Raw genomic sequence first — 47,953 nt, 5'->3', positions numbered from 1 at the left:
CACCGGCGCCACGTCGACGGTGACGACGGCGGTGGCGGTGCCGCCCTTGCCGTCGGAGATCGTGTAGGTGATGGTGTCGGTGCCGTTGAAGTCCGGGTTCGGGACGTAGCGCAGCGTGCCGTCGGGGTTGAGGGTGACGGTGCCGTTGGGGGCGGTGGCACGGGTGACGCTGATGGGGTCGCCGTCCGGGTCGCTGTCGTTGGTGAGGACGGTGACGGTGGTGGCTTCGTCTTCGCGGGTGGTGAAGGCGGGGTCGTCGGTGGCGACCGGGGGCTGGTTGGCAGCCGTCGTGGTGGGCTGGGCAGGGACGCTGCTAACCGGCAGGAAGTCGATGCCGTCGCTGCTCGAGGTGTAGCTGAAGGCGAGGGGCGTGACGTCCTCGAGGATGCGGACGAGGCGGACGAAGTCGTGGGTCTGGTCACTGTTGCCACCGCCGGTGAGGCCCGCCGCCGGGTCTTCGAGGCCGGCAAAGGGGTCGCCGCCGGTGTTGAGGGCCTGGATGACCTTGTCGGCGTCGGCGCCGAGGCTGGAGACGACGTTCTCGCTGGGCTCCGGCGCGCTGGTGGCGAGGAGTTCTTCGTTGAACAGCACCTGCCGATCGGGGCCGACGGTGAGCTTGGTGCCGTTCGGCAGCTGGACGTCGACCACGGCACCGGCGGCGGTGACGATCTCCTGGCCTTCGGCGACGGCGTCACCCGGCTTGATGGCCTGGAGCTTGCCCTGACGATCCCGCAGGTAGGCTTCGCCCTGGACAAAAACGATGGTGCCCTGGGGGGCAGGGGCGGCGGAAGTGCTGGCGGGGGGCGTCGGGGTGGCCATGGAGGTCTCCGTAGGGGTTTTTCAGTCGGGGCTGAATCTACGGGCTGGCGCCGGCGATGGGTATTGTCCACGCGGACAGGTGGCGTGACGGACGCCACGGCCGGGCTGCGGAAAGGCTGAACGCGAACGCCGTCAGCGCACGCCGTGGACCCGCAGCGCGAGTTGCAGGCGGTCGGCGACCTGGAGCTTCTCGAACACGGCCTTGAGGTGGGCCTTGACGGTGCGTTCGGTGATGCCGAGGGCGTCGGCGATGGCGAGGTTGCTGTCGCCGACGGCGGCCAGCTGGGCGACCTCCCGCTCCCGCTCCGTGAGGGGCGCGCTCCAGTGGGCCAGGCCGACGCGGGGCAGGCGGGTGTCGACGAGACGTAGCAGGCGCGAGAGCAGGGCCCGGCCGACCCACAGCTCGCCGCCAGCGATCACGTCGAGTGCCCGGCGGAGGGTGGTGGTGGGCGCGTGGGTGTGGCAGTAGCCGCAGGCGCCGGCGTTGAGCACGGCGAGGCCTTCGTCGTCGTTCGGCTGGGCTGAGGCGGCGAGGATGGCGAGGCCGGTGGCGTTGCGCTGCCAGGCGGCGTGCTGCCAGAGGGGGGCGTCGGCGCGGCGCGGGTCGAGGTCGACCAGCACCAGCCGGTGGCCTGCGCTGCGCCAGGTGTCGAGGTCTTCAAGCCGGCGGGCGCGGACGGGGGAGCGGCCGAGGGCCTGCCAGTGCTCGGCCAGCAGGTCGTCGTCGGTGAGGATGAGGAGCGGTTCCGCGGGGCTCATGGAGGAATCCGGTTGGGCCGGCGCATGTTCAGCGCTCGGTAAGCGCGTTGGCCTTGGCGCGCAGCACGGGCTTCATCAGGTAGCTGAGGAGGGATTTCTTGCCGGTGAGGATGTCCACCTCGGCCACCATGCCGGGGATGATCGGCATGTGAGCCTCGCCGATGCTGCTTTGGGTGGTGCGCACCCGCACGATGTAGAAGGCGTTGCCCTTGTCGTCGGTGATGGTGTCGGCGCCGATGTGTTCGAGGGTCGCGTCGAGGCCGCCGTAGATCGAGAAGTCGTAGGCGGTGAACTTGACGTGGGCCGGCTGGCCGGGGCGCAGGAAGGCGATGTCCTTGGGCTGGACGCGGGCCTCGAGGAGCAGCGCGTCGTCGCTGGGCACGATCTCGATGATCTCCTTGCCCGGCTGCACCACGCCTCCCACCGTGTTGGCGAACAGCTGCTTGACGGTGCCGTTCATGGGGGCACGGATCTCGGCCTGCTTGACCCGGTCGGCCAGGCCCTCGCTGCCCGCCGAGAGGGCGGCCAGCTTGGCGTTGGTCTCGGAGAGTTCATTGCGGGCCTGGTTGCGCATGTTGAGCTCGACTTCCTCGATTTTGCGCTGGGCCTCCGAGATGGCGGCCTGGATGCGCGGGATCTGGGCGCCGGCGGCGTCGCGCTCGCCCCGGTAGCGGGCCACGTCGCGCTCGAGGCGCAGCAGCTCGACTTCGGAGACGGCGCCGGTCTTGGCGAGGGGGCGGGTGACTTCGAGCTCGCGGGCGGTGAGGTTGTAGCTCTGGGTGGCCTGCTCGCGCCGGGCGCTGACCTCGTTGAGCTCCTGGCGGCGCTGGGACAGCTGCTGGCGCGCCACGCCGACGGCGGCGTCGAGCTCCATGCGCTTGGCTTCGTAGGCGCTGCGTTCCTGCTCGACCAGGGCCGGGGCGCTCTTGATGAGCTCGGGCGGCGGCACGAAGGGCTTCTCGTGGGCCAGCGCGGTGAGGCGGGCCGCGCGGGCCAGCAGGGCTTCGTACTGGGCACGGTTCTCGCGCAGGGAGGAGACGAAGCGGGTCGGGTCGACCTTCAGCAGCAGCTGGCCGGACTTCACCTGTTCGCCCTCGCGGACGAGGATCTCGGAGACGATGCCGCCGTCGAGGCTCTGCATCACCTGCACCTGGCGGGACGGGATGACCTTGCCTTCGCCGCGGGTGACCTCGTCGAGGGGCGCGAAGGCGGCCCACACGATGAGAGCCAGCACGGCCACGCAGGTGAGCAGCACCGCGATGCGGCTGCCGCGCAGCTTCTGCTCGGCCATCGCCCACTCAGCGTCGGCGAGGTAGTCGGAATCGTCGTGGATCTCGCGCTTCTCGACACCGTCGAGGATGCGGTCGAAGCCGCGGGAGGCGCGCTGGTAGAGGGCGTCACAGGCGGGGCGGAGGAAGGTGGGGACGAGTCTCATGGCTTACCCCGCGCGCCCGATGCGGCCGTGCTGAAGCGCCTCGACGACCTGGGCCTTCGGGCCGTCGGCGACGATCTGCCCTTGGTCGAGCACGATGAGCCGGTCGACCAGGTCGAGCAGCGAGGTGCGGTGGGTGACGAGGATGATCGTCTTGTGGCTGGCGAAGCCGCGCAGCCGCTGCTTGAGGCCTTCCTCGCTCTGGTGGTCCATGCTGCTGGAGGGTTCGTCGAGGAGCAGCACCGGCGGGTCGTTGAGCAGCGCGCGGGCGATCGCCACGGCCTGGCGCTGGCCGCCGGAGAGGGATTCGCCGCGCTCGCCGATGGGCATGTCGAAGCCCTCCGGGTGGGTGTTGGCGAACTCCCGCACGCCGGCCAGCTCGGCCGCCGCGAGGATCGCGCTGTCGTCGGCGAAGGGCGCGCCCATCGCGATGTTGTGCTTGAGCGTCCCATAGAATAGCGTGACGTCCTGGGGCACGAAGCCGATGGCGCGGCGCAGCTCGGCCGGGTCGATCTGGCGGGCGTCGATGCCGTCGATCAGGATGGCGCCTTCGGTGGGCTGGTAGAGGCCCAGCACGAGCTTCTCGATGGTGGTCTTGCCCGAGCCGATGCGGCCGATGATGCCCACCTTCTCGCCGGCCTTGAGGCTGAAACTGACCTTCTTGAGCACCGCCTGGTCGCGGCCGGGGTAGCAGAAGCTGACGTCCTTGAACTCGATGTCGCCCTTGAAGCTGGGGCGATGCACGAAGTTGGCGCCGTCGGGGCGCTCGACGGGGAGCTCCATGTGGGTGTTCACCGACGCCAGGGAGGTGCGGGCGTTCTGGTATTGCATCATCAGCCCGGCCACCTGGCCGAGCGGCGCCATGGCGCGGCCGGAGAGCATCGAGGCGGCGATGATGCCGCCCATGCTCATGTTGTTGTTGGCGAGCTCATACACACCGACGATGATCACCGCCACATTGACCAGCTGCTGCATGAACTGCGCAAAATTGACGGTGCCCGCCGACAGCAGCTTGAGCCGCCCGCCGATCTGGGCGATGAACAGCGAGGCCCGTTCCCACTGGCGCTGGATCTGGCTCTCGGCGCCGAGGGTCTTGACGGTTTCGAGGCCGACCAGGCTCTCGACGAGGGTGGCGTTGCGCTGGGCGCTGGCCCGGTAGGTGGTTTCGGTGAGCTCGTGCATCTTGTTCTGGGTGACCAGGGTCGCGAACAGCACCAGCAGGATGCCCACCACCGGCGGCAGCAGCAGCCACGGCGAGATCCACGCCATCACCAGCAGGAACAGCAGCACGAAGGGCAGGTCGATGAGGGTGGTGACGGTGGCCGAGGCGATGAAGTCGCGCACACCCTCGAAGGCGCGCAGGTTGGCGGCAAAGGAGCCCACCGAGGCGGGGCGGGCGTCCATGCGCAGGCCGAGCACCTTTTCCATGATGCGCGCCGAGAGCTGCACGTCGATGCGCTTGCCGGCGCTATCGACGATGTAGGCCCGCAGCGTGCGCAGCATGAAGTCGAAGCCGAGCACCAGCACCGCGCCAACGGCCAGCACCCACAGGGTTTCGACGGCGTGGTTGGGCACGACGCGGTCGTAGACCGTCATCGAGAACATCGGGATCGCCAGCGCGAAGAGGTTTACCACCAGGGCGGCGAGCAGGGTGTCGCGGTAGAGGCGCCAGTTTTCGGCGACGGTGCCCCAGAACCAGTGGTTGGCGCGCAGCGCGCGCACCTGCGGGGCGCGGGCCTCGAAGCGGAAGCGCGGGCGCACGAAGCACACCAGGCCGGTGTACAGCGCGGCGAGCGCGTCGGCGGAGAGGTCGTGGGCCGATTCGCCGGCCTCGGGGAAGCGCACCCGGGCGCCGCCGTCCGGCAGGCGTTCGAGCAGCACGCAGGCCTTGCGGTCGTGGAGCAGCAGGATCGCCGGCAATAGCGCCGGGCCGATGTCGGCCAGCGGCTTGCGCACGATGCGCGCGGTGAGCCCGGCCCGGGCGGCGGCGCGGGGCAGCAGCGAGGGGGTCAGGCGGTTGTCTACCAGAGGGAGGCCTGCCGCGAGGGCCTCGGGCGTGAAGGGCTTGCCGTGGAGGCGGGTCATGACGACCAGCGCGTCCAGCAGGGGGTCTTCGTGGGTGGCGGTCTCGGCCGGCTGCCAGTGCTTGTCGTGGGCCCTTGCGGCAGCGGGGCGCGGGTCGGGAGGGGCGGAGGCTGCGGTGTCGGTCATCGGGTCAGATCACGCCGTTGGGGCTCAGGAGGTCGAGCCCCTCGCGCAGGCGGGCCCGGGCGCCCTTGCGGGCGAGCAGCTTGCGCTGGGCATCGGGCGGGAGGTCGGTGAGGCGCAGGAGGCCCCGGTCGATCAGCACATCCACCACGTCTTCGATGACGCGGATGAGGTCGGCGTCGAGGTGGGCGAACTCGCCGGCGCCGGCGAGCGCAGCGAGGTCGGGGTGGCCGGCGGGCAGCGGCTCGTCGTGGCCGGGCCCAGGCTGGGCGAAGATGGCCACGACCTGGCCGGTGGAGTCACGTTGAACGTAGGGCATGGGCAGTTCCGGGCGTTGGGTGGAGCAGCGTGAAACGGCCCGGAGCGGTCGGGCTCAGTTCGTGACCTGCAGCTCCTTGGGCAGCGGGAAGGTGACGCGTTCCGGCACGCCTTCGAGCTGGCGGACGGAGCCTGCGCCGAGTTCCTTGAGCCGGGCGATGACGGATTCGACCAGCACCTCCGGAGCCGACGCGCCGGCGGTGACGCCGATGCGCTGCCGGCCACTGATCCAGGCCGGGTCGATTGCATCGGCATTATCGACCAGATAGGCCGGAACCTTGAGCAGCTCGGCCACTTCGCGCAGGCGGTTGGAGTTGGAGCTGTTGGTGGAGCCGACCACCAGCACCAGGTCGGACTGGGGCGCCATGAACTTGACGGCGTCCTGGCGGTTCTGGGTGGCGTAGCAGATGTCGTCCTTCTTGGGGCCGACGATGCTCGGGAAGCGTTCGCGCAGGGCCGCTACGATGGCGCCGGCGTCGTCCACCGACAGGGTGGTCTGGGTGACGTAGGCGAGCATGTCGGGGTTGGCGAGCGTGAGGCCGGCCACGTCGGCGACGTTCTCGACGAGGTAGATGCCGTCCTTGACCTGGCCCATCGTGCCCTCGACCTCCGGGTGGCCCTTGTGGCCGATCATGATGAGCTCGCGGCCCTGCTCGCGCATGCGGGCGACCTCGAGGTGCACCTTGGTGACCAGCGGGCAGGTTGCGTCGAAGACACGCAGGCCGCGGGCTTCGGCTTCGCTGCGCACCGACTGCGGCACGCCGTGGGCGCTGAAGATCACGGTGTTGCCGGCGGGCACGTCGGCGAGCTCTTCGATGAAGACGGCACCCTTGGCGCGCAGGCCATCGACGACGAAGCGGTTGTGCACGACCTCGTGGCGGACGTAGATCGGGGCGCCGTAGAGGGCGATCGCCCGTTCGACGATCTCGATGGCCCGTTCGACGCCGGCGCAGAAGCCACGCGGGGTGGCGAGCAAGACTTCCATGGTGGCCTCGGGGCTCAGTTGATGCCGATCACTTCGACTTCGAAGCGGATCGACTTGCCGGCCAGCGGGTGGTTGAAGTCGATCACCGCGTGGGTGTCGAGCACTTCGCGGATCAGGCCGGGGTAGCGGGTGCCGTCGGGGGCGGTGAATTCCATGATGACCATCGGCTCGACTTCGGCGCCGTCGGGGAAGTCTTCGAGGCGCACCTTCTCGACCAGGTCTTCGCGGTGGGTGCCGAAGGCGTTTTCGGGCTCGAGCAGGAAGGTGTGAAGCTCGCCGACGGTGACGCCGGCGAGGCAGCGTTCGAGGGTCGGGGCGATGTCGCCACGGCCGAGCTGCATGGTGGCCGGGGTGGACTCGAAGGTGCTGATGAGGGGCTGGCCGTTCTCGAGGGAGATGCGGTAGTGCAGCGTGAGCAGGCTGTCGGGCTGGACGATCTGGGTCATGAAAGTTTCTCTTGGGCGTGGAGGTGGCGATGTTCGCGGAGCTGGGCCAGGATCATCAGCGCAACCCCCACGCAGATGGCGGAGTCCGCCACGTTGAAGGCCGGCCAGCCGTAGCGGCCGATGTGGAAATACAGGAAGTCGACCACCGCGCCGAAGACGAAGCGGTCGATGACGTTGCCGATGGCGCCGCCGATGATCAGCGAGAAGGCCAGCGGCTGCAGGAACTCATGCTGGTGCCGCGCCAGCAGGCGCAGCAGCCAGCCGCAGATCACAGCGGCCAGCGCAACAAAGAACCAGCGTTGCCAGCCGGACTGGTCGGCCAGCAGGCTGAACGCGGCGCCGGGGTTGAAGGCCAGCACCAGGTCGAACCAGTCGGTGACGCGGATCACCTCGCCGTTGCGCAGGGCGCCGCGGACGAGGTGTTTGGTCCATTGGTCGACCAGCACGACGATGGCCGCGAGGCCGATCCAGTTGCCGAGGCGTAGTTTCAAGGGCATCGCTCCTGCGGGTTGGTCGGGTTTACGCGACGCGGCGGGCTTCGCCGGCGCCGTGCAGGTTTGACGTGCAGCGGCCGCAAAGTTCCGGGTGGGCGGCGTCGTGGCCGACGTCGTCGCGGTAGTGCCAGCAGCGCTCGCACTTCTTGTGGGCCGACGGCGTGACGACGATGGCCGCGTCGGCGTCGGAGGCGACCTGGACGACGGTGGCCTTGGAGCAGATCAGCACGAAGCGGAGATCGTCGCCGAGGCTGGCGAGGAGCTCGAAGTTGTCGCCGGCGGCGCGGATCTCGACCTCGGCCTGCAGCGACGAGCCGACCTGGCCGGCGGCGCGGACGGCTTCGATCTCCTTCTGCACGTCGGCGCGGACCGCGCGGATGGCCGTCCAGCGGGCCAGCAGGCCTTCCTCGCCCTCCTGCTCGGGCAGGGCGTGGAAGAGGTGCAGCATCACGCTGTCTTCCGGGTTTTTGCCGAGGAGCAGCCAGATTTCTTCGGCGGTGAAGGAGAGGATCGGCGCCATCAGCCGCACCACCGATTGCAGGATGTGCCACAGCGCGCTCTGGGCCGAGCGGCGCGCCGGGGAGCTGGCGGCGGTGGTGTAGAGGCGGTCCTTCAGCACGTCTAGGTAGACCGCGCCGAGGTCTTCGGAGGCAAAGTTCTGCAGCGCCTGGACGATGCGGTGGAACTCGAAGCGGCTATAGTCGGCCTCGGCCTGGCCTTGCAGCTTGCGCGTGAGGGCCAGGGCGTAGCGGTCGATCTCGAGCCACTCGGCGACCGGCAACATGTCGGTGGCCGGGTTGAAGTCGGCGGTGTTGGCGAGCAGGAAGCGCAGGGTGTTGCGCAGGCGGCGGTAGACTTCGACCACCCGGTCGAGGATCTCCTTGGAGATCGACAGCTCGCCGGAGTAGTCGGTGGAGGCCACCCACAGGCGCAGGATCTCGGCGCCCAGCTTGCCGGTGACTTCCTGCGGCACGACCACGTTGCCGAGGGACTTGCTCATCTTGCGGCCGGCACCGTCCACGGCGAAGCCGTGGGTCAGCAGCGCCTTGTAGGGCGGGTGGCCGTCGATCGCGCAGCCGGTGAGCAGCGACGAGTGGAACCAGCCGCGGTGCTGGTCGGAGCCCTCGAGGTACAGGTCGGCGCGCGGGCCGCTGGCGTGGCCGTCGTTGTGGGAGCCGCGCAGCACGTGCCAGTGGGTGGTGCCGGAGTCGAACCACACGTCGAGGGTGTCGCTGATCTTTTCGTAGTCGGCGGCCTCATTGCCGAGCAGCTCGGCCGGGTCGAGCTTGAACCAGGCCTCGATGCCTTCGAGTTCGATGCGCTTGGCGACGTCTTCCATCAGCTCCACGGTGCGCGGGTGGAGCTCGCCGGTTTCGCGGTGCAGGAAGAAGGGGATCGGCACGCCCCAGTTGCGCTGGCGCGAGATGCACCAGTCCGGCCGGTTGGCGATCATCGCGTGCAGCCGCGCCTGGCCCCAGGCCGGGAAGAAGCGGGTGGACTCGACGCCCTGCAGCGCGAGTTCGCGCAGGCTGGGGCCGCCGTTGGGCTTCAAGTCCATGCCGACGAACCACTGGGCGGTGGCGCGGTAGATCAGCGGCGTCTTGTGGCGCCAGCAGTGCATGTAGCTGTGGCTGAGCTTCTCGTGGGAGAACAGCGCGCCGACTTCCTGCAGCTTTTCGACGATGACCGGGTTGGCCTTCCAGATGTGCAGCCCGCCGAAGAAGGGCAGGGATTCGGCGTACACGCCGTTGCTCTGCACCGGGCTCAGGATGTCGTCGTTGGTGAAGCCGTTGGCCTTGCAGCTGTTGAAGTCGTCGACGCCGTAGGCCGGGGCCGAGTGGACGATGCCGGTGCCGGCGTCGAGGCCCACGTAGTCGGCCACGAAGACGGGCGACTGGCGGTCGTAGAAGGGGTGCTGGAAGCGGATCTTGTCGAGCTTGGCGCCGCTCGTGCGGGCGACGATGCTGCCCTCGAGGCCGAAGCGCTTGAGGCTGGCTTCGGTGAGCTCGGTCATCAGCACCAGCAGGCCGCGGGGGGTGTCGACCAGCGCGTATTCGTGCTCGGGGTGTACGTTGAGGGCCTGGTTGGCGGGGATCGTCCAGGGCGTGGTGGTCCAGATGACGGCGAAGGCGTCCTTGCCGGCGGGCAGCTCGGCCAGGCCGAAGGCGGCGGCGAGCTGGTCGGCGTCGACGCACTTGAAGCCCACGTCGATCGCCGGGCTCTGCTTGTCCTGGTATTCGACCTCGGCTTCGGCGAGGGCGGAGCCGCAGTCGAAGCACCAGTTGACGGGCTTGAGGCCCTTGAAGACCCAGCCGCGCTTGACCATTTCGGCCAGTGCGCGCACTTCGCCGGCTTCGTTGCCGAAGTCGAGGGTGCGGTAGGGCTTGTCCCAGTCGCCCAGCACGCCGAGGCGGATGAAGTCCTTCTTCTGCTCGGCGATCTGCTCGTGGGCGTAGGCGCGGCACAGCTCACGCACCTTGTCGGCGGGCAGGCCCTTGCCGTGGGTGACCTCGACCTTGTGCTCGATCGGCAGGCCGTGGCAGTCCCAGCCCGGCACGTAGGGGGCGTCGAAGCCGGCCATGGTGCGGGAGCGGACGATGATGTCCTTGAGGATCTTGTTGAGCGCGTGGCCGATGTGGATGCTGCCGTTGGCGTAGGGCGGGCCGTCGTGCAGCACGAACTTGGGGCGGCCCTTGGAGACCTGGCGGATCTTTTCGTAGAGCTTCTTCTGCTGCCACTCGGCGATCCAGTTGGGCTCGCGCTTGGCGAGGTCGCCGCGCATCGGGAAGGGCGTGTCGGGCAGGTTCAGGGTCTTGCGGGTGTCGGACATGGTCTGTGCTGCCTGTGAATTCAGAGGGGATTCTGGGCGAAGTAGGCGCGCGCCTGGTCGGCGTCGCGGGCGATCTGGGCGGTGAGGTCGGCCAGGTTGTCGTAGCGTTCTTCGTCGCGCTGCTTGACGAGGAAGTTCACCCGCAGGTGGGCGTCGTAGCAGTCGGCGTGCCAGTCGAAGAGGTGCACCTCGAGGGTCGGGCGGCCGGCGTCGTTGATGGTGGGGCGCACGCCGACGCTGGCCACGCCGGGCCAGGGCTTGTCGGCGAGGCCTTCGACGCTCACGGTGTAGATGCCCATCAGCGGCGGGCTGCGGTGCTTGAGCTGGATGTTGGCGGTGGGGAAGCCGATGGTGCGGCCGATCTTGTCGCCGTGCATCACCCGCCCGCTGATGCTGTAAGGGCGGCCCAGCAGGCGCGCGGCGTGGGGCATGTCGCCCTCGAGCAGGGCGGCGCGCACCGCCGAACTGGAGACCCGCTCGCCCTCATGGACCAGGGTGTGCATGGCTTCGACTGTGAAGCCGGTTTGCTGCCCGGCGGCCTGGAGCATGGCGAAATCACCCTTGCGGGCCTTGCCGAAGCAGAAGTCGTCGCCGATCAACAAATGGCGCACGCCGAGGCCGTGGATCAGCACGTCCTCGATGAACTGCTCGGCGGTGAGGCCGGCGAAGCGCGTGTTGAAGCGGGCGATGTAGAGCCGATCGACACCATGAGCAGCGAGAAGCTGGATCTTCTCGCGCAGCGAGGTGAGGCGCCGCGGCCGGTTGTCGTGGGCGAAGAATTCCCGCGGATGGGGCTCGAAGGTGAGGACCGCGGAGGGCAGGCCGGTTACCCGGGCCTTGTCGGTAAGCTTCGTCAGCAAGGCCTGGTGGCCGCGGTGCACGCCATCGAAATTGCCGATGGTCAGCACGCAGCCGTGTTCGGCGCGCTCGGGAATGCCACGGAAAACCTGCATGGGGCGGAATCGGGGAAAAGCGCGGATTATAGCGTGGCGTGGGTGGGGAGTTGGAAATGGGAAGCAGGGAGTGGGGCGCGAGCCCTTGCCCGAGATCCGCGCGATTCTGACCCTAAGCGCAAATGGGCTGACACCGGCCCACTTCCCACCTCCTATTGCCCATTCCCCATCTAGCCTCCTGCCCGCTCCCGGTGGAAGCGCGCGACGTAGTCGGTGAGGGTGCCGCTGGCGATGGCGTCGCGCAGTTCGCGCATCAGCTGCTGGTAGTAGTGCAGGTTGTGGATGGTGGCGAGGCGGGCACCAAGGATCTCGTTGAGCCGGTTGAGGTGGTGCAGGTAGCCCCGCGAGAAGTTGCGGCAGGTGTAGCAGTCGCAGGACTCGTCGATGGGTCGGGTGTCCTTCTTGTGCACGGCGTTGCGGATCTTCACGTCGCCGTGACGGGTGAACAGCCAGCCGTTGCGGGCGTTGCGGGTGGGCATCACGCAGTCGAACATGTCGATGCCGGCCTGCACCGAGAAGACCAGATCTTCGGGGGTGCCGACGCCCATCAGGTAGCGGGGCTTGTCGACGGGCAGGCGCGGCGCGGTGTGGTGGAGGATGCGCTGCATGTCCTCCTTGGGCTCGCCGACCGACAGGCCGCCGATGGCGTAGCCGTGGAAGCCGATGTCGGTGAGGCCAGCGAGGGATTCGTCGCGCAGGTTTTCGTACATGCCGCCCTGCACGATGCCGAAGAGCGCGTTGTTGTTTTCGAGGCGGTCGAACTCGTCGCGGGAGCGCCGGGCCCAGCGCAGCGACAGGCGCATCGAGTCGGCGGCCTCGGGCACGCTGGCAGGGTAGGGCGTGCATTCGTCGAAGATCATCACCACGTCGGAGTTGAGCACCTTCTGGATGCGCATGGATTCCTCGGGGGTCAGGAAGAGCTTGTCGCCATTGACCGGCGAGGAAAAGCGCACGCCTTCTTCGGTGATCTTGCGCAGCGCGCCCAGGGAGAACACCTGGAAGCCGCCGGAGTCGGTGAGGATGGGGCCGTCCCAGGCCATGAACTGGTGCAGGCCGCCGAAGGCTTTAATGACTTCCAGCCCCGGGCGCAGCCACAGGTGGAAGGTATTGCCCAGGCAGATCTGGGCGCCGATATCGCGCAGATCTTGCGGCGAGATGCCCTTGACCGTGCCGTAGGTGCCCACCGGCATGAAGGCGGGGGTGTCGACGGTGCCGTGGTTGAGGGTCAGGCGGCCGCGACGGGCGGCGCCGTCGGTGGCGAGGAGTTCGTATTTCATGCGGAATCCCGGGTCAAGAACATGGCGTCGCCGTAGCTGAAGAAGCGGTATCTGGCGGCGACGGCGTGGGCGTAGGCGCGGCGGATGACGTCGACGCCGGCCAGGGCGGAGACGAGCATCAGCAGGGTGGATTTGGGCAGGTGGAAGTTGGTGACGAGGGCGTCGGCCACCTGGAACTGATAGCCGGGCAGGATGAAGAGGTCGCTCTCGGCCTCGCCGGCCACCAGATTGCCGCTGCGGGCGGCGGATTCGAGGGCCCGCATGCTGGTCGTGCCGACACACACCACCCGCTTGCCAGCGGCCTTGGTGGCGGCGATGGCGTCGACGGTGGCCTGGGGCACGAAGTAGGCCTCGGTGTGCATCTTGTGCTCGGAGAGGTCGTGCACCCGCACCGGCTGGAAGGTGCCGGCGCCCACGTTGAGCGTCACGTAGGCGGTGTTCACGCCGTGCTCGGCCAGCCGGGCGAGCAGGGCTTCGTCGAAGTGCAGGCCAGCGGTGGGCGCGGCGACGGAGCCCGGGTTGCGGGCATAGACGGTTTGATAGCGGGACTCGTCGGTGTCGCCGGCGGCACGCTCGATGTAGGGTGGCAGCGGCAGGCGCCCGTGGCGTTCGAGGAGCGCGATGAGGTCGTCGCCGTCGGGAAAACGCAGGTGGAAGAACTCGCCGGCGCGCCCGAGCACCTCCACGTCGAGAGCGTCTTCGAGGCGCAGCCGGGTGCCGGGCTTGGGTGACTTGCTGGCGCGGATCTGGGCCAGGGCCTCGTGGGGGCCGAGGGGGCGTTCGATCATCACCTCGACCTGGCCGCCGGTGTCCTTGGTGCCGAACAGGCGGGCGTGGATCACGCGGGTATCGTTGAAGACGAGGAGGTCGCCGGGCGCCAGGAGGCTGGGCAGGTCGGAGAAATGCAGATCGGCAAGTTGCGGCGAGACCCGTAGCAGCCGGCTGTCGGTGCGGCGAGCGAGCGGTGCCTGGGCGATCAGTTCTTGCGGGAGCGGGTAATCGAAATCGTCGAGAGTCCAGGCCATGAGTTGATGCGCTGAGAGGTTTCGTAGATAATGCGGCGCTTCTGTGCCGGGATGGCGGAATCGGTAGACGCAGCGGATTCAAAATCCGCCGCCGCAAGGTGTGTGGGTTCGAGTCCCACTCCCGGCACCAGAAAACCCACGATTATATCCAAAACCGGGTCTCTCCCGCAGTGGCTTAGGGCGCTGCCTTGCAGAGATGGCTGGTTCTCATGAAGCCTCGTCAGGCCTGGGTGGCGTGGCTCTCTGGCATTCACATTCCTGCATTTCTGATTTCGCTGCGAGCCCTCGTGCTGCGTGGCGTTCTTGCGCGCGCGGATCTTCAGCAAGGGAGGCCGTTAGCCTCCCCGTGTTCCGGGTTTCAGTCGAAGCTCGGCAGGCTCGGCTTTGCAACCGGCTTGCCGGCGCTGGCCCAGCCGTCGAAGCCGCCGGCGATCGATTTCACGTGTAGATAACCCATGTCGTGCAGCGTACAGGCGGCGAGGGCCGCGCGGCCGCCGGTCTTGCAATACACAACGAGCTTGAGGTCGCGGGCGCTCAGGTCCGGGTCGCCGCTGAGCTTGAACTCGAGCAGGCCGCGGGCGATATGAACGGCACCGGGGAGATGGCCGGCGGCGAATTCGTCGGCTTCGCGTACGTCGATCAGCACGTCTGCGTCGCGGATCGCTTCGTCTGCATCGTCGAGGGAGACTTCCTGGGTGCGGGCCTTGGCGGCCATGACCAGATCGTGGGCGGTTTTCATGGTGCTCCTGTCTGTGTGGATTGAAGGTTTGGCGGTCGGGTATGGGGTTGCCGAAGATGTTTCGGCGATCATATTAGCAAAGACTAATTTTATTTGGGGTGCGCAAGCGGCTGGCTCCCGGTGGCGCCCGGATGAGGCGGCGGCCTGGAGTGGTTTACAATGCTGCACTGCGGCAGGCCGCTTGTTGCCAGCCCTGATTCATTGATCATCCGGATACCCGTCATGGCCCTCGACCCTCAAGCCCAAGCCTTGCTCGACATGGTGTACCGCATTGGTGCCCCGCGCTTTCATGAGCTCGATGTGCATCAGGCTCGTCACTCCTTTGAAAAACTCCAGTTTGCCTTGCGGCCCGTGGCGCCCGCGGTGGCGTCGGTGACCGAGGTGCCGATTCCCGGCGTGCATGGGGGTGGTGTGCTGATGGCGCGGCTCTATCGTCCGATTTCCGCGGGGCCTGACGACGTGCTGCCGATCGCCTTCTACTTCCATGGCGGTGGCTGGTGCGTGGGAAACATCCCCAGCTACGACGTGCTGTGCCGCGAATTGGCCAACCATTCGGGCGTGGCGGTGCTGTCGGTGGATTACCGGCTGGCGCCGGAGCATCCGTTCCCGGCGGCGGTGAATGACGCCCACCATGCGGTCGTCTGGTCGCTCGAGAACGCTGGCCTGCTCGGCATCGATCCGGCTCGCTTTGCGCTCGTCGGCGACAGCGCCGGCGGCACCCTGAGTGCGGTGACGGCACTCCAGCTGCGCGACGAACTCGGCCCCCGGGCGCGCCTGCAGTTGCTGATCTACCCGTGCACCGAGATCCTCAGCCAGCGCCCCTCGCGGCTCGCCTATTGCGATGGTTACTTTCTGGACAACGAAACCCTCGACTGGTTTTGCGAGAAGTACCTGCCGGAGCCCGGGGACCGGCAGGATTGGCGGGCGTCGCCGCTGCTGGCCGGGCGTTTCGATGATCTGCCGCCGGCGGTCCTCATCACGGCCGGCTGCGACCCGCTCACCGACGATTGCAAGGCATACGCGTCAGCCCTCGAGTCTGCCGGCGTGCCGGTGACCCTGCACGAATTCGACGGCATGGTTCATGGCTTCTTCACGCTGGGAAAACTCTTCCGGCAATCGGCCGAGGCGGTCGAACTGGCGGGCAAGGCGCTCGAGGCTGCGCTGACCCGTTGAGTGAGAGGGCTGCAGGCCTTGCCTGCGGCTTTTCGGGAGACGCGGTGCCCCAGGTTTCACTCGCCCTCGCGGAGGGCTAGGGGGTGCTCAGATGCAGACGAAGCTGACGATCTGGGGGCTGTTGGCGCAGCTGCGCCCGAGGGCGAACTGGCCGCGTCCGCGCAGCACGACTTCCTCACGGGAGAGCAGGAACTCGCGCTCGCCCTCGATCTGCACAAAAGTGCCGTTGCTGCTGCGGTCGATCAGCACGAACTTGTCGCCGCGCAGCTCGATCTCGGCGTGGCGGCGGGACGATTGCGTGTCGCCGACCACCAGATCGGCCAGCGGATCACGCCCGATGCGGGCGCTGGGCCGGGTGGAGTTGAGCACCACCGATTTCGAATCCATGTAGAGCCGCAGCTCCGGCTCGGTTTCGAGGAGGAAGTGGTCGTTCTGGACGACGGTGAGCTCACCAACGGCCTCGCACATCACCTCGCACAGGTCGGCCGGCTTGGACAGGCCGCGGATGACCCGCGGCGGCAGGGTGTGAATCACGGAGCGCCATTCCGGGCCCAGGCGGCGGGCGGTTTCGGCGGAGGTGATGGCCTTGCCGGGAGAGGCGAGCTCGGCGAGGCGGGCCGCAAAATTGACCGTTTCACCGAAGACGTCGGTGCCACTCGCGACCACGCCGCCGAAGTGAAAGCCGATCCGCACGGCGAGCTTTTGATCGGGGCCGGAGGGCAGCTCCTTGACCGTCTGGTGGATCGCGAGGGTGGCGTCGGCTGCGCTGTCGGCGTCACGGAAGACCGCCATCAGGCCGTCGCCGGTGTGCTTGACCACGCGCCCACGTTTGGTCTCGACGGCGATCCGCATCGTGCGGATGCAGCGGTCGACGAGTTCGAAGGCAGATGTATCGCCCACGCGCTGATAGAGCTGAGTGCTGCCGACCAGGTCGGCAAACAGTACAGCGCATTCATTGGTGGGCTTCGTTGGATCCGACATCTGGTTTCGGGCGGCTTCGGAGGCGTGATTCTAGCGGAGTTTGTGACATCTTCCGCAGCCCGGAAGGTAACAAATTTTCGATTCTCCGGAGGTGCCGCTTGTCGGTTGGGTGGCCTGGATGGGCGGCCCGCGGCGTCTATTTGAATTTCCTTGACTTAAAGTGCGGCAGGTCTTGCGCGGCAGTGAGATAATGATTGGTTAAAGCCACATATAAATCGATAATAGCCTGAGTGGCCCCCCATGTCCGTCTGGAAGGAGTTTCATGAAACGAGTTGATGATTTCCGTCTGCGCTTCGGCAAGCAGGAGTTGGTGCCCATCGTCATTGGCGGTATGGGGGTCGATATCTCTACTGCAGATCTGGCTCTCGAGGCGGCACGGCTCGGCGGAATCGGTCACATCTCGGATGCGATGGTGAAGACGGTTGCCGATCGTCGTTTCAATACCAAGTTCGTCAAAGAGAAGCTGAAACTCTACAAGTACAACGTGGAGAACCCCGACAAGTCGGCCGTACAGTTCGACTTGGGGCAGCTGGCAGAGGCGACCCGCCTGCATGTGGGCAAGACCATGGAGGCCAAGCGTGGCCCGGGCATGATCTTTGTCAACTGCATGGAGAAGCTCACCATGAACGCACCGCGGGAAACCCTGCGTGTGCGCCTGGCGACGGCGCTCGATGCGGGCGTTGATGGCATCACGCTGGCGGCGGGCCTGCATCTGGGCTCGTTTGCGCTGATCGAGGATCACCCGCGCTTCCGCGATGCGAAGCTCGGGATCATCGTCTCCTCGTTGCGGGCGCTGCAACTGTTCCTGCGCAAGAGCGCACGTACCAACCGGCTGCCCGACTACGTCGTCGTCGAAGGGCCGCTGGCGGGCGGGCACCTGGGTTTCGGCATGGATTGGGCCCAGTACGATCTGGCCACTATCGTCGCTGAGATCCATGCCTGGCTGGTGGCCGAGAAGCTGGATATCCCGCTGATTCCTGCCGGCGGGATCTTCACCGGCAGCGATGCGGTGTCCTTCCTCGAGAACGGTGCGGCGGCGGTGCAGGTGGCGACCCGCTTCACGGTGGCGCGCGAATGCGGCCTGCCCGAAAAGGTTCAGCAGGAATACTTCAAGGCCAGCGAAGACAAGATCGTCGTCAATCAGATTTCGCCCACCGGCTACCCGATGCGGATGCTGACCAGCAGCCCGGCGATCGGCTCGGGCATCCGCCCCAATTGCGAGGCCTACGGCTATCTGCTCGACGCCAATGGCAGCTGCGCCTACGTCCAGGCCTACAACCGCGAAGTTGCCGCCCACCCGGGCGCGCGGCGTGTCTCGGTGATGGACAAGACCTGCCTGTGCACCCACATGCGCAATTTTGACTGCTGGACCTGCGGGCACTACACCTACCGGCTCAAAGACACGTCTCGCAAGCTCGAGGACGGCAATTACGAAATCCTGTCGGCAGAGCACATTTTCAAGGATTACCAGTTCAGCACCGACAACAAGATCGCGCTGCCTGACTAAGTTGAGGTGTTGTTCGAAACAAAAAACCGGCTGAGAGGCCGGTTTTTTATTTGTTGTTGGATTTAGAAATAGCGTCTCGATGCTTCGTCGGGGATTTTCATCCCCGTTGAGCGGGCCCGCTTCAGGAGCTCCCAGTAGTAGCGGTAGGAGGCGCGGTCATGGAGCTTGCCGGCATGCTGGATCGGGCCCCAGTGCTTGTCCTGGGCGGCGATGAGGATCTCTGCCGCCTCTTCGACCTCGGTGAAGTCCGGGCGCATCGCTTCGATGATCGGCACGATCTGGTTGGGGTGGATGCTCCACATCCGTAGATAGCCGAACTCCTTGCGGGCGCGCTCGGCGTCGCGGCGGATGTAGTCGATGTCCTTGAGCTCGGTGGTGACGTTGTGGGACGGCACCACGCCGTTGGCCAGCGCGGCGGCCGAGATGTCGCATTTGGCGCGGGCGACCAGCGGATGCTCGAACTGCCCCGGGCTCCGCATTGCCGATCCGGGGATGGCGCCGTGGTGGCCGCTGACGAAATCCATCAGGCCGAAATCGAGGGACTCGACCCGGTCGAGGGCGGCGATCTCCCAGGCTTCGCGAAGCGCGCCGTGGGTCTCGATGAGCACATGAACCGGGATCGCCCGCTCGATGCCGTGACGCTCCTCGGCGCTCCGGATGCTCTCGATCTGCCGGGCGGCATCGGCGGCACAGCGCACCTTGGGTATGGTCAGGAAGGCGAGCCGGCTGCCGGCCAGGCCAACCAGGATGTCCACGTCCTGCTCCCAGTGGGGGTGGGTAATGTCGTGGATTCGCGCACCGACCCGGCCGAAGCGGTTGTCCTCTGACATGATTACGCCGGCAGCCATCCGGGCGTGGTCCGCCTCTGCGCCGGCATGGGCGCCATCTTCGCAGTCGCAGGTGATGTCGAAGACTGCGCCGAGCTCGTGCTGGACGGCCAGGGCCTTCTTCATCAGCTTCTCGCTGCCGGCGTAGTGATCTACGGCGGGCAGGATGGGGAAGGGCTTCTCGCCCTGGAACAACACTTGATCGGGGTGGGCGTGCTCGGCCATGGTGGGTGCTCTCGTCTTGTCGGCTCGCGGAGATTAGCAAAAAAGCGCGCTTTAAAAACAAAACGCGAGGGCGTTCAAGCCCTCGCGTCTCTGGTGATGCATGAAGCTTACCGAGCGATCAGCCCAGCAGATCCTTCACGCCGTCACGCTCTTCGAGCAGCTCGTTGAGCGTGTGGGTCATGCGCTCGCGGGAGAACTCGTCGATTTCCAGGCCCTGGACGATCTTGTACTCACCGCCTTCGGTGGTCACCGGGAAGCCGTAGATGATGCCTTCGGGGATGCCGTAGGAGCCATCGGACGGGATGCCCATGGTGACCCATTCGCCGTTGGAGCCCAGCACCCAGTCACGGATGTGGTCGATGGCGGCGTTGGCAGCGGAGGCGGCGGAGGACAGGCCACGAGCTTCGATGATCGCAGCGCCACGCTTGCCGACGGTCGGCAGGAAGACTTCGCGGTTCCAGGCTTCGTCGTTGATGAGTGCCTTGACGTTGTCGCCGTTGGAGGTGACGGCGCGGTAGTCGGCGTACATCGTGGGGGAGTGGTTGCCCCAGACGACCAGGCTCTTCAGGCTGGAGACATCACGGCCGGTCTTGCCAGCGAGCTGGGAGAGGGCGCGGTTGTGGTCAAGGCGCAGCATGCCGGTGAAGTTCTTGGCATTGACGCGGCCGTACTTGACGGCGATTTCCTTGGCGATGTAAGCGTTGGTGTTGCAGGGGTTGCCGACAACCAGCACCTTGACGTCCGGATCGGCGTACTGGCCGATGGCCGCGCCCTGGACGGTGAAGATCTTGGCGTTCTCGGTCAGCAGGTCCTTGCGCTCCATGCCGGGGCCGCGGGGGCGGGCGCCAACCAGCAGGCAGACCTGGGCGTCCTTGAAGGCGACGTTCGGATCGTCGGTGGCGATCATGCCGGCGAGCAGCGGGAACGCGCAGTCCTCGAGTTCCATCATGACGCCCTTGACGGCCTTCTGGGCCTGCGGCAGGTCGAGCAGCTGGAGGATGACGGGCTGATCCTTGCCAAGCATTTCGCCGCTGGCGATGCGGAACAGGAGGCTATAACCGATCTGGCCGGCGGCGCCGGTGACTGCTACACGAACGGGGGCTTTTGCCATTGTTGAAACTCCCTCTACTAAGAAGTGTTAACGACTTGGTGGTTCCGACTCGCGCCGGCTTTGCTCGGAAGACGCCGCGAAGCTAAGGCGATGCTGGTGCAATCTTGATACTCAACGCGTCGACGTATGAATCGTATGAGCATTTGGTCGGAGTGTCAATTCCATGTCTTATGTCTTATATAAGACATAACTCAATCAATAGACTGTCAACCAAAAGTGTGCTTCAATACACGAATGCGACCGGACTCGCCCACCTTCAGCCCGCTCTACCGTCAGATCAAGAACCTGATGCTCAACGCCTTGGAGTCGGGCGAGTGGCGTCCTGGTCAGGCGATCCCGAGCGAACAGGAACTTGCACTGCGTTTCAGTGTAAGTCAAGGCACCGTGCGGAAGGCCATCGACGAGATGGCGGCGGACAACCTTCTTGTTCGCAAGCAGGGAAAGGGTACCTACGTTGCGTCCCATAACGATCCCCGTGCGCTTTTCCGGTTTCTGCGGCTTGTCCCCATCGACGGCGATCTCGCACATCCCCAGAGCGTTCCTCTGGATTGCTGGAAGGCCAAGGCTGGCAACGAGGCCGCGCGCATGCTCGGCATCGAGCTCGGGGCACCCGTCACCATCCTCCGCCGGCTTCTGCGCTTCTCCGGCAAGCCCGTTGTCGTTGATGAAATCTATCTGCCCGGCGAAATATTCCAGGGCTTGACCATGGAAGTGCTGCAGGGTGCGCATGGGTCTCTTTACAGCTTGTTCGAATCCCGCTTCGGTGTCCGCATGATTCGCGCGGAGGAGCGGATACGGGCCGTCGCTGCCGACCGCATGACCAGTGAAACCCTGGGTGTTGCGGAAGGGGTGCCCTTGTTGTCGGTTGAGCGGGTCACTTATACGTATGGAGATCGTCCGGTTGAATGGCGCCGCGGCCTTTATTCAACCGCTGAACATTATTATCTGAACGAATTGAATTGATGTGTTGTCTTGGTTGACGGGTAGCCCGACCCGTCAGTTGTTGGTAAGGGTATATACTTACAATTTTGTTTGTGTGGGAAACAAGCGGCTTTCGAGGTCGCTTTTGCTTTGAGGGAAAATCTATGACAGAGGTGATTTTGAAGAAACAGCGCCCGAAGCATCTGGCGCTGAACCAGATCAGGCTCCCCTTGCCGGGGATCGTCTCGATTCTGCATCGTGTAAGCGGCGCTGGCTTGTTCCTGATGCTGCCGGTGCTTCTTTCCCTGTTCGGCAACAGCGTCGGTTCGCCCGAATCCTACGCGGCCTACAAGGCCGTCATTGGCAATATTTTTGTCAAGCTTCTCCTTCTGGGTCTTTTGTGGGCCTACCTGCACCATTTCTGTGCCGGTATCCGTTTCCTGCTGCTCGACATGCATGTAGGCATCGAAAAGGAAGCTGCGCGTAGCAGCAGCCGCATCGTGCTGATCGTCAGCCTGATTCTCACCGTCACCATTGGAGCCAAGCTATGGTAAAGCCCGTCATCGTTGGAGCCCATTACGGTTTTCGGGACTGGCTCGCGCAGCGCGTCACGGCAGTCGTGATGGCGCTCTACACCGTCATCTTTGCGATCTCCGCGCTGATGCTGCCCGACGCATCCTACGAAAACTGGCGTGGTCTGTTTTCGGCGGGGTTCATGAAGTTCGCGACCTTCCTGTTCTTCATGTCCCTGTTCTACCACGCCTGGATTGGCGTGCGTGACATCTTCATGGACTACATCAAGCCGACCGGCGTGCGCCTGGTCCTGCATTCCGTCGTCGTTCTCCTTCTCGTCGGCTACGCCGGCTGGGTTGGTCAGATTCTCTGGAGGCTGTAAGTGAAAGTCGCAAAGCGTACCTTTGATGCGGTTATTGTCGGTGCCGGCGGTGCTGGCCTGCGGGCAGCTCTGCAGCTTTCCGAGGCGGGTCTCAAGACCGCCGTCCTGACCAAGGTTTTCCCGACCCGCTCGCACACCGTTGCGGCGCAGGGTGGCGTCGCGGCGTCCCTGGGCAATTCGACCGAGGACAACTGGCACTGGCACATGTACGACACCGTCAAGGGGTCGGACTGGCTGGGTGATCAGGACGCCATCGAGTTCATGGTCAAGAAGGCCAACGAGGTCGTCGTCGAGCTCGAGCACTACGGCATGCCCTTCGACCGGACCGACAACGGCAAGATCTATCAGCGCCCCTTCGGCGGCCACTCGCAAAACTACGGTCAGACCCCGGTGTCGCGTTCCTGCGCGGCGGCCGACCGTACCGGTCATGCGATGCTGCACGCGCTCTACCAGCGCAACGTGCGCGCCAACACCCAGTTCTTCGTCGAATGGATGGCGATGGATCTGATCCGCAACGCCGATGGCGACGTGCTGGGTGTGACCGCCATGGAAATGGAGACCGGTGAGGTTTCGATCTTCCATGCCAAGGCCACCATCTTCGCCACCGGCGGTGCCGGCCGTATCTACTACAGCTCCACCAATGCCTTCATCAACACCGGCGACGGTGTCGGCATGGCGGCCCGCGCCGGCATTCCGCTCGAAGACATGGAGTTCTGGCAGTTCCACCCGACCGGCGTGGCCGGTGCCGGCGTGCTGATCACCGAGGGTGTGCGTGGCGAGGGCGGTATCCTTCGCAATGCGGCTGGCGAGCGCTTCATGGAACGCTACGCGCCGAACCTAAAGGATCTCGCGTCCCGCGACATCGTGTCCCGTTCGATGGTCACCGAGATCAACGAAGGCCGCGGCTGTGGTACCGAGAAGGATCACGTCCTGCTCGACATCACCCACCTGTCGCCCGAGACCATCATGAAGCGCCTGCCGGGCATTCGTGAGATCGCGATCCAGTTTGCGGGTGTCGATCCGATCAAGGCACCGATCCCCGTCGTGCCGACCTGCCACTACCAGATGGGCGGCATTCCGACCAACTACAAGGGTCAGGTCATCGTTCCGAAGGACGGCAACCCGAATGTTCCGGTCGCGGGCTTCTACGCTGCCGGCGAGTGTGCCTGTGCGTCGGTGCATGGCGCCAACCGTCTCGGCACCAACTCGCTGCTCGACCTGCTGGTGTTCGGCAAGTCGGCCGGTGAGACCGTGGTTGCCGACTTCCAGTCCGGCCAGCTCACCCTGAAGCCGCTGCCCGACGACGCTGCCGATGTTTCCCTGGCCCGCATCGCTCGCCTCGAAACCCAGACCAACGGTGTCGAAGTAAACGATGTTCGCCTCGACATGCAGCGCGTAATGCAGAAGCACGCCGGCGTGTTCCGTTTTGCCGACATGCTGAAGGAAGGCGTCACCAAGATCCTCGAAGTTGCCGAGCGCGCAAAGCACACCCAGATCAAGGACAAGTCCAAAGTCTGGAACACGGCCCGCACCGAAGCCCTCGAGCTCGACAACCTCATCGAGGTTGCCAAGGCCACGATGATCTCCGCCGAGGCGCGCAAGGAATCCCGCGGTGCCCACGTGCGTGACGATGCGATCGATTGTGCCGAGACCCCGAATGGTCGTGACGACAAGAACTGGCTGAAGCACACGCTGTGGTACAGCGAAGGTAACCGCCTCGACTACAAGCCGGTGAATCTGCAGCCGATGTCCGCCGACGTCGAGCCGATCGCGCTGGCCAAGCGTACCTACTGAGCCTTCCGGAGAACAAGAAATGAGCAGCAAGCGAACCGTAAACTTCAAGATTTACCGTTACGATCCGGACAAGGACGACAAGCCCTACATGCAGGACATCTCGGTCGAGCTCGAAGAGTCCGACAAGAAGCTCCTCGATGCGCTGGTTCGTCTGAAGGCCAAGGATGACTCCCTGTCCTTCCGTCGTTCGTGCCGTGAAGGCGTGTGTGGTTCCGACGCCATGAACATCAACGGCAAGAACGGTCTGGCGTGCCTCACCAGCATGGATGAGATTGCACAGCCGGTCACCATTCGTCCGCTGCCTGGGCTGCCGGTCATCCGCGACGTCATCGTCGACATGACCCAGTTCTTCAAGCAATACCACTCGATCAAGCCCTATCTGGTCAACAACGATCCGGCGCCGGAGCGTGAGCGCCTGCAGTCGCCCGAAGACCGTGAAGAGCTCAATGGTCTCTACGAGTGCATCCTGTGCGCCTGCTGCTCCACCAGCTGCCCGTCCTTCTGGTGGAACCCGGACAAGTTCGTCGGGCCGGCCGGCCTGCTGGCGGCATACCGCTTCCTCGCGGATACCCGTGACCAGGCGACCAGCGAGCGTCTCGACAATCTGGAAGATCCGTACCGTCTGTTCCGTTGCCACTCGATCATGAACTGTGTCGATGTCTGCCCGAAGGGGCTGAACCCGACCAAGGCGATTGGCAAGATCAAGGACATGATGGTCCGTCGCGCGGTATGACGCTGAACAGGGGGCGTGTGCGCTGGCAGTGCCGCCGGGCTCTTCTCGAGCTCGATCTGGTGTTCACGCGCTTCCTCGAAAGGCACTTTGACCGTCTCACCGACGGTCAACTGGCTGATCTGGACGACCTGCTGCTTGTCGAGGATCATGACCTCTGGGGCATGATCAACGGCAGCAGGCCGGTCGAAAACGATCGCTGGAAGGAAATGGTGGAACTGTTGCGTGCCGGCTGACGCAGCAGATCCACCGCTAGGGAGCTTGAGTTAAAACAGGGATAAGGGACCACTACATGACCACGCAACGCATTGCTTCACTGAGCATCGACGGCAAGTCCACCGAGTTTCCGATCATGTCGGGCACTCATGGCAACGATGTGATCGATATTCGTACCCTCGGCGCCAAGACCGGCCTCTTCACTTATGACTCTGGCTTCCTGTCCACGGCCAGCTGCCAGTCCAAGGTCACCTATATCGACGGTGACAAGGGCGAGCTGCTGTACCGTGGTTACCCGATCGAGCAACTGGCAGAAAACTGCAACTTCCTTGAAGTCACTTACCTGCTGAAGAACGGCGAACTGCCGAACGCGACCCAGAAGTCTGACTTCGAGAACACCATCAAGCGTCACACGATGGTGCACGAGCAGCTGTCCAAGTTCTTCTCGGGCTTCCGCCGCGATGCGCACCCGATGGCCGTCATGACCGGTGTGGTTGGCGCGCTGTCCGCGTTCTACCACGACGCGATGGACTTCTCCGACGCGGAGCACCGCAACGTCAGCTTCAACCGCCTGGTTGCCAAGCTGCCGACCATCGTTGCGATGGCCTACAAGTACAACACCGGCATGCCGTTCATGTACCCGGACAACGATCTGGACTACACGTCGAACTTCATGCGCATGATGTTCGGCACCCCGTGCGAGAAGTACCAGCCGAACCCGGTGCTGGTCCGTGCCCTCGACATCATCTTCACGCTGCACGCCGACCACGAGCAGAACGCCTCCACCTCCACGGTGCGCCTGGCTGGCTCCTCCGGTGCCAACCCGTTCGCCTGTATCGCCGCCGGCATCGCCTGTCTGTGGGGCCCGGCCCACGGTGGTGCGAACGAAGCCTGCCTGCAGATGCTCGAGGAAATCGGCGACGTCTCCCGCGTGGGCGAATACATCAAGCGCGCCAAGGACAAGAACGACTCCTTCAAGCTGATGGGCTTCGGTCACCGCGTCTACAAGAACTTCGACCCGCGTGCCAAGCTGATGGGCAAGGTCTGTGCCGACGTGCTCGGCGAGCTGGGCCTCGAGAACGATCGTCTGTTCAAGCTCGCCAAGGAGCTCGAGAAGATCGCCCTGGAAGATGAATACTTCGTCGAGAAGAAGCTCTACCCGAACGTCGACTTCTACTCCGGCATCGTCCAGAAGGCCCTCGGCATCCCGACCGAGATGTTCACCTGTATCTTCGCGCTCGCCCGCACGGTCGGCTGGATGACCCAGTGGGAAGAGATGATCACCGATCCGGAATACAAGATCGGTCGTCCGCGTCAGCTCTACGTCGGCGCTGCCCGTCGCAACGTCGTACCGCTGGCCCAGCGCGGCTAAGACAGCCCGGAGGGGGAGGAGATACAGATAGCAGATGCGGGATACTCGAGCCATCGAGTAGTCCCGCTTTGCTTATCTGCTGAAAGAACAAAGGGGGATCCTCCCCGCCGCGAGCACGTAATTCCAAAAAATCAAGACTCAAGCCAGGTGGTCGCCCATGATGAAGCAGCTTTTTGAAAGCTCGCAACTGTTCGGCAGCAATGCGCCGTTCATCGAGGAACTTTACGAGAACTATCTCGACAATCCGGATTCCGTCTCCGATGAGTGGCGGTCGTATTTCGATTCGATGCAGAACCTGCCCGGTGCAGGTCGCGACGTTGCCCACTATCCGATCATCAACGCGTTTGCCGAGATGGCCAAGCGTGGCCCGGTTCGCACGGTGGTGGATGCGGGTAACAACCAGAAGCAGGTCAGCGTTCTCCAGCTGATCAACGCACACCGTTTCCTGGGCACCCGCTGGGCCCAGCTCGACCCGCTCAAGCGTACCGAGCGCCCCGAGATCCACGAGCTGGAGCTGTCCCACTACGGCTTCACCGAAGCCGATCTCAACGAGACCTTCAACACCGGCTCCTTTCACGGGCTCCCGAGCGATCAGGCCACCCTGCGCGAGATCCTCGACGCCGTGCGCCAGACCTACTGCGGCTCCATCGGCGCCGAGTACATGTACATGACGGATATCAGCGAGAAGCGCTGGATCCAGGCTCGTCTCGAGCCGACCCGCGGTCGTCCGTCCTTCGACGCCGCCAAGCAGCGCCGCATTCTCGAGCGCCTCACGGCCGCCGAGACCATGGAGCGCTACCTCCACACCAAATACGTCGGCCAGAAGCGTTTCTCGCTTGAGGGCGGCGAAAGCACCATCGTCGCGATGGACGAGCTGATCCGCGTGGCGGGCAGCAAGGGCGTCGCCGAGATCGTCATCGGCATGGCCCACCGCGGCCGCCTCAACGTGCTGGTGAACACCCTCGGCAAGTCGCCGAGCATGCTGTTCTCCGAATTCGAAGGCAAGGCGGTGTCCGACCTGTCCGCCGGCGACGTCAAGTACCACATGGGCTTCTCGTCCGACGTGATGACCTCCGGCGGCCCGGTGCACCTGACCCTGGCGTTCAACCCGTCCCACCTCGAGATCGTCAACCCGGTGGTCGAGGGCTCCGTGTATGCCCGCCAGACCCGTCGCGGCGCCAACGGCAAGGCCGAGGTCATCCCGGTCCTGATCCACGGTGACGCGGCCGTTGCCGGCCAGGGCGTCAACCAGGAGATGCTCAACTTCGCGCAGACCCGCGGCTACGGCACGGGCGGCACGATTCACATCGTGGTGAACAACCAGATCGGCTTCACCACCTCCGATCCGCGCGACTACCGTTCGTCCCTGTATTGCACCGACATCTTCAAGATGGGCGAGTCCCCGATCTTCCACGTCAATGGTGACGACCCGGAAGCCGTGGCCTTCGTGATGGGCCTGGCCGTCGAATACCGCCAGGAGTTCAAGAAGGACGTCGTCGTCGACATCGTCTGCTATCGCAAGCTCGGCCACAACGAAGCCGACGAGCCGATGGTGACCCAGCCTCTGATGTACAAGAAGATCGCCAAGCACCCCGGCACCCGCAAGCTCTACGCGGACAAGCTGGTCCAGCTGGGCACCGTCAAGGCCGAGGAGCCGGAGCAGTTCATCAAGGACTACCGCGCGGCGCTCGACAAGGGCGAACTCCTCACCAACCCGGTGCTGTCCGACTTCAAGCGTCAGTTCTCCCAGGACTGGGGCCCGTACGTCAACAAGAAGTACACCGACAAGTGCGACAGCAAGGTCCCGATGGCCGAGCTCAAGCGTCTGTCCCAGTCGCTCACCACCACGCCCGACGGCTTCACGCTGCACCCCCGTGTCCAGAAGATCATCGACGACCGCAAGGCGATGGGCGAAGGCAAGCTGCCCCTCGACTGGGGCATGGGCGAAAACCTGGCCTACGCCAGCCTGGTGGTGCAGGGCTTCGGCATCCGTCTGTCCGGTGAGGACGTCGGCCGCGGCACCTTCTTCCACCGTCACGCTGCGCTGCACGATCAGAACCGCGACCAGTGGCACGACGGCACCTACTACCCGCTGCAGAACATCCGCGACGGTCAGGCTCCGTTCTACTGCTACGACTCCGTGCTGTCCGAAGAAGCCGTGCTGGCCTTCGAGTATGGCTACGCGACCGCCGAGCCCAACCAGCTCGTGATCTGGGAAGCCCAGTTCGGCGACTTCGCCAACGGCGCCCAGGTGGTGATGGACCAGTTCATCAGCTCCGGTGAAGCCAAGTGGGGCCGTCAGTGCGGCCTGGTCATGATGCTGCCGCACGGCTACGAAGGTCAGGGCCCGGAGCACTCCTCCGCCCGCATCGAGCGCTACATGCAGCTGTGTGCCGAGATGAACATGGAAGTGTGCATCCCGTCCGGCCCGTCGCAGATCTTCCACCTGCTGCGTCGCCAGGCCCTGCGCAAGCTGCGCAAGCCGCTGGTGATCATCACGCCGAAGTCCCTGCTGCGTCACAAGGATGCGGTCTCGTCGCTGGAAGACCTGTCGAAGGGCACCTTCGAGACGGTCATCGGCGAAGTCGACGAACTCGATGTGAACAAGGTCAAGCGCGTGGTGGTCTGCTCCGGCAAGATCTACTACGAACTGCTGGCCCACCGCCGCGCCAACGACATCAAGGACATCGCGATCGTCCGCCTGGAGCAGCTCTACCCGTTCCCGGCCGATGCCTTCAAGGCCGAGGTGAACAAGTACCCGAACGCCAAGGAAGTCGTGTGGTGTCAGGAAGAGCCCCGCAACCAGGGCGTCTGGTACTGGCTGGCTTCCCGTCACCACCTGGACAGCGCGCTTGGCGACAAGCACAAGTTCCTGCTGGTGTCGCGTCCCGCTGCCGCTTCGCCGGCGGTGGGCTACTACGCCAAGCACAACGCGCAACAGAAGGCCGTCATCGAGAACGCATTCGGCGAAATCAAAGCCTGATGCCCAAGTTAGTGCCCAACTAAAATCAAGGGAGAAGATATGCTGATCGAAGTGAAAGTGCCGCAACTGTCCGAGTCCGTTTCCGAAGCCACGCTGGTCACCTGGCACAAGAAGGAAGGCGATGCCGTCAGCCGTGACGAAAACCTGATCGACATCGAGACCGACAAGGTCGTGCTGGAAACCCCGGCACCGGCCGATGGCGTGCTCGTCAAGCTGGTCAAGAACGGTGGCGATTCCGTCACCTCCGGCGAAGTGATCGCCACCATCGACACCGAAGCCAAGGCTGCCACCGCCGCCCCGGCTGCCGCTGCTGCACCGGCTCCGGCCGCCGCCGCGCCGGCTGCTGCCGTCAGCGCCGCCAGCCCGTCCGCCCGCAAGATCCTCGACGAGAAGGGCATGGCTGCCTCCGACGTCGCCGGTTCCGGCCGTGGTGGCCGTGTGACCAAGGAAGACGCCGTTGCCGCTCAGCCCAAGGCTGCCGCCGTCGCCGCCCCGGTTGTCGCCGTGGCCAGTGGCGACCGCCCCGAGCAGCGCGTTCCGATGACCCGTCTGCGTGCCCGCATCGCCGAGCGCCTGATCCAGTCGAAGAACGAAAACGCCATCCTGACCACGTTCAACGAAGTGAACATGGCCCCGATCATGGCGCTGCGCAAGCAGTACGGCGACAAGTTCGAGAAGGCCCACGGCGTGCGCCTGGGCTTCATGGGCTTCTTCGTGAAGGCTGCTGTTGCCGCCCTCAAGAAGTTCCCCATCCTCAACGCCTCCGTTGATGGCAACGACATCGTCTACCACGGCTACATCGACATCGGCATCGCTGTCGGCTCGCCCCGTGGCTTGGTGGTGCCCATCCTGCGCGACGTGGACAACATGTCCATCGCCGACATCGAGAAGAAGATCGCCGAGTACGGCCAGAAGGCCAAGGACGGCAAGATCTCCCTCGACGAGCTCACCGGCGGCACCTTCTCGATCTCCAACGGCGGCGTGTTCGGCTCGATGATGTCCACCCCGATCATCAACCCGCCCCAGTCCGCGATCCTCGGCATCCATGCCACCAAGGACCGCGCCGTGGTCGAGAATGGTCAGGTCGTCGTGCGCCCGATCAACTACCTCGCCATGTCCTATGACCACCGGATCATCGACGGCCGTGAAGCCGTGCTGGGTCTGGTGACCATGAAGGAAGCCCTGGAAGATCCGGCCCGTCTGATCCTCGACGTCTGATCCATCCTTGCGCAGGCACGGTCGCAGCCCCGGTGGGGCTGTAGCCGTGCCTCGTTTTCATCATCAGAGGGAAAAAATAATATGGCGAAGCAATTTGATGTTCTGGTCATCGGCGGCGGCCCCGGCGGCTACGTGGCAGCGATCCGCGCTGCGCAGCTCGGTTTCAGCACCGCCTGTGCCGAATCCAACCCGTACGCCGACCCGAAGGGCGAGCCGCGCCTGGGTGGTACCTGCCTGAACGTGGGCTGCATCCCGTCCAAGGCGCTGCTGCACACCTCCCACCTGTTCGAGGAGGCTGGCCACAGCTTCGAGGAGCAGGGCATCTCCGTGGGCACGCCGAAGATCGACGTGACCAAGATGATCGCCCGTAAGTCCAAGATCGTCGAGCAGCTCACCGGCGGCATCAAGGGCCTGTTCAAGAAGAACAAGGTCACCTTCCTGGCCGGCCACGGCAGCTTCGTCGGCCAGGCCGACGGTGGCTGGCAGGTCAAGGTCGGTGAAGAGGTCATCACCGCCAAGCAGGTCATCGTGGCGACCGGTTCGTCCGCCCGTCACCTGCCGGGCATTCCGGTGGACAACAAGCTGGTGTGCGACAACATCGGCGCCCTCGACATCGACGCGGTGCCCAAGCGCCTCGGCCTGATCGGCTCCGGCGTGATCGGCCTCGAGATGGGCTCGGTGTGGAGCCGTCTGGGTTCCCAGGTCACCATCCTCGAAGCCATGGACAGCTTCCTCGGCGCCGCCGACCAGGATCTGGCCAAGGAAGCCCTCAAGCTGTTCACCAAGCAGGGCCTCGACATCAAGCTGTCGGTCAAGGTCGGCGCCGTCACCGTCGGCAAGAAATCCGTCACCGTCGAGTACGAAACCAAGGACGGCGCCCAGAAGGCCGAGTTCGACCGCCTGATCGTCTCCGTCGGCCGCGTGCCCAACACCGCCGGCCTCAACGCCGAAGCGGTCGGCCTCAAGATCGACGGCCGCGGCTTCATCGAGGTCGACGACCACTGCAAGACCAGCCTGCCCGGCGTGTGGGCGGTGGGTGACGTGGTGCGTGGCCCGATGCTGGCCCACAAGGCCATGGAAGAGGGCGTGATGGTCGCCGAGCTGATGGCGGGCCAGGCCGGCCACTGCAACTTCGACACCATCCCGTGGGTCATCTACACCTCGCCCGAGATCGCCTGGGTCGGCAAGACCGAGCAGGCCCTCAAGGCCGAAGGCGTCGAGTACCGCGTCGGCAAGATCCCGTTCATGGCCAACGGCCGTGCGCTGGGTGCCGGCACGCCGCAGGGTTTCGTGAAGATGATCGCCGATGCCAAGACCGACCGCATCCTCGGCGTGCACATCATCGGTTCCAACGCCTCCGAGCTGATCGGCGAGGCGGTGGTGACGATGGAGTTTGCCGGCGCTTCCGAAGACCTGGCGCGCATCTGCCACGCTCACCCGACCCTGTCGGAGGTGGTGCACGAAGCCGCCCTGGCGGTCGACAAGCGTCCTCTGCACTTCTGATGTTGCGGGCCGGCGCGACGCCGGCCTGAGGCACGAGGGGGTGGTCAGGCGTAAAATGCCTGCCCGCCCCCGTTTCATTCGTATCACCGAACCACGACGATGCCCCACCGAATCCTGAAAGTTTCCGAACACGGCATGCTCGACGCCTACGACGCCACTCTCAAGGCGCGTGGCTTCAAGTCCGACCCCGCCCAGCGCGCCGCCGCCCAGCGCCTGCAAGGCCTGTACTCCGAGCTGATCGCCTTCAAGGCGGCCCGGCGCGGCACGATCCGCAAGCTGCTGGCCCGGCCCAAGCAGCCGCGCAGCGTGTATTTCTGGGGTGGCGTGGGGCGCGGCAAGAGCTTTCTGATGGACTGCTTCTACGACTCGGTGCCGTATCAGCGCAAGCGCCGGGTGCATTTCCATGCCTTCATGCAGGAAGTGCAGAACGACCTCAAGAACCTCAATCACGAACCCGACCCGCTGCAGAAGGTGGCCGACCGCATCGCGCGCCAGACCCGCCTGCTGTGCTTCGACGAGTTCCACGTGTCGGATATCGCCGACGCGATGATCCTCGGCCGCCTGCTCGACGCGCTGTTTGCGCGGGGCACCGTGTTCGTGATGACCTCCAACTACCCGCCCGACGGGCTCTATCCCAATGGCCTGCAGCGCATCAACTTCCTGCCGACCATCGAGATGATCAAGCGCCGCTTCGACGTGATCGAGGTTGACCACGGCACCGACTACCGCCTGCGCACCCTCGAGCAGATGGACGCTTTTCTTGTGCCCGCTGATGATGAGGCCGACCGCCACCTGGCCCGCGACTTCGAGAAGATCGCCGGCACCAAGGGGCAGGGCGGCGAGATCGAGGTGCTCGATCGCAAGCTCAAGGTGCAGCGCCAGGCGCCGGGCGTCATCTGGTTCGATTTCGACACCCTGTGTGGCGGCAACCGTTCGCAGAACGACTATCTCGAGATCGCCCGCGAGAATCACACGCTGATTCTCTCCCGCGTCCCCAAGATGAGCGCAGCGATGGCCTCCGAGGCGCGCCGCTTCACCTGGCTGGTCGACGTGCTCTACGATCACCGGGTCAAGCTGCTGGTGAGCGCCGAGTGCCAGGCCTACGACCTCTACGTGGAAGGGCGGCAGGCCAGCGAGTTCCACCGCACCGTCAGCCGTCTCATCGAGATGCGCTCCCGCGACTACCTCGCCGAGGCCCACCGGGTCGACTGAGCCCGCGCGTCCGCCCTTCGCCCCCCGTGCCCGCATGAACATCGAAACCGCCTTCGCCACCGACGGCCCGCTGGCCAAGGCCATCCCAGGCTTTGCGCCGCGCCCGCAGCAGATCGAGATGGCGGCCCACATCGCCGCCACCCTCAAGAAGAACGGTGTGCTGGTGGCCGAGGCTGGCACCGGCACTGGCAAGACCTACGCCTACCTGGTGCCGGCGCTCCTGAATGGCGGCAAGGTCATCATCTCGACCGGCACAAAAACGCTCCAGGACCAGCTCTTCAACCGTGACCTGCCCACCGTCCGGGCCGCCCTCAAGGTGCCGGTCGCGGTGGCGCTCCTGAAGGGCCGCAGCAACTACGTCTGCCACTACCACCTGGCCCGCAACCTCGTCGATGGCCGCTTCACCACGCCCGAAGATGCCGGCTACCTGCGCGCCATCGGCCGCTTCATGGAAGTCACCCAGACCGGCGACAAGGCCGAGTGCCCCGAGGTGCCCGAAGACGCCGCCGCCTGGATGTTCGCCACCTCGTCGCGGGACAACTGCCTCGGCCAGGAATGCCCCAACATCAAGGAGTGCTTCGTCGCCGCCGCCCGCCGCACCGCCATGGAGGCCGACGTGGTGGTGGTCAATCACCACCTCTTCTTTGCCGACGTCAGCCTGCGCGACGGTGGCATGGGCGAGCTGCTGCCTTCGTGCAACGCGGTGATCTTCGACGAAGCCCACCAGCTGCCCGAAACCGCCAGCCTGTTCTTCGGCGAGAGCGTGTCCACCTCGCAGCTCCTCGAGCTCGCCCGCGACACCCGCTCCGAGACCGTCGCCGCCGCCCGCGACTGCCTCGCCCTCATCGAGGCCACCCGCAAGCTCGAGAAGGCCGCCCGCGACCTGCGCCTCACCATCGCCACCGACAACGCCCGCTTCGGCTACGCCCAGCTCGAAGACAACAAGCCCTTCCATGAGGCGGTGGATGCCCTCGACACCGATCTCGGCGAGTTCGCCACCATCGTCGAGACCCAGGCCCAGCGTTCCGAAGGCCTCGCCAACTGCCTGCGCCGCACCCAGGAGCTCCAGGAGCGTCTGGCCCGCTGGCAGGTGCCCGAGGGCAACCAGTGGGTGCGCTGGGTCGAGGTGTTCAGCCAGTCGCTGGCCCTCAACGCCACGCCGCTGTCGATCGCCTCGATCTTCAAGCGCCAGATGGACGGCCACCCGCGGGCCTGGGTGTTCACCTCGGCCACGCTGGCGGTGGGCCGCGACTTTGGCCACTACTGCCGCGAGCTCGGCCTCAACTGGGTCGAGCCGCCCATCGACACCGCCGTGTGGGGCAGCCCCTTCGACTACCCGAAGCAGGCCATGCTCTACGCCCCCCAGAGCATGCCCGACCCCAACGCGCCGGACTACCCCGATGCCGTCGCCCGGGTCGCGTTTCCGCTGATCCGCGCGGCCCACGGGCGCACCTTCGTGCTGTGCACCTCGCTGCGGGCGATGCGGCGCATCCACGAGATCATTGCCGACAGGCTTGCAGCCGAGAGGCTCGAGCTGCCGCTGCTGATCCAGGGCGAAGGCTCCCGCAGCGAGCTCCTCGAGCGCTTCCGCAAGCTCGGCAACGCCATCCTCGTCGCCAGCCAGAGCTTCTGGGAGGGCGTCGATGTGCCGGGCGACGCGCTGTCGGTGGTGGTCATCGACAAGCTGCCCTTCGCCCCGCCCGACGACCCGGTGCTCGCCGCGCGCATCGACAACATGCAGAAGGAGGGGCGCAGCCCCTTCATGGAATACCAGCTGCCCCGCGCCGTCATCAACGTCAAGCAGGGCGCCGGCCGCCTCATTCGCACCGAGCGCGACCGCGGCGTGCTGGCCATCTGCGACCCGCGGATGCTCACCAAACCCTACGGCCGCCGGGTCTGGCAGAGCCTGCCGCCGATGACCCGCAGCAAGGTCGAGGCCGAGGTGGTGGCCTTTCTCGAACAGTTGCCGCCGCCCGCGGCCGCCTGATCGCAACCCGACACCGCGCGGAGCCTCCAGGGGCCTGCGCCGACGAAGGAGATTCCTGTGCGCCTGGTCTTGATGATATTTGCGGTGCTGCTGGTGGTGGGGCTGGCGATCGGCAAGTTCAAGGGCGGTGGAGCCGATGCAGGCAAAAAGGCGCCCAGCCCCATTCTCGCGGCCCTCAACCAGAGCTACGCCGGCCCCTTGTGCGTGTATGAAGGCCCTTTCCCCAAGGTCGGCCGCGAGGTCTGCCTGCATTGCAGCACGCTCCGCGACGCCGGGCTGGTCGAAAGGGTGTCCCTGCGCCAGCCCGACGGCTCCGAGCTGCAGGGTCACGACCTCACCGCGGAGGGCATGGCCCTCTACGACCCCGCCGCGCCCACAGCCAACGGCAAGACCGCGCCCGGCCTGTGCTTCGGCAAGGCACGGGTCGCCGAGGTCATCGAGACCCTGCCGCCGATGCGGATCGGCAGCGTCACCCATATATCGGCGCGCTTCACGCTGCAGATCTTCGACCGCACGCCCTTCGTGCATTCGCCCAACATCGCGCTCCTCAAGCAGTATCCCTACCTGCCCCTGGCCGAAGGGCGCGAGGTGACCCAGCCCATCATCACCACCCTCAGCTTTGCCGCGAGCGGCGAGTTCCTCGAGGCCGATCCCGGCTTCCGCTACGGCAAGTGGGTTAACGAAAAGTAGTTGCTACAATCCAGCGTACCAACCTCCCACCATCCTTTTCCCGGTTCCCGCCCCGTGTCTGCCCCTGCCGCCGTCAAATCCATCCTCGCCGGGTTCGCTGCCGGGGGCTGCGCCGGCATGGCCGAAGCCCTCAACGCGGGTTGCCAGTGCGTTTCGCTCGACAGGCAGGCGCTGGTCGCGGCGCTCGCCCGCGACCCCCGCGACGGGGCCCTCCAGGCCATGCTGGCCGAAAGCCGGCCGCATCTGTTCTCCGATTCGATGGCCTTCGTCTCGGCCCGGCACGTCCGCCGCATGGCCGAGGTCATCGCCGCCATCGAGCGCGTGGTCGCGCTGCCGGCCTGGCAGGATACCGTGCTCGCCTGGGCGCCTGCGTGCGCGCGGCGGGCGAGCCGGGCTGCCGGGGTTTTCCTGGGTTACGACTTCCACCTGGCCGCCGACGGCCCCCGGCTCATCGAGATCAACACCAATGCCGGCGGCGGCCTGCTCAACGCCATCCTCGGCCGCGCCCAGCGTGCCTGCTGCGCCGAGGTCGCCGAGGCCATGGGCAGCGGGCAGGGCGGCGCGGCCGACCTCGAGGCACGTTTCGTCGCCATGTTCCGCGCCGAATGGGCTGCCGAGCGCGGTAACGCACCGCTCAGGCATGTGGCCATCGTCGACGAAGCGCCCCAGGGCCAGTACCTGCTGCCCGAGTTCCTGCTCTTCCAGCGCCTCTTCGAACACCACGGCATCGCGGCCTCGATCTGCGACCCCACCGAGCTCAGCCACGGCCCGCAAGGCCTCAGCCTGCAGGGCCGGCCGGTGGATCTGGTCTACAACCGCCTCACCGATTTCGCCTTCGACGCACCGGCCAGTGCTGCGCTGCGGGACGCCTGGCTGGCTGGCTCGGTCGTCATCACGCCGCATCCCCGGGCTCACGCCCTGTATGCCGACAAGCGCAACCTGGTGCTGCTCTCCAGCCCCGACGCCCTGCGCGGCCTGGGCGCCGACGAAGCCAGCATCGCGCTGATCCAGGCCGGCGTGCCCCGCACCGAGGTCGTCAGCCGCGACCGGGCCGACGACTTCTGGGCCCGCCGGCGCGGCCTGTTCTTCAAGCCGGCCAGCGGTTTCGGCAGCCGCGGCGCCTACCGCGGCGACAAGCTCACCCGGCGCGTGTTCGACGAGATCATTGCCGGCGACTACATCGCCCAGGCCTTCGTGCCGCCCTCCGAGCGGCGGGTGGAGGTCGCGGGCGCGCCGGTGGATCTCAAGATGGACCTTCGCAACTACGTCTATCGGGGCGAGGTCCAGCTCGTCACCGCGCGCCTCTACCAGGGTCAGACCACCAACTTCCGCACCCCGGGGGGCGGCTTTGCCCCGGTGCTCGCGCTGCCCGACGGCGGGGCCGAGCCCGCAGCCCCCTGTTGCCAAGGACACTGACACGATGAAGGTATTCGGTTTCGCCGGCTGGTCCGGTTCGGGCAAGACCACGCTGATCGAGCAGGTGATTCCCTGCATCGCCGGCCGCGGCCTCAAGGTGTCGGTCATCAAGCACACCCACCATGCCTTCGACGTGGACAAGCCGGGCAAGGATTCCTGGCGCCACCGGGAGGCCGGCGCCAGCGAGATCCTGCTCATCTCCGACCAGCGCTGGGTGCTGATGCACGAGCTGCGCGGCGACCCGGAGCCCGATCTCGCGGCCCAGCTGGCCATCATGTCGCCCTGCGACCTGGTGCTGGTCGAGGGCTTCAAGTCGGTGCACATCCCCAAGATCGAGATCCACCGGCCGGCCCACGGCCGCCCGCTGCTCTACCCGGACAACCCGGCCGTCGTCGCCGTCGCCACCGACGCGGCGCCCGACGCACTCCCCGGGCTGCCCTTGCCCCGCCTCGACCTCAACGACCCGGCCGCCGTGGCCGACTTCATCCTCCGCCATCAAGGCCTCACATGAAACAGCCCATGCGTCCCTTCGAGGACATGCGCGCGGCCCTGCTGGCTGCCGCCACGCCGCTCTCCACCGTCGAGCAGGTGCCCACCGCCGAAGCCCTCGGGCGGGTGCTTGCGGTCGACCAGATCTCCAGCCTCGACGTGCCGCCCCTCGACAACTCGTCGATGGACGGCTACGCGCTGCGCTGTGCCGACGTGCCCGCCGCCGGCGCGCGGCTGGTGGTCGCCCAGCGCATCCCGGCCGGAAGTGTCGGCCATACGCTGGCGCCGGGCACCGCAGCCCGCATCTTCACCGGCGCGCCCATCCCCCACGGCGCAGACGCGGTGGTGATGCAGGAGCTGTGCAGCCTCGACGGCGACGGCGTGCTCATCGACCACCTTCCCCGCCCGGGCGAATGGATCCGCCGCGCCGGCGAGGACATCGCCCGCGGCGCGGTGGTGCTCACCGCCGGCCAGCGCCTCGGCCCGCAGATGCTCGGCCTCGCCGCCTCGGTGGGCTGCGCCACGCTGCCGGTGTTCCGGCGCCTGCGGGTGGCGCTGTTCTCCACCGGCGACGAGCTGGTGATGCCCGGCGAGCCGCTGCCCCCCGGCGCCATCTACAACTCCAACCGCTACGTGCTGCGCGGCCTGCTCGAAGCCCTCGGCTGCCAGGTGTGCGACCTGGGCATCGTGCCCGACAGCCTCGAGGCCACCCGCGCGGCCCTGCGTGCGGCGGCCGGCAGCAACGACCTCATCATCACCAGTGGCGGTGTATCGGTGGGCGAGGAAGACCACGTCAAGCCCGCGGTGCAGGCCGAAGGCCAGCTCGACCTGTGGCTGGTCGCCATGAAGCCTGGCAAGCCGGTGGCCTTCGGCCGCGTGAACGACCCCGCCGGCGGCAACGGCGCCGACTTCATCGGCCTGCCCGGCAACCCGGTGTCGAGCTTTGTCACCTTCCTGATGCTGGTGCGGCCCTTCATCCTGCGCCGGATGGGCGTCGAGGACTGCCTGCCGCACTCGATCCGCCTGCCCGCCGGCTTCGACTGGCCGCGCCCCGACCGCCGCCGCGAGTTCCTGCGCGCCCGGGTCGGCGAGGCCGGCCAGGTCGAGCTCTTCCCCAACCAGGGCCCCGGCGTCCTGAGCTCCACCGTGTGGGCCGCCGGCCTGGTCGACAACCCGGCCGGCCACGCCATCGCCCAGGGCGAGCCGGTCTCCTTCATTCCCTATTCCGAGCTGTTGTCATGAGCATCAAGGTTCTGTACTTCGCCAGCCTGCGCGAAACCCTCGGCTACTCCCACGAAACCCTCACCTTGCCGGCCAGCATCGCCACCCTGGGCGACCTGCGCAGCCATCTGGCCCGGCGCGGCGGCGTGTGGGAAGCCCTCGACGAAGGGCGCAACGTGCGCGCCGCGATCAACCAGGAGATGGCCAGCCCCGACAAGGCGGTGGCCGACCGCGACGAGATCGCCTTCTTCCCCCCTGTTACCGGAGGCTGACATGCGTGTGAGCGTGCAGGAGGCCGACTTCGACGTCGGTGCCGAAACCGAAGCCCTCGCCGCCGGGCGGCCCGAGGTGGGTGCGGTGGCCAGCTTCGTCGGCTACGTCCGCGCCGACAAGCTCGCCGGTGAGAGCGCAGCAGACCAGGCCGTCTCGGCGATGACCCTCGAGCACTACCCGGGCATGACCGAGAAGTCGCTCGAGGCCATCGTCGCCGAGGCCGAGAGCCGCTGGAGCCTGCTGGGCGTGCGGGTGATCCACCGCTTCGGCCGCCTCGTGCCGGGCGATCGCATCGTCTTCGTCGGCGTCGCCGGCAGCCACCGGGGCGAAGCCTTCGCCGCCTGCGAGTTCATCATGGACTACCTCAAGACCCGCGCGCCCTTCTGGAAGAAGGAAGACACGCCCGAGGGCGGCCGCTGGGTGGACGCCCGCGAGGCCGACGATGCGGCGGCGGAGAAGTGGGGCCAGGCCTGAGCTGAGCACGCGCTGGCGGGCCGGCTCAGGTTCTTGAGCGGTGAGGCCAGAGCGCTGAGTTCAGAGCTCAGCAATCTGAGCAAAACGGTCAGACCCTTGGGTTCCGAGCCCAGCAGTCTGAGCAAAATTGTCAGCCCGCTGAGCCCGGAGTTCGGATCTCTGAGCATTTTGCTCAGGGCCTTGAGCTCAATGCTCAGCCGCTTGAGCAGATCGACTCACCTCTTTGCCGAAAAAGCTCAGCGCTCCGGGCTCCGGGCTCAGACCCTTGGGTCGAGAACTCAGAGCGCTGACATCCCGGCCCAGGGGGCTGACAGCGTCGGTCAGCGAAGTGGGGCGCGCGGCTTTTGCGCTCACAGGAAGTCGTGCGTGAAGCGCCTTGGTGTCGTGAACCACTTGCCCGGCGTTCGGCTGTCTGCTGCCGGAGACCAAGGATTTTACCTCGGAGGGGCTTGCGCACTCATCCAACGGGCGGCGCTGAACCCGCCTGCTACGTGGGCTCAGCCAATTGCCCCGAAAGGCCCTGCCTAGCGCAGCGGCAGGCTGATCTTTTGTTCGAGCAGCCTCATGCGGAGCGTCGATGGCGCCCGGATTTCATTGATGCAATCCAACTGGCTTGCCTTGCTGGCGTCGAGCAGCATCTCGGTGAGCTGCCCGGTTCGGGCAATCTCGTGGCCGAAGGCTTGAGCGACCACCGTAGCGGCCTCGGGGCTGCCGGAGCGCAGGAAGGCGGAATCCTGCAAGCGCGAGGCCAGCGGTTTGAGGGGTGACTCGGCGGGAAGCGTGGTGCCGGAGCCCTGCCCGTTACCGGACGGTAGGTTGAGCAGCAGCGCGTTGTCGGGAATCGGGAGTTTGCCGGTGCCTACCGTCTGCCAGTCTTCGTTCAGCCGTGCGCCAAGGCGGAGGCCGCGCAGCATCGTGCAGGGGGCCAGGGGGTTGCTGCGGTCCGAGGCCGGCTGCGCGAGAAACTCCAGTGTCTCCAGCTGAGCCAGGTGAGCGTGGCCATCGGCCTTGCTCGTGCTCGTGAAAAAGAGCGAGACGGGCAATTGGTGCTCGAGGCTGATCGCCGTGCCGGCGCCCTGGCGTTTCTCGAGGCGCTGCGGGTCGGTGAGCTGTTCGAGGCAGCGGGCCTGGGTCTGGCCCGGGATATGGGTGTTGAGGACCGTGTTGAGCCCCCACGCGCGGTAAACGGTGATACGCGCCAGCGCGTCGGCCGCCGTGTTGGGGTCGTCGGGCAAGCCCCCGCCCCATAGCACCTGCTTCCAGTCGTACTTGCCGAAGATGTTGCTGCCGAAGGGCGGCGTCTGGAGCGACTTGTTGATGAGTTCATAGAAGAGGTAATTCACCTGGGCGCCGGTGATGACCGCGCTCAAGAGGGCGCAGGGTGCCAGCGGGTTGGTGCTGTCTTCGGCCTTCAGCTGCAGGAAGCCAGGGCTGCCGACCTCCCGTGCCAGGCTGTCGATGGCGTCGGGCTGCAGGTTGGCGCCGCTGCTCGAGGCGAAAGGAATGTGAAAGTGGCCGTCGGTGGCGGAGATCGTCTCCGAGGCCTGCGCTGCAGTGGCTACGGCAGCGCTGAGGACCATGAGGGCGCCGAGATGCAGGGGGATGTGTTGCCGGACCACGATCGTTCTCCTCGTAGGCTGGGCCCACGCATGACGCGGCCGGTGCGCGCTCTTCGCCTGGCCGGGAGCCATGCAGGGCGGAATGGAGTGAAACGTCTGACGGATGCCTCCGATCGTATGCCTGTGTGTTTCCCGCCCTTTTGTTGCAGGTCAATGCGCGTCGTCGGGGTCGAGCCTGTCTGGTGAATGGTCCGAGGTTCAGCCCCCCCCGACGACCCTCGGCAACCACGTCGCGATCTCCGGCACCCACGAGATCACCAGCGCCCCCAGGAAGATCGCCAGCAGCGCCGGGAGCACCGACACCGCCACCTCGCGGATCGGTTTGGCGAACATCGCCGAGGCGAAGAAGATGTTCATGCCGGCCGGTGGGCATAAGAAGCCCATTTCCATCACCGCCAGAAAGATCACCCCGAAGTGCACCGGGTCGATGCCGTAGCTCACCGCCACCGGCAGCAGCAGGGGCACCAGCACCACGATGGCGGCGTAGATCTCCATCAGCGCGCCGGCGGCGAACAGGAACAGGTTGAGCGCCAGCAAAAAGGCGAACTTGCCCGGCAGCGCGGCCTGGGCCCATTCGACCGCGGCGTCGGGAATGCCCGCATCGACCAGATAGTTGGTGAGGCCGAGGGCCATGCCGAGGATCACCATCACCCCGCCAATCACCTGGGCGCAGTCGGCCAGGCAGCGGCGCAGTAGCGCCCAGTCGAGCTCCCGGTGGGCGACGGCCTGGGTGAGGATGGCGTAGGCCGCGGTGAGGGCGGCGCTCTCGGTGGGAGTGGCGATGCCGCTGGCCAGCGAGCCGATGGCCACCAGCGGCGCGAGGATTTCCCACCGGGCGGCCCAGGCCGCGGCGAGGGCGCGGCGCAGGTCGGCCTTGGGGCGCTCCACGGTCGCAGCCTCACCCCGCCGCAGGTAGCCGCCGAAGACCAGCAGGAAGGCCACCATCACCAGCGCCGGCAGCAGGCCGGCGAGGAACATGGTGTTGATGGGCACCCGGGCGATGATGGCGTACATGATGAGCGGCACCGACGGGGCCAGCAGCACGCCCAGCGCGCTGGCGCTGGTGACGAGGCTGATGCCGCGCCGCTCGGGCACCCCGGCGTCGCGCAGGAGCGGCAGCAGCAGCCCGCCGAGGGCCAGGATGGTGACGCCGCTGCCCCCGGTGAAGGCCGTGAAGAAGGAGCACAGCACCGCCGCCGCGGCCACCGTGCCGAGGGGGCCGCCGCCGAAGCAGGCGGTGAATAGCGCCCCCAGCCGGGCCGCTGCGCCGCTGCGGGCGAACACCAGTCCGGCCAGCGTGAACAGCGGCAGGGCCGGCAGCGAGGGATTGACGGTGATCTGATAGTGGGACAGCGGCACCGAGGCCAGCGGCTGGCCTTCGGACCAGAACAGCGCCAGGGCCAGCCCGCCCAGCGCCGCGAACACTGGCGCGCCGGCCAGCAGCACCGCCAGCAGCCACAGCACGAAGGGCAGCAGTGGCAGGCTGCTGCCGTCGAAATGCCGCGCGAACAGAAAGCCGGCGGCGGCGAGGCCGGTGCCGGTGAGCACACCCACCCAGGCCCGCCCGGCCCCGCGGGCGCCGAGGCGCACCGCCAGGATCGCGAAGCCGACCGGCATCAGCACCTGCACCGCCCACACCGGAAGGCCGTAGGCCAGCTCGCGGCCGGCGTCGAGCTCGCTGGCGACGAAGGCCCAGCTGGCAGCGGCGAGCATGCCGGCCAGCAGCGCCGCGCTGGCGTTGGCGAAGATGCGCGCTGCCTGCTGCACTCGTGGGCTCCTGGAGGCCGCGAGGCCGCCGCCCAGGGTGGTGAGGTGGCCGCTACGCTCGGCCAGGATCGCGCCGAACATGGCCAGCGCCAGGCCCAGGTGCTGGACCAGCAGCGGGGCGTTGTCGATGCCCCGGCCGTGGAGCGGGCGTAGGGCGATCTCGATGAGCGGGATCAGGGTCATCAGCACCAGCGCGGCGGAGGCGATGGCTTCGTCGAAGGGGAGGCGGCGCATTGGGGGATGTATGGTGGCGTGCTTCCTCCCCTGACAAGGGGAGGGCCGGGGAGGGGTTGGCACAGGCTGAGGGCTCAATGCAGCCATGAATGCATGGTGAGGTCGGGGCTGAACCTGACCCCCCTGGCCCCCCTTGGCAGGGGGGGAGTGCATCAAGTCTCTTGGGTGGAGTCGCCCATGCGGGGTTCAGCGCTTGCCGGCGCGATAGTCCTTGAGCAGCTTCATCACTTCGTCGAAGGTTTCGGCGGGCACCATCTTGCCGCGGATGCGGGGGTAGAGCTGCTCGGCGAGGGTGTTCCATTCCTTCATCTGCTCGGGGTTCGGGGTGTGCACCTGCAGGCCGCGCTTCTTCATGGCGGCGACGGCCTCGTCCACCTCCTTGCGGGCCTGGGTGCGCATCTGCAGGCCGGCGCGGGTGCCGGCGGCCTTCAGCGCGTCGCGGGCGGCGGGGCTCATCTCGTCCCAGCTCTTTTTGGTGACCACCAGCGCCCCGACGATGGGGGCCCAGTTGATGTCGAGCATGTGGCCGGCGGTGGCGTACACCTGGCTGGCCAGCGCGAAGTAGGGGGTGGCCGGGACGGCGCTGATCATGCCGGTCTGGATCGAGGGCAGGATGTCGCTGGTTTCCAGCGGCACCGGGGTGTAGCCGAGGCTCTTCATGATGTCCTGCTGCTCGCTCTCGCCGGCCCAGGCGAAGAACTTCATCTTGCGGTAGTCGTCTGGGCGCACCGCGGGCTCCTTGGAGAAGAAGCGCACCCAGCCGGCGTCGCCCCAGGCGAGCACCACGAAGCCCTTGTCGAGAAATTTCTTCTCGATCGCGGGGCGCATCTTCTCGCGTACGTAGTCCACCTCGTCCCAGCTGCGAAACAGCAGGGGCATGTTCTGCAGCGCCGAGATGGAGGGCTCGATCTCCCGCAGGCCGACCACCGACAGCAGCGCGCCCTGGAGCTGGCCGATGCGCATGCGGCGGGCCATGTCGGTCTCGCCGCCCTGGCTGCCATCGGGGTAGACCAGGTACTTGGCGCCCTCGCCCTGGGCGCTGCGCCAGGCTTCGCCCACCTCCATCAGCTGGCGGTGGTAGAGCGAGTTCTTGGGGGCGAGGGTGCCGATGCGGAGCTGGCCGGGGGCGGCCTGGGCCTGGCCGGCGGCGATGAGGCCCACGGCCAGGCTGAACAGCAGGCCGAGCAGGCTGATGCGGTGGGCGGTGAAGAAGGTGCCGATGCGGAGCATGGAGGAGTCCTGGAGGGCGGATTCAGAAGAGGTCGTCGGCGTTGCCCAGCAGCCAGCGGGCGCGGCGGCGCATGACTTCGTTGGCGAGGGCGTGGGGGCTGGCGGGGCTGTCCTGCACGGCGAGGGCCTGCTGCAGCAGGGCGACGAAGGCGGCCTTGTCGCCGGCCGGCTGGGCGATGCCCTCGGCCTTGGCCACCCAGGCGCCGGCGCTGCGCCCGCCGGAGAGCCGGATGGCGTCGTCGAAGTAGCGGGTGGCCCGGGCCGGGCTGCCGCCAGGGCGGGCGACCTCGAAGCTGCCCATCAGGCTGGCCAGGTTTCCGTCGCCAAAAGCGGGGTCGGCGTGCCAGGCGAGCTCGGCGAGGCGGATGGCCAGGGGCAGGTCGGCCACCGTGTCGGGGCTGTCCTTGGAGAGGGAGATCAGCCCGCCCCAGGCGGCGGCGGCCCAGTAGGCGAGGGGGGTGTCGTCGGCCGCCAGCCGAAGGGCGCGGTCGGGCTGGGCGAGGGCGGCGGCGAAGCCCGGCTGGCGCGCCTCGAGGGCGGCCAGGGCGTGGTCGCGCCCGCGCTGGTAGAGCCGGGCGGCGCGGGCGCGCAGCTGCTGGGCGGCGCGGGCGTCGGTGGCGTCGAGGCGGTCGGCCTCGAAGGCGACGAAGGCGTAGGCGTACTGCGTGAAGCCGCCGGCCACCGCGGCGGCGAGGCCGGCGTGCTGCGGCTGGGGGCGCAGGACGGATTCGGAGAGCTTGAGGTAGAAGGGGGCGGCGTCGCGGGCGAGGTCTAGGTCGGCTTCAGCCGACTGGCCCTGGGCTGCCAGCTCGTCGGCGAGCTGTTTGATGACGAGCTGCCGGGGGGCGCAGGCGGACAGCAAAAGCGCCGCGACGAGTGCCATCAGGCTGTGCAGGACGAGCGGGCGAGACGGGGCGAAACGGCTTGCGGTGGGCGACGCCATGGGCGGTGCGACACCGGCAGGCGGGGCCGGCGTCGAGTGAAGGGACGCCGGGCACGATAGCCGCCGAATATTGCACCGGGGTTGCGCTGCGGTTGCGCCGGGGTTGCGCGGCTAGAAGCCGAAGTAGCGGTCGGGCCGGTGGTTGATGCCGATCACCAGGTTGAGGGCCGCCGCGCTGAGGATGGACAGGCCCACCTCGCCGGGGCTGATGACCAGCAGGCCGAGGCTGAGGATGAGCACGTCGACGCTCATCTGCACGCTGCCGGCGCGCCAGCCGCGGGTTTTCTGGAGGTAGATCGCCAGCACGCCGGAGCCGCCAAGGCTGGCCCCGTGGCGCATCAGGATGAGGATGCCGATGCCGGCCAGCAGGCCACCCATCACCGCGGCAAAGACCGGGTCGAGGCGATCGAAGTGCACGAGGCCGGGGATGAGCTCGGTGAACAGCGACAGGGTGCCCACCGCGCAGAAGGTCTTGAAGGTGAAGCGCTTGCCCAGCGCGGCCAGCCCGAAGGCGTAGAAGGGCAGGTTGACCAGGAACATCACGAGCCCGAGGCGCCAGCCGGAGAGGTAGTGGATGAGGAAGGACAGCCCGGTGGTGCCGCCGGTGAGCAGCCGGCTCTCCCGCAGCATGAGAATGGAGAGGGCCACGAAGAGGCAGCCGGTGATGAGGGCCTGGAGGTCTTCTATGGGCGTATGGGGCGCGGGCGCTGGGAGGTCGGCGGGGGGCATGGTGGCCGGGCTCGGACAGTGGAGGCTCATGATAGCGAAAAGGGGCGGCGGCGATGCATTGGGGAGACCCGCAGCGGGGCCATGCCGGGCCGGCTTGCCCGGGGCACAGGGCGGGCGCCGATGTGCATCCAGCGCCTCCTTGCCGGTGATGGGGTGGCCCAGATGGACGCGGCACGGGCATTGGCTGGAAGGCTTGGGGGCCGCCGGCTGCCTCCAGTAAATGTCTTTGAAGCTGCACGTCGGGGGCGGGGGCTGCCTTGTGCGTGAAGCTCTGAAACCGGAGCGGCTTCGGGGCGAGCCGCCATGTGCAGGGTATGTACAGGCCAAAAAAAGCCCGGCCGTTGCAGGCCGGGCGCTAAAAGGGAACTGACAGGACCAGAAACCCTTGGGATGCTCGTGGGGCCGGTGGCGCTGGGGCCACCGGCGGGGTGGGGTCAGACGGCGATCTCGCCGCCGTTGCTGCGGGTGATGACGACGGTGGCCGAGCGCGGGCGCTTGGTGGAGGCGGCGTCGGTCTGGCTGGCCGGCCAGTGGCTGGTCATGGCGCCAAGGCTGCCGTCTTCGCCCGGGTGCTGGACGTTGATGAACATCGTCTTGCGGTCGGGGGTCATGGCGATGCCGGTGATCTCGCATTCCTTGGGGCCGACCAGGAAGCGCCGCACGGTGGTGGGTGTGGCGTTGGCACCCTTGATGGTGGGGGTGCCGCCGGCGGCCACGGCCGCGGCACCGTCGCCGACCTTGCCGGGGATGGCGGCCAGCATCATGCAGTTGGTGACGTCGGTGTAGGCGCCGTCGTCGGTCTGGATCCACAGCATGCCGTTCTGGTCGAACCACAGGCCGTCGGGGCTGGAGAAGTCATTGACGTCGGTGAGGCCGGAGAGGTTCACGTCGGCGGCGGCGCCGGCTTCGGCGGCAAACAGGTAGATGTCCCAGGCGAAGGTGGTGGCGGCCGGGTCGTTGCCGGTTTCGCGCCAGCGGATGATGTGGCCGTTGGGGTTGCCCTTCTGGCTGGTGGTGCCGTTCTTGAGATCTTCGTAGTAACGGGGGTTGGCGGTGTCGGGCTTGAGCTGGCTGCCGGTGGGCGTGGCGGTGGGGGAAACCCGGTTGCTGTTGTTGGTGAGGGTCATGTAGACCTCGCCATTGATCGGGTTCACCGCGCCCCACTCGGGGCGGTCCATCTTGGTGGCGCCGACCACGTCACCGGCCAGGCGGGCATGGACGACCACGTCGGCCTGGTCGGCGAAGGCGTAGGTGGCGTTGCTGGCGTCGAGGCCGTTCTTGCCGTGGGTGAGCTCGACCCAGGTGCCGGAGCCGTCGGCGTTGAACTTGGCGACGTAGAGGGTGCCTTCGCCCATGTACTTCTGGCCGGCGACATGGCCCTTGCCCACGTCGGCGGCGTCCCACAGGGCCTTCGAGACGAACTTGTAGATGTATTCGTTGCGCGAGTCGTCACCCATGTAGAAGACGACCGGCTTACCGGCGACGGCCTTGCAGGGCCAGCAGCCTTCGTGGGCGAAGCGGCCGAGGGCGCTGTGCTTGAGCGGGGTGGAGGTGGGGGCGAAGGGGTCGATCTCGACGATCCAGCCGAAGGTGTTGAAGATGTTGCGGTAGTCGGCGGTGGCGCTGGCGCCGGTGACGGAGGCGCTCCAGCGGGCATAGAGGTCGTCGCTGCCGGCGGTGTCCCACAGATAGGGGCTGCGGCGGCCCTGGGTCATGCCGTAGCGGTTGAGGCCGACGACTTCCTTGGCGCTGCGCAGGGCGTTGTCGCCGGCAGCGCGGGCGATCACATTGGTGAAGTTCTCTTCGCAGGTGAGGTAGGTGCCCCACGGAGTGTAGCCGTTGCCGCAGTTGTTGTTGGTGCCGCGGGTGTCGGTGCCGGCGGGGGAGAACTTGGTCTGCACCAGGCTGTTGCCGCGGGCCGGGCCACT

The 47,953-nt window shown here is 66.6% G+C and carries 42 protein-coding genes and 1 tRNA gene (1 of these 43 cut by a window edge); 21 read left to right on the top strand and 22 right to left on the bottom strand.

Features of this window, described 5'->3' with window-relative positions; all coding sequences use genetic code 11:
- The 12 genes from ZRA01_RS05655 to queA form a co-directional block, all read right to left on the bottom strand.
- Positions 1-819, bottom strand: an 819-nt coding sequence (locus tag ZRA01_RS05655; RefSeq protein WP_141350135.1) for a retention module-containing protein, incomplete at its 3' end; no start/stop codon positions are given.
- Positions 820-951: 132 nt separating this feature from the next.
- Positions 952-1,578, bottom strand: coding sequence for a helix-turn-helix transcriptional regulator (locus ZRA01_RS05650; RefSeq protein WP_141350133.1), 627 nt, complete (start codon positions 1,576-1,578; stop codon positions 952-954).
- Positions 1,579-1,606: 28 nt separating this feature from the next.
- Positions 1,607-3,013: an HlyD family type I secretion periplasmic adaptor subunit gene (locus ZRA01_RS05645; RefSeq protein ID WP_141350131.1), complete on the bottom strand. Its 1,407-nt coding sequence runs from the start codon at positions 3,011-3,013 to the stop codon at positions 1,607-1,609.
- 3 nt (positions 3,014-3,016) lie between these two features.
- On the bottom strand, positions 3,017-5,221 hold the full coding sequence (locus ZRA01_RS05640; RefSeq protein WP_141350129.1) for a type I secretion system permease/ATPase: 2,205 nt from the start codon (positions 5,219-5,221) through the stop codon (positions 3,017-3,019).
- Between the two features lie 4 nt (positions 5,222-5,225).
- Entirely contained in the window at positions 5,226-5,537 is a 312-nt protein-coding gene (locus tag ZRA01_RS05635) for a hypothetical protein (protein WP_218028659.1), read from the bottom strand.
- A gap of 54 nt (positions 5,538-5,591) precedes the next feature.
- Positions 5,592-6,521, bottom strand: a complete 930-nt coding sequence (gene ispH / locus ZRA01_RS05630; protein ID WP_141350127.1) for a 4-hydroxy-3-methylbut-2-enyl diphosphate reductase — start codon at positions 6,519-6,521, stop codon at positions 5,592-5,594.
- A gap of 14 nt (positions 6,522-6,535) precedes the next feature.
- On the bottom strand, positions 6,536-6,967 hold the full coding sequence (locus ZRA01_RS05625) for an FKBP-type peptidyl-prolyl cis-trans isomerase (protein ID WP_141350125.1): 432 nt from the start codon (positions 6,965-6,967) through the stop codon (positions 6,536-6,538).
- Complete coding sequence (gene lspA / locus ZRA01_RS05620; RefSeq protein WP_141350123.1) at positions 6,964-7,464, bottom strand: signal peptidase II; 501 nt, start codon at positions 7,462-7,464, stop codon at positions 6,964-6,966. The genes ZRA01_RS05625 and lspA overlap by 4 nt, the downstream gene beginning before the upstream one ends.
- A 22-nt stretch (positions 7,465-7,486) precedes the next feature.
- On the bottom strand, positions 7,487-10,291 hold the full coding sequence (gene ileS / locus ZRA01_RS05615) for an isoleucine--tRNA ligase (RefSeq protein WP_141350121.1): 2,805 nt from the start codon (positions 10,289-10,291) through the stop codon (positions 7,487-7,489).
- Between the two features lie 20 nt (positions 10,292-10,311).
- The gene (locus ZRA01_RS05610; RefSeq protein ID WP_141350119.1) at positions 10,312-11,244 is read right to left on the bottom strand and encodes a bifunctional riboflavin kinase/FAD synthetase; all 933 of its coding nucleotides are present in this window, start codon (positions 11,242-11,244) and stop codon (positions 10,312-10,314) included.
- A gap of 170 nt (positions 11,245-11,414) precedes the next feature.
- Positions 11,415-12,521 carry a tRNA guanosine(34) transglycosylase Tgt gene (gene tgt, locus ZRA01_RS05605; protein ID WP_141350117.1) on the bottom strand — a complete coding sequence of 369 codons (1,107 nt, stop codon included), beginning with the start codon at positions 12,519-12,521 and terminating at the stop codon, positions 11,415-11,417.
- Positions 12,518-13,546 carry a tRNA preQ1(34) S-adenosylmethionine ribosyltransferase-isomerase QueA gene (gene queA, locus ZRA01_RS05600; RefSeq protein ID WP_141350115.1) on the bottom strand — a complete coding sequence of 343 codons (1,029 nt, stop codon included), beginning with the start codon at positions 13,544-13,546 and terminating at the stop codon, positions 12,518-12,520. The genes tgt and queA overlap by 4 nt, the downstream gene beginning before the upstream one ends.
- Before the next feature lie 45 nt (positions 13,547-13,591).
- Here queA and ZRA01_RS05595 point away from each other — a divergent pair.
- Positions 13,592-13,676 (top strand) — tRNA-Leu (locus tag ZRA01_RS05595).
- Positions 13,677-13,904: 228 nt separating this feature from the next.
- Here ZRA01_RS05595 and ZRA01_RS05590 read toward each other — a convergent pair.
- A complete protein-coding gene (locus tag ZRA01_RS05590; protein WP_141350113.1) occupies positions 13,905-14,285 on the bottom strand; it encodes a rhodanese-like domain-containing protein in 381 nt (126 codons plus the stop codon).
- A 222-nt stretch (positions 14,286-14,507) separates the two neighbouring features.
- Between ZRA01_RS05590 and ZRA01_RS05585 the strand changes: the two genes are divergently transcribed.
- Complete coding sequence (locus ZRA01_RS05585) at positions 14,508-15,458, top strand: alpha/beta hydrolase (RefSeq protein ID WP_141350112.1); 951 nt, start codon at positions 14,508-14,510, stop codon at positions 15,456-15,458.
- 87 nt (positions 15,459-15,545) lie between these two features.
- Here the strand turns inward: ZRA01_RS05585 and ZRA01_RS05580 are convergent, their stop codons facing one another.
- Positions 15,546-16,439, bottom strand: a complete 894-nt coding sequence (locus ZRA01_RS05580; RefSeq protein WP_141350110.1) for an adenylate/guanylate cyclase domain-containing protein — start codon at positions 16,437-16,439, stop codon at positions 15,546-15,548.
- 262 nt (positions 16,440-16,701) lie between these two features.
- Between ZRA01_RS05580 and ZRA01_RS05575 the strand changes: the two genes are divergently transcribed.
- Positions 16,702-17,946 (top strand): nitronate monooxygenase, encoded by a 1,245-nt coding sequence (locus ZRA01_RS05575; protein WP_141350109.1) that lies wholly within the window; start codon positions 16,702-16,704, stop codon positions 17,944-17,946.
- Between the two features lie 62 nt (positions 17,947-18,008).
- Here ZRA01_RS05575 and ZRA01_RS05570 read toward each other — a convergent pair whose 3' ends face one another.
- Together ZRA01_RS05570 and ZRA01_RS05565 are read right to left on the bottom strand one after the other, a co-directional pair.
- Positions 18,009-18,998 (bottom strand): HpcH/HpaI aldolase/citrate lyase family protein, encoded by a 990-nt coding sequence (locus tag ZRA01_RS05570; protein WP_141350107.1) that lies wholly within the window; start codon positions 18,996-18,998, stop codon positions 18,009-18,011.
- Between the two features lie 118 nt (positions 18,999-19,116).
- On the bottom strand, positions 19,117-20,109 hold the full coding sequence (locus tag ZRA01_RS05565; RefSeq protein WP_141350106.1) for a malate dehydrogenase: 993 nt from the start codon (positions 20,107-20,109) through the stop codon (positions 19,117-19,119).
- 234 nt (positions 20,110-20,343) lie between these two features.
- Between ZRA01_RS05565 and ZRA01_RS05560 the strand changes: the two genes are divergently transcribed.
- The 18 genes from ZRA01_RS05560 to moaE all read left to right on the top strand — a co-directional run bounded on the left by ZRA01_RS05560 (position 20,344) and on the right by moaE (position 39,503).
- Positions 20,344-21,072, top strand: a complete 729-nt coding sequence (locus ZRA01_RS05560; protein WP_141350104.1) for a GntR family transcriptional regulator — start codon at positions 20,344-20,346, stop codon at positions 21,070-21,072.
- A 122-nt stretch (positions 21,073-21,194) separates the two neighbouring features.
- Entirely contained in the window at positions 21,195-21,584 is a 390-nt protein-coding gene (gene sdhC / locus ZRA01_RS05555) for a succinate dehydrogenase, cytochrome b556 subunit (protein WP_141350102.1), read from the top strand.
- Positions 21,578-21,925, top strand: coding sequence for a succinate dehydrogenase, hydrophobic membrane anchor protein (sdhD, locus tag ZRA01_RS20760; protein WP_174851593.1), 348 nt, complete (start codon positions 21,578-21,580; stop codon positions 21,923-21,925). The genes sdhC and sdhD overlap by 7 nt, the downstream gene beginning before the upstream one ends.
- Positions 21,926-23,719, top strand: a complete 1,794-nt coding sequence (gene sdhA / locus ZRA01_RS05550) for a succinate dehydrogenase flavoprotein subunit (RefSeq protein ID WP_174851592.1) — start codon at positions 21,926-21,928, stop codon at positions 23,717-23,719.
- A gap of 19 nt (positions 23,720-23,738) precedes the next feature.
- A complete protein-coding gene (locus ZRA01_RS05545; protein ID WP_141350100.1) occupies positions 23,739-24,452 on the top strand; it encodes a succinate dehydrogenase iron-sulfur subunit in 714 nt (237 codons plus the stop codon).
- Positions 24,449-24,685 (top strand): FAD assembly factor SdhE, encoded by a 237-nt coding sequence (locus ZRA01_RS05540; RefSeq protein WP_141350099.1) that lies wholly within the window; start codon positions 24,449-24,451, stop codon positions 24,683-24,685. Before ZRA01_RS05545 ends, ZRA01_RS05540 begins: the two co-directional genes overlap by 4 nt.
- 56 nt (positions 24,686-24,741) lie before the next feature.
- On the top strand, positions 24,742-26,037 hold the full coding sequence (gene gltA, locus ZRA01_RS05535; RefSeq protein WP_141350097.1) for a citrate synthase: 1,296 nt from the start codon (positions 24,742-24,744) through the stop codon (positions 26,035-26,037).
- A 157-nt stretch (positions 26,038-26,194) separates the two neighbouring features.
- On the top strand, positions 26,195-29,020 hold the full coding sequence (locus tag ZRA01_RS05530) for a 2-oxoglutarate dehydrogenase E1 component (protein WP_141350096.1): 2,826 nt from the start codon (positions 26,195-26,197) through the stop codon (positions 29,018-29,020).
- 39 nt (positions 29,021-29,059) lie between these two features.
- Positions 29,060-30,238 (top strand): 2-oxoglutarate dehydrogenase complex dihydrolipoyllysine-residue succinyltransferase, encoded by a 1,179-nt coding sequence (gene odhB / locus ZRA01_RS05525; RefSeq protein ID WP_141350094.1) that lies wholly within the window; start codon positions 29,060-29,062, stop codon positions 30,236-30,238.
- A gap of 81 nt (positions 30,239-30,319) precedes the next feature.
- Positions 30,320-31,741, top strand: a complete 1,422-nt coding sequence (gene lpdA / locus ZRA01_RS05520; RefSeq protein WP_141350093.1) for a dihydrolipoyl dehydrogenase — start codon at positions 30,320-30,322, stop codon at positions 31,739-31,741.
- Positions 31,742-31,840: 99 nt separating this feature from the next.
- Entirely contained in the window at positions 31,841-32,953 is a 1,113-nt protein-coding gene (gene zapE / locus ZRA01_RS05515) for a cell division protein ZapE (protein WP_141350091.1), read from the top strand.
- A gap of 34 nt (positions 32,954-32,987) precedes the next feature.
- Positions 32,988-34,940, top strand: coding sequence for a DNA repair helicase YoaA (yoaA, locus tag ZRA01_RS05510; protein WP_141350090.1), 1,953 nt, complete (start codon positions 32,988-32,990; stop codon positions 34,938-34,940).
- A gap of 57 nt (positions 34,941-34,997) precedes the next feature.
- Complete coding sequence (locus ZRA01_RS05505) at positions 34,998-35,630, top strand: hypothetical protein (RefSeq protein ID WP_141350088.1); 633 nt, start codon at positions 34,998-35,000, stop codon at positions 35,628-35,630.
- Positions 35,631-35,684: 54 nt separating this feature from the next.
- Positions 35,685-37,046 (top strand): ATP-grasp domain-containing protein, encoded by a 1,362-nt coding sequence (locus ZRA01_RS05500; protein ID WP_246093288.1) that lies wholly within the window; start codon positions 35,685-35,687, stop codon positions 37,044-37,046.
- Positions 37,047-37,050: 4 nt separating this feature from the next.
- Positions 37,051-37,557 carry a molybdopterin-guanine dinucleotide biosynthesis protein B gene (gene mobB / locus ZRA01_RS05495; RefSeq protein ID WP_141350087.1) on the top strand — a complete coding sequence of 169 codons (507 nt, stop codon included), beginning with the start codon at positions 37,051-37,053 and terminating at the stop codon, positions 37,555-37,557.
- 8 nt (positions 37,558-37,565) lie between these two features.
- The gene (locus ZRA01_RS05490) at positions 37,566-38,777 is read left to right on the top strand and encodes a molybdopterin molybdotransferase MoeA (protein ID WP_218028658.1); all 1,212 of its coding nucleotides are present in this window, start codon (positions 37,566-37,568) and stop codon (positions 38,775-38,777) included.
- The gene (gene moaD, locus ZRA01_RS05485; RefSeq protein WP_141350083.1) at positions 38,774-39,028 is read left to right on the top strand and encodes a molybdopterin converting factor subunit 1; all 255 of its coding nucleotides are present in this window, start codon (positions 38,774-38,776) and stop codon (positions 39,026-39,028) included. Before ZRA01_RS05490 ends, moaD begins: the two co-directional genes overlap by 4 nt.
- 1 nt (position 39,029) lies before the next feature.
- Positions 39,030-39,503 carry a molybdopterin synthase catalytic subunit MoaE gene (gene moaE, locus ZRA01_RS05480; protein ID WP_141350081.1) on the top strand — a complete coding sequence of 158 codons (474 nt, stop codon included), beginning with the start codon at positions 39,030-39,032 and terminating at the stop codon, positions 39,501-39,503.
- Between the two features lie 524 nt (positions 39,504-40,027).
- Here the strand turns inward: moaE and ZRA01_RS05475 are convergent.
- The 6 genes from ZRA01_RS05475 to ZRA01_RS05450 all read right to left on the bottom strand — a co-directional run.
- Complete coding sequence (locus tag ZRA01_RS05475; protein WP_141350079.1) at positions 40,028-41,122, bottom strand: hypothetical protein; 1,095 nt, start codon at positions 41,120-41,122, stop codon at positions 40,028-40,030.
- Positions 41,123-41,320: 198 nt separating this feature from the next.
- Entirely contained in the window at positions 41,321-43,123 is a 1,803-nt protein-coding gene (locus ZRA01_RS05470; protein WP_141350077.1) for a TRAP transporter large permease subunit, read from the bottom strand.
- A 186-nt stretch (positions 43,124-43,309) separates the two neighbouring features.
- A complete protein-coding gene (locus ZRA01_RS05465; protein WP_141350075.1) occupies positions 43,310-44,353 on the bottom strand; it encodes a TRAP transporter substrate-binding protein in 1,044 nt (347 codons plus the stop codon).
- Positions 44,354-44,375: 22 nt separating this feature from the next.
- The gene (locus ZRA01_RS05460) at positions 44,376-45,236 is read right to left on the bottom strand and encodes a TRAP transporter TatT component family protein (RefSeq protein ID WP_218028657.1); all 861 of its coding nucleotides are present in this window, start codon (positions 45,234-45,236) and stop codon (positions 44,376-44,378) included.
- Positions 45,237-45,407: 171 nt separating this feature from the next.
- A complete protein-coding gene (locus tag ZRA01_RS05455) occupies positions 45,408-46,025 on the bottom strand; it encodes a YitT family protein (RefSeq protein WP_141350071.1) in 618 nt (205 codons plus the stop codon).
- 434 nt (positions 46,026-46,459) lie between these two features.
- Positions 46,460-47,953, bottom strand: the 3' portion of a protein-coding gene (locus tag ZRA01_RS05450) for a PhoX family protein (RefSeq protein ID WP_246093287.1). The gene runs 687 nt beyond the window's last position; 1,494 of the gene's 2,181 nt are visible here — the last part of the coding sequence; its start codon lies beyond the right edge, outside the window; the stop codon is at positions 46,460-46,462.

This window comes from Zoogloea ramigera (assembly GCF_006539865.1).
GTDB lineage: Bacteria > Pseudomonadota > Gammaproteobacteria > Burkholderiales > Rhodocyclaceae > Zoogloea > Zoogloea ramigera.
This window is presented reverse-complemented; position numbering and strand designations above follow the sequence as displayed.

What these genes read in the sequence shown, in the direction of transcription:
- ZRA01_RS05650 (WP_141350133.1), bottom strand. Translation starts at nt 1,578, where the DNA reads ATGAGCCCCGCGGAACCGCTCCTCATCCTCACCGACGACGACCTGCTG.
- ZRA01_RS05645 (WP_141350131.1), bottom strand. Translation starts at nt 3,013, where the DNA reads ATGAGACTCGTCCCCACCTTCCTCCGCCCCGCCTGTGACGCCCTCTAC.
- ZRA01_RS05640 (WP_141350129.1), bottom strand. Translation starts at nt 5,221, where the DNA reads ATGACCGACACCGCAGCCTCCGCCCCTCCCGACCCGCGCCCCGCTGCC.
- ZRA01_RS05635 (WP_218028659.1), bottom strand. Translation starts at nt 5,537, where the DNA reads ATGCCCTACGTTCAACGTGACTCCACCGGCCAGGTCGTGGCCATCTTC.
- ispH (WP_141350127.1), bottom strand. Translation starts at nt 6,521, where the DNA reads ATGGAAGTCTTGCTCGCCACCCCGCGTGGCTTCTGCGCCGGCGTCGAA.
- ZRA01_RS05625 (WP_141350125.1), bottom strand. Translation starts at nt 6,967, where the DNA reads ATGACCCAGATCGTCCAGCCCGACAGCCTGCTCACGCTGCACTACCGC.
- lspA (WP_141350123.1), bottom strand. Translation starts at nt 7,464, where the DNA reads ATGCCCTTGAAACTACGCCTCGGCAACTGGATCGGCCTCGCGGCCATC.
- ileS (WP_141350121.1), bottom strand. Translation starts at nt 10,291, where the DNA reads ATGTCCGACACCCGCAAGACCCTGAACCTGCCCGACACGCCCTTCCCG.
- ZRA01_RS05610 (WP_141350119.1), bottom strand. Translation starts at nt 11,244, where the DNA reads ATGCAGGTTTTCCGTGGCATTCCCGAGCGCGCCGAACACGGCTGCGTG.
- tgt (WP_141350117.1), bottom strand. Translation starts at nt 12,521, where the DNA reads ATGAAATACGAACTCCTCGCCACCGACGGCGCCGCCCGTCGCGGCCGC.
- queA (WP_141350115.1), bottom strand. Translation starts at nt 13,546, where the DNA reads ATGGCCTGGACTCTCGACGATTTCGATTACCCGCTCCCGCAAGAACTG.
- ZRA01_RS05590 (WP_141350113.1), bottom strand. Translation starts at nt 14,285, where the DNA reads ATGAAAACCGCCCACGATCTGGTCATGGCCGCCAAGGCCCGCACCCAG.
- ZRA01_RS05585 (WP_141350112.1), top strand. Translation starts at nt 14,508, where the DNA reads ATGGCCCTCGACCCTCAAGCCCAAGCCTTGCTCGACATGGTGTACCGC.
- ZRA01_RS05580 (WP_141350110.1), bottom strand. Translation starts at nt 16,439, where the DNA reads ATGTCGGATCCAACGAAGCCCACCAATGAATGCGCTGTACTGTTTGCC.
- ZRA01_RS05575 (WP_141350109.1), top strand. Translation starts at nt 16,702, where the DNA reads ATGAAACGAGTTGATGATTTCCGTCTGCGCTTCGGCAAGCAGGAGTTG.
- ZRA01_RS05570 (WP_141350107.1), bottom strand. Translation starts at nt 18,998, where the DNA reads ATGGCCGAGCACGCCCACCCCGATCAAGTGTTGTTCCAGGGCGAGAAG.
- ZRA01_RS05565 (WP_141350106.1), bottom strand. Translation starts at nt 20,109, where the DNA reads ATGGCAAAAGCCCCCGTTCGTGTAGCAGTCACCGGCGCCGCCGGCCAG.
- ZRA01_RS05560 (WP_141350104.1), top strand. Translation starts at nt 20,344, where the DNA reads ATGCGACCGGACTCGCCCACCTTCAGCCCGCTCTACCGTCAGATCAAG.
- sdhC (WP_141350102.1), top strand. Translation starts at nt 21,195, where the DNA reads ATGACAGAGGTGATTTTGAAGAAACAGCGCCCGAAGCATCTGGCGCTG.
- sdhD (WP_174851593.1), top strand. Translation starts at nt 21,578, where the DNA reads ATGGTAAAGCCCGTCATCGTTGGAGCCCATTACGGTTTTCGGGACTGG.
- ZRA01_RS05545 (WP_141350100.1), top strand. Translation starts at nt 23,739, where the DNA reads ATGAGCAGCAAGCGAACCGTAAACTTCAAGATTTACCGTTACGATCCG.
- ZRA01_RS05540 (WP_141350099.1), top strand. Translation starts at nt 24,449, where the DNA reads ATGACGCTGAACAGGGGGCGTGTGCGCTGGCAGTGCCGCCGGGCTCTT.
- gltA (WP_141350097.1), top strand. Translation starts at nt 24,742, where the DNA reads ATGACCACGCAACGCATTGCTTCACTGAGCATCGACGGCAAGTCCACC.
- ZRA01_RS05530 (WP_141350096.1), top strand. Translation starts at nt 26,195, where the DNA reads ATGATGAAGCAGCTTTTTGAAAGCTCGCAACTGTTCGGCAGCAATGCG.
- odhB (WP_141350094.1), top strand. Translation starts at nt 29,060, where the DNA reads ATGCTGATCGAAGTGAAAGTGCCGCAACTGTCCGAGTCCGTTTCCGAA.
- lpdA (WP_141350093.1), top strand. Translation starts at nt 30,320, where the DNA reads ATGGCGAAGCAATTTGATGTTCTGGTCATCGGCGGCGGCCCCGGCGGC.
- zapE (WP_141350091.1), top strand. Translation starts at nt 31,841, where the DNA reads ATGCCCCACCGAATCCTGAAAGTTTCCGAACACGGCATGCTCGACGCC.
- yoaA (WP_141350090.1), top strand. Translation starts at nt 32,988, where the DNA reads ATGAACATCGAAACCGCCTTCGCCACCGACGGCCCGCTGGCCAAGGCC.
- mobB (WP_141350087.1), top strand. Translation starts at nt 37,051, where the DNA reads ATGAAGGTATTCGGTTTCGCCGGCTGGTCCGGTTCGGGCAAGACCACG.
- ZRA01_RS05490 (WP_218028658.1), top strand. Translation starts at nt 37,566, where the DNA reads ATGCGTCCCTTCGAGGACATGCGCGCGGCCCTGCTGGCTGCCGCCACG.
- moaD (WP_141350083.1), top strand. Translation starts at nt 38,774, where the DNA reads ATGAGCATCAAGGTTCTGTACTTCGCCAGCCTGCGCGAAACCCTCGGC.
- moaE (WP_141350081.1), top strand. Translation starts at nt 39,030, where the DNA reads ATGCGTGTGAGCGTGCAGGAGGCCGACTTCGACGTCGGTGCCGAAACC.
- ZRA01_RS05470 (WP_141350077.1), bottom strand. Translation starts at nt 43,123, where the DNA reads ATGCGCCGCCTCCCCTTCGACGAAGCCATCGCCTCCGCCGCGCTGGTG.
- ZRA01_RS05465 (WP_141350075.1), bottom strand. Translation starts at nt 44,353, where the DNA reads ATGCTCCGCATCGGCACCTTCTTCACCGCCCACCGCATCAGCCTGCTC.
- ZRA01_RS05460 (WP_218028657.1), bottom strand. Translation starts at nt 45,236, where the DNA reads ATGGCACTCGTCGCGGCGCTTTTGCTGTCCGCCTGCGCCCCCCGGCAG.
- ZRA01_RS05455 (WP_141350071.1), bottom strand. Translation starts at nt 46,025, where the DNA reads ATGCCCCCCGCCGACCTCCCAGCGCCCGCGCCCCATACGCCCATAGAA.